This is a genomic window from Compostibacter hankyongensis, from assembly GCF_039541075.1.
GTDB classification, from domain to species: domain Bacteria; phylum Bacteroidota; class Bacteroidia; order Chitinophagales; family Chitinophagaceae; genus Compostibacter; species Compostibacter hankyongensis.
This window is the reverse complement of the sequence record NZ_BAABFN010000002.1, coordinates 748,998-806,259: the sequence shown is the minus strand read 5'-3', so window position 1 is coordinate 806,259 and position 57,262 is coordinate 748,998. Positions and strand designations below refer to the sequence as shown.

Genomic DNA, 57,262 nt, shown 5'->3' with positions numbered 1-57,262 from the left:
TTTTTATCCGCAGTACCCATTCGTCTATACGCCGGTAATCGGTAGGATGCAGGTTGTTGCCCACAAAACGCACAAAGGCCCCGGGTATGGGCAGCTCCATATGGGCGCAGTCCCTTCTTCCGGAAGTGTCCGTGATGACCGCTCCCAGCTGTAATTTCCGTAGCAGTTCGAACAGCTCCCTGCGGATAGCCGCATCGCCAAACCACTGCGGATGGCGCAGCTCGAGATAGCAGGGCAGGTCCCGCGGCAGTGAGGAAAGATAGGTATACAGCTCGTCGCGGCGGCCCGGGGAAAAGTGTTCGCTGAACTGGAGAAAGCAGGGGCCCAGATGGGTCTCAAAGGCCCGTATGCTTTCCAAAAAAGCAGCCGTCAGCTCCTTTGCAGCATACAGGTTGCCCTCGTGGCTGATGACTTGCGGGAACTTGGGGCAGAACAGGAAACGACGTTTCCCGGCCGTCAGCGACCAGCGGCGGATGGTCTCCGGCTCATATATCTTATAATGGGTGGCATTCAGCTCGATGGAGTTGAACTGGGTTACATACTGCGACAGGAAGTCCCGTTCCTTTGTGCCCGGCGGGTACAGCTTATCCACCCATTCTTTTCGTCCCCATTTGGCGCAGCCGGTATAGATGACCGGCGCTTCCTGTGATTTCGCGGCTTCTGCCAGCACCTGCCGGGTCAGCGGCGGGTCGTCAGGAAGACGGAAATCAATTTTATCAATGGCGGCGGCACTTACTTTTCCAAAATCCATACCTGCAAAATAACGCAATGACAGAGAATGAAGGATTATCTTTGCCCGATGAAGGGAAAACTGTTTCATTACCTGGGCATGGCCGCGGCGGTGCTGATGATCGTCAGCGCTTACCTGCCCTGGATATACATTGCGCCGATACAGGCCACTTACAGCGGTATGGATACCGGCACTTCCAATTTTGGCGCTCCGGGGATACTGAACATTGGTCTGGGGATACTTTTCCTGATCTTCAGCCTGATCCCGCGCATCTGGGCCAAACGCACTAATCTCTTTATCGGCGCTGCCATGGTCGCCTGGAACATCCGGAACTATTTTATTTTTGCCCATTGTGAAATGGGATATTGTCCCGAAAAAAAGATAGGATTGTATCTTACCCTTATTCTTGGCCTGCTGATGCTGGTGGCGGCCATGCTGCCCTATGTGCCCCCTTCCCGGATAAAGCGTTAGCTCAGGCCTGCGTAAAAAGCCGCGCCACAAAAAAAGCGGCCGCCGCTGCCAGTCCCCCGATCAGCAATACCCTTAATGCGCCCTTCCAGGGCGACTGGCCCGTGACGCTGGCCTTGAAATAGCCGAATACAAGCAGACAGATGGCGGTGACGATACAGGAATATTTCAAACCCGAAAGGGGAGTGCCGGTAAAAAAGTAAGGGCTCAGCGGAACGATCCCTCCCACTACATAGGAAAGCCCGATGTTGAGCGCGCTGTTGCGCGCCCTGCGGGGATCGGGTTTGTCCAGCCCCAGCTCGTACTTCATCATAAAATCCACCCAGAGCTTTTTGTTCTGCGCCATCTCTTCGGCCGCTTTCTGCCGTATCTCCTCGCTCAGGCCGAGGCGCGCAAAGATATCCCGGACCTCTTTTTTTTCGGTTTCGGGAACCGTCTCCACTTCCTGGTATTCCCGCCGGAGTTCCGCCTGATAATGGTCCAGCTCGGTTTTTCCGGCCAGGTAGCCTCCCAGGCCCATGGCGATAGCGCCTGCGGCGATCTCGGCTATGCCGGCCGTGATGATGATGCCCGTGCTGCTGACGGCGGCGCTCAGCCCGGCCGCCAGCGCAAAAGGCACCGTCAGCCCGTCGGACATGCCGATGACGATATCGGTGAGAAAGTCCGAGCTCTGCAGATGCCGTTCCTGGTGCTCAGTCATGAGAAGTTTCCGGTTTGAGGTTTGGGGTTTCTTGTTAATTGGTTTAAGGTCTAAGATTCAAGGTCTAAAGTTAATTTGTTTGGAATGAAACCTTAGACGTCAGACTTTGAACCTTAGACTTCCTTAAATGCCTTTCGCCTTTATCCTTTCACCTTTCGCCTTTTTCAAGGACCCGCAGGCTTTTGGCAATGATGTCCACGCATTCTTCCAGCTGCTCCCGGGTAATGGTAAGGGGAGGGGCGAACCGTATTTTGTCGCCATGCGTGGGCTTGGCCAGCAACCCGTTTGCTTTCAGGGCCAGGCAAAGCTCCCAGGCCGCGTCTGCGCGGGAGTGGCGGATCGTTATGGCGTTAAGCAGGCCTTTGCCCCTTATTCCGCTGATCAGCGGCGACTGCAGCGATTGCAACGCCTCCCGGAAAAAAGCGCCGGATACGGCGGCATTTTCCGCCATGTTTTCGTCCTGCAGCACTTCGAGCGCCGCCATAGCGGTCCGGCAGGCCAAAGGATTGCCGCCGTAGGTGGACCCGTGCTCTCCCGGCCGGATGGTCAGCATCACCGCGTCATCGGCCAGCACAGCCGATACCGGCAACATCCCCCCGGAAAGGGCCTTGCCCAGGATCAGTATATCGGGATGCACCGCTTCATAATCGCAGCAAAGCATCCTCCCCGTGCGGCAGAGCCCGGTCTGTATTTCATCGGCGATAAACAGCGCTCCCGCCTCCCGGCAATACCGGAAAGCCTGCTGCAGATAACCGGCGTCGGGGACGATCACGCCGGCCTCGCCCTGGATGGGCTCAACCAGGAACCCCGCCACCTCCTTGTCCTGCAACGCCGCGGCCAGCGCGGGCAGATCATTGTATGGGACTACTTCAAAGCCGGGGGTATAGGGGCCGAAGCCGTTTCTGGCCGACGGGTCGGTGCTGAACGAAACAATGCTGACCGTACGTCCGTGAAAGTTATTCCGGCACACGATGATCTTTGCCTTTCCGGCGGGAATGCCTTTTGTTTCATACCCCCATTTGCGGCACAGCTTCAGCGCTGTTTCCACCGCCTCCGCACCCGAATTCATGGGCAGTACCTTGTCATAGCCAAAGAGCGTGGTGATATAGCGGCAGAACTCCCCCAGCTGGTCGTTGTGAAAGGCCCTGGAGGTAAGGGTGAGCCGCTGCGCCTGGGCGGTGAAGGCAGACAGGATGCGGGGATGGCTGTGGCCCTGGTTGACGGCGGAATAAGCGGAAAGAAAATCGTAATACCGCCGGTCTTCCACATCCCAAACAAAGACGCCCGATCCCCGGGTCAGCACCACGGGGAGCGGATGATAGTTGTGTGCGCCAAACTGTTCTTCCAGATCGAGAAAACGGCGGGTCTGGTCATTGCGGATATGGGCTTCGGTCATGGTCCAAAAATACGAAAAAACATATCGGCCCGATAACGTACTTTTGCGGGCCAACCGGCGCGTCTGTATCTTCAGCTGCGGCCGGTTTTGCTTATCTTTGCATGGAGTTTTTTTATATGAAGCACATCCGCAATTTCTGTATTATCGCCCATATCGATCACGGTAAGAGCACCCTGGCCGACCGGCTGCTTGAGCATACCCATACCATTACCAGCCGGGAAATGCAGGCCCAGGTGCTGGACGATATGGACCTGGAGCGCGAGAAGGGGATCACCATCAAGAGTCACGCCATACAGATGAACTACGTGTATGACGGCACCACTTATATTTTTAACCTTATCGATACCCCCGGTCATGTGGACTTCTCCTACGAGGTGTCCCGCGCCCTGGCGGCCTGCGAGGGGGCCCTGCTGCTGGTAGACGCCACCCAGGGTATCCAGGCCCAGACCATCTCCAACCTGTACCTCGCGATCGACAATGATCTCGAGATCATTCCGGTGATCAACAAGGTGGACATGGATGGCGCTATGATCGCCGAAGTAAAGGACCAGATCATGGACCTGATCGGATGCCCGGAGGAAGATATCCTGCTGGCCAGCGGGAAAACGGGCCTGGGCGTAGAGGAGGTGCTGCAGGCCATTATCCGCCGCATTCCCCCGCCTAAAGGCGATCCGGAGGCGCCGCTGCAGGCGTTGATCTTCGACAGTGTATTCAATTCCTTCCGCGGTATCATTGCGTATTACCGTGTATACAACGGCGTTATCCGGAAGGGCGATCAGGTAAAGTTTGTCAATACCGGTATGGAGTATGAGGCCGACGAGGTGGGCACGCTCAAGTTGGGACTGAATCCGAAGGAGCAGGTGGGTACCGGTAATGTAGGATATATCATCACCGGTATCAAAAATGCAAAGGAGGTGAAGGTAGGGGATACCATTACCCTGGCCAAACGACCCTGCGAAAAAGCCATCAAAGGCTTTGAGGAAGTAAAGCCGATGGTCTTTGCCGGCATCTTCCCCGTGAATACGGAGGATTTTGAAGAGCTGCGCGAATGCATGGGCAAGCTGCAGCTCAACGACGCCTCGCTGGTATTTGAGCCGGAGACCTCCCAGGCGCTGGGCTTTGGCTTCCGCTGCGGTTTCCTGGGGATGCTGCACATGGAGATCATCCAGGAACGGCTGGAACGCGAATTTAACCAGTCGGTGATCACCACCGTTCCCAACGTAAGCTATTTTGCCTATGCTACCAACGGCCAAAAGCTGACGGTAAACAATCCTTCGGAGATGCCCGATCCCAGCCGGCTGGCGCGCATCGAAGAACCGTTTATCCGCGCTCAGATCATTACGCTTCCCGAATATATCGGCAGCATTATGACGCTTTGCCTGAACAAGCGGGGCATGCTGAAAAACCAGAGCTATCTTACGCCTACCCGTGTGGAACTCACCTTTGAGATGCCCCTGGCAGAGATCGTGTTTGATTTTTATGACCGGCTGAAATCCCTTACCCGCGGCTATGCTTCGTTTGACTATACACCGCTGGACTACCGGGAATCCGATATTGCCAAGATGGATATCCTGCTCAACGGGGATACCGTCGACGCCCTGAGCGCCCTTATCCACCGCAGCCGCGCCCAGGATTTTGGCCGTAAGCTCTGTCTGAAGCTCAAAGAGCTGCTGCCCCGGCAGCAATTCCAGATCGCCATCCAGGCTGCCATCGGCGCCAAGATCATCGCCCGCGAAAACATCTCCGCCATGCGCAAGGATGTGACCGCCAAATGCTACGGCGGCGATATATCCCGTAAACGCAAGCTCCTCGAAAAACAAAAAGAAGGTAAAAAACGCATGCGCCAGATCGGCAATGTGGAAGTGCCGCAGGAAGCCTTCCTGGCCGTGCTGAAGCTGGAGGATTAACCCGTTCCTCATCATCCTCTGAAGGCGAGGGCTTTTGAAGGGCGGGGGCTTTCCGCTTCAAAGCCCGCCCGCTTCCGGGCTTGTTCTGATGAGAAGTAAACGATTTTTTCGTTTTATTCCGAAATATTCGTAATTTGCCGGATCGTAATTCAGATCCATGCGCAGAATATCAATCCGTTTTTTTCTTTGCTGTCTGATGGCCGGGTGTGCCGGAGTCGTATACGGACAGGTTGGTACCTATACGGTCCGGGGCGTGCTCCGGGATTCCGTCAGCCGGGAGCCGTTGCCGCTGGCCACGGTATATGCAAAAAAAGTCAGGGACAGCTCTCTGGTCAGCTACACCCTCACCAATGACCAAGGTGCATTTCTGCTGGAAGGCATTCCCCGGGATACGCCGGTGCAGCTGACGCTGTTTTACACCGGCTACCGTTCCCACCGGCAAAGACTGGAAGACGGTGCGCAGCAGCTGAACCTCGGCACGATCTACTTGTCGATGTCCTCCACCGCCCTGGACGAGGTTACTGTTACCGGCGAACGGCCTCCCATTGCCATACGGGGCGATACGCTCGAGTTCAACGCCGCCGCTTTCAAGACCCGTCCCAATTCGGTGATCGAGGACCTGCTGAAGAAGCTGCCCGGTGTGGATGTGGATGCGGATGGCAACATTACCGCAGAGGGGAAGCCTGTATCGCGTATCCTGGTGGACGGGAAGGCATTTTTTGGCAACGACCCCAGGGTGGCCAGCAAGAACCTGCCGGTAGAGATCGTCGACAAGGTGCAGGTGACGGATACCAAGACCCGCGAAGAAGAGCTCAGCGGGGCTCCCGCATCGGGAGATACCAAAACCCTCAACATCACGCTGAAGAAGGGAAAAGACCAGGGCTTCTTCGGCCGGGCTTATGCAGATTACGGCACCGACCGGTATTACGATGCCAGCGCCATGCTGAACTATTTCAAAGGTAAGCAGCGCATCAGCATATTGGGTGCGGTAAACAATATCAACGACATCGGCTTCAGCATCGATGAGGTGGTGGACATGCTGGGCGGCGGCGGTGGCGTCCGCACCGTCATGGTAAGCCGCAACGGCGCATTCGGGATCAACGGGCTGAACTTCGGCAACAATGAAGAAGGGATTAAGAAGACCACCACCGCCGGCATCAATTATAACAATGACTTCGGAAAGCACTTTTCGCTGAACGGCAGCTATTTCTACGGCGGCCTTTCCCTGGAAAACGATACCAAAACCGCGCGGCAGAATCTTCTGCCGGATTCATTGTCTTATTACAATACCGAGAAGCAAGAACGGAGCAACAACATCAACCACCGCATGGCGGCCACGTTGACCTATAAAGATTCCCTCTGGAACGTCTATTACGCTCCCAACATCAGCTTCAGCAACAAGCAGGGTGTCAGCAACAGCCATTCCGTGTCGCTGGGAGAAAAGCAGCAGCCTGTGAATGAAAGCGACAGCCGGTATGTCACCGACCAGCAGGACAATACCTTCAGCCAGAACCTGAACATTTTCCGCACCTTCAAAAGAAAAGGGCAGATGCTTTCCCTCTCCGCGTACAGCAACATCAAAACATCCCGGGCCGGGGATTACAACAGCTACCGGAATAGCTTTTATGACGACGCCACTCCGGACGATTCCGTAAACCAGTATATCGATAATAATGTCAGCAGCAATGACTATAACGCCGGTCTGCGCTATACGCAGCCACTGACGGATAAGCTGAGGGCGACCTTTGCCTATAACCTGGAGGGGCGTTACGGGCTGACGGACAAAAAAACGTTTGACCTCGAAGCCGCCACCGGCAAGCATACGCAGCTGGATTCCGCCTATACCAACAAGTTCCGCAGCAATGTAAACGTACAGACACCCAGGTTGGGTACGGCCTATCAGGACGAAAAATGGCAGCTGGATGCTGCGGCCGATTTTAACTTTATCGGGCTGCACCATTATTCCTATACGCATGACCTGTCCATTGATCAGCGACAGTTCTTTATATCCCCTTATGTGAATCTTGCCCGCAAGATCAAGAACGGCCGGCTCAGCCTCCGCTACCTCGCACAGGTGCAGCAGCCGGATATCGCGCAGCTGCTTCCGGTGGCGGACAATACCAACCCGCTTTATATCATAAAAGGCAATCCGGATCTGAAGCCCTCCATATACCGGAACCTTTCGCTGGACTTTAACAATTTTGATTTTAAATCCGGGAATAACGTCTATGGCAATGTGACCTACAGCGATATCAAAAATGCGATCACGGACGTCACCACTTTTGATGAACAGCTACGGCAGGTGACCACCTATACCAACGTTGCCGGTAATTACCAGATCCGGGGCTATGGGGGGATCGGCAGGGACAAAAAGAAGGAGAATTCTCATTGGAGGGTAAACCTTAACCTGATGATGAACTATAATCACACCCATGCTTTTGTAAACGAAGCCCCCTATGTGAGCAACCGGCTCATGCTGGCGCCTCGCCTTTCCTATACCTACGGGTACAAGGAGCTTTACGAGATCACGCCTTCTTACCGCTTCCGGTACGAAAGCAGCCAATACAGCCTGGGATCCATGGACAGCCGGCACAACATTATGCATGAGGCCGGATTTTCGGGCAGCCTCTACTGGCCCACCCGTCTCAGCTGGGAAAGCGACCTGAACTATACCTATAACAGCGATGTGGCGCCGGGCTTCCGAAAAGGCTACTGGCTCTGGAATGTAGGAGTGGGAGTGGACCTCTTCAAAAAGCGTCAGGCCACGCTCAAGTTTACCGTGTATGACCTGCTGAACCAGAATACCAGCGTGCGCCGCGAGATCACCGATACCTATATCGAGGACCGGGAGACCATCGTGCTACACCGCTATTTTATGCTGAAGCTGATCTATAACCTGCGCAAGTTCGGGGAATCGGACAAGAATGGCCCGGGGCGGCATGGGGGCCGCATCATGATCGGGGGGTAAAGGCAATTTCTTTTCTGAATGACCGACTTCTTATATTCCGGCAAGCGGGAAGGGCTATTGCCCGGCTTCGGTGGTATCGGTCACCTGCCTGCGGAATTTCAGCGGTGCGGGAACCGGCGGCTTTTTGGAGACCTCGTTAAAGACCTTGTCCACATGCACCCACATGCCGTTCTGCCATTTAAAGCCTTCATAGGTGCCGTCCGGCACGAGGGTGTACTTTCTTTCCGGTGTTTTGTTCAGCGACTGTAAATGATCATAGAGGATCATGTGCATGTCGGGGTCGTAATTCAGACCGGCGTTGCCGTCTTCTTTGTATTCGAGAATAAAGCGGTTGTAGGTGGCGGCGGGCAGGCTATCCCGCTGGTAATGGAAAACCGGCGCTCCGAACACCGGCTGTCCGTTCCGGAAGCTGAGCGCTTCCAGGATCTTTTTATTGCTGCGCATATTATTGCCCTGCCAGCCGAATAGGGTATAATAGGTTTTTCCTTTGTATTCCGTTTTGATCATCTTGTAGTACAAAGCCCCGACCCAGGCGTTGGGGCCGGTAATGGTATCGGCTGCCTGTGCAGTATTGACGGAATGGTCGAAAAAGGGAAACATGCGCAGCGTATTGTTTGCTGTGCGTTGCTGAAGCGTACCGTAGTAACGGTAAGTGCCCATATCGCCGGCGAGAGCCCAGGTAAATATCCGGAAGCTGCTGTCCGGGGGATAGACGACGGATATCTCGCGCAGGGAATCGAATTGAAAATAAAAAGAGCCCTTTACTTTCAATGCCTCGACAAGCTGGGGGACGAAAGTCCTGCAGGCCTCCAGTCGCTGTTCTGCCAGCGGCGCATTGACGAGCGTATGGGTCAGCTTTTTCAAAGAATCCTGTTTTTGCATCAGCAGGTCCCTGTTTACGGCGGACAATTGCGCTTGTGCCCGGAGGCAACAACTGCACAGCATCATGAAAAAAAGCAGTTTCCCTGGCATCAGACCTTGTTTACAGGTAATATAACAATAAAAGGAGGTAAAAATTGCATGGTCACAGGAAATTGATGACTATCCGCCCGGGAGCCGCGCCCAGCGCAGGGCATTGATCAGGTCGGAAAGATGGGGAAAAGCCATGTCTACCAGGGGGTGGGTATCGTCCAGCTCAGGGTGTGTGGTCTGCAGCAAGCAGGTATACATGCCCAACCTTTTCCCGAATTCCATATCCGACAGGTTATTGCCGATGATGAGCGCACGGCTGAAGTCGAGCTGCGGAAAGTCTTTCTGCGCCGCCAGCCCCATGCCGGTATTGGGTTTGCGGCAGGGACTCTCCGCTTCCATGTCGGTACAGCAGTAGATCCTGTCCAGCCGTCCGCCTGCCGCGGTAATGGCCTCGGTCATGTGGAGATGGATGTCTTCCAGATCGCGGAGGCTCATCACCCCTTTGGCCACTCCCCGCTGGTTGGTGACCATCAGGATGGTCCCGAATTGTTTGGCAAAATCGCGGAGCGCGGGTAAAACGTCCTCATAAAAGACAAACTGTTCCCAGCAGCGGACATAGTCGTCCGGCCGCTCCACATTGATGACGCCGTCCCGGTCCAGGAAGAGCGTCCAGCGCCGGTCGATATGGGGAAGGGCAATGGTCATGGGTCGGTATTTTCCGGTTTATCTCGCGCACTATGATCTTTAAAGGTCTCGATGAACGCTGCGCGTTTTTGGTTCGTGGGTCTAAAGTTCAAAGTCTAATATCTAAAGTTCCTTTTCCAGGCAGATAAACCTTAGACTTCTTTCATTTCCCGTTGCGCTCTTTCATAATCCTCCGGTACTCCGATGTCGATAAAATAAGCATCTTCGGTATAGCCGAAGAACGGGTATTGACCGGTGCCCGGAACCAGGAACTCATTTTCAAAGGAAAACTTTTCCGGAAGGGAAAGACCCAGCAGCTTCTCCCGCTGCAGCAGGTATATCCCGCCGTTGATCAGTCCGTTTTCCACAAATTGCTTTTCCGCAAAACCGGTGATCCGTTGTTCGGCATCAGCCTGCACCGATCCGTACCGGCTGAATGCCCGCATGGGCTTCAGGGCCAGCGTTACCAGCGCCTGCTTCTCGTGGTGCAGGGCGTACATTTTACCGAGGTCTACCGGGAAATATGTGTCTCCGTTCAGTACGAACACGTCGTTTTCCCCGGCATATTCCAGGGCATACCGGATAGCTCCTCCGGTACCCAGGGGTTCGGGCTCGATCACATATTGCAGGGACAGCCCCTGTCCGTGTTGCCTGCACCATTCGGTGACCTGCTCATGCCGGTGACCGAGCGAAAGGATCACCTTGCGGATACCCTGCGCGCGGAGCTGCCGGAGCACATAATAGAGGAAAGGACGGCCCGCTACCGGCGCCAGGCACTTGGGCAGATCGTTTACCACGCCGCGGAGGCGCGTGCCCAGCCCCCCGGCAAGCACGATGGCTGTGGAGGTCATTCGCTGAAAAGCTTTTCCTCCACCAGCTGGCAGATGATATGGCCTACGGTGATGTGCGCTTCCTGTATTCTTGGGGTATCCGTTTCCGGTATATTGATGAGGAGATCGCTCAATGACTTCATGCTGCCGCCGGTAGCCCCGGTAAAGCCGATGGTGATCATCTGGTTGAAGCGCGCCTGCTCGAAGGCTTTTACGATATTGACGGAATTTCCCGAAGTGGAGAGCCCGATGAGTACATCACCCGGATGGCCGATGCCTTTGATCAGCCGGGCATAGATCATATCGTAGCTATAGTCATTGGCCACGGCGGTCAGATAAGAGGTATTGCAGTGCAGCGCCTCCGAAGGCAGCGGTGTGCGGTCTTTATAAAAACGACCCGAGAACTCAGCGGCCAGATGCTGGGCATCTGCCGCGCTTCCCCCATTACCGCAGAAAAATACATGATGTCCCCCGCGGAAGGCATCCAGCACGGTCTCTGTTGCCCGCAGAATGGTTTCGAGCAAAGCTTCGTCTTCCAGGATGGCCTGTTTGGTATTGATCGAGGCCTGCAGGATATGTTGTATCTGCGCTTGCATAATAAGGGGTTTACTGTTTATTGCTCCAGGTGCACAGCCCGTTTTTTACAAACTGGTACTGCTTGAAATAGCCGTCGAAGTGCTGCAATGCTTCCATGACGGCATAACGGGTGTTGCCGGGGCAGTAAAAGATCATGAATCCGCCGCCCCCGGCCCCGGAGATCTTGCCTCCCGTAGCGCCGGCTTTTTGCGCGGTGGTATAGATATCGTCGATCAGCGTGTTGGAGATGCCGCTGGCCATCTGCTTTTTGTACCGGAAGCCATAGTCGAGGATATGGCCGATCTGGTCGGTTTCGCCGCGGAGCAGGGCTTCCTTCATCATCCGGGACTGCTCCTTCAGCCGGTGCATGGCGTCGATGGATTTTTCCTGACGAGTTTCCACATTCCGGCTCTGCGTTTCAATGATAGCGGAGGAGAGCCGGCTGGTGGCGGTAAAGTACAGCAGCAGGTTATGCTCCAGCTCATAGAGATATTCCTGCCGTATTCGCAAAGGATTTACGATCACCTTGTCCCCGGCATAAAATTCCATGAAGTTGACGCCTCCGAAGGTGGCGGCGTACTGGTCCTGCCGTCCGCCGGCCATCCGGAGGTCGTTCCGTTCTATATCGTAGGCATAGTGGGCCAGGTCGTACTCACCCAGCGGCAGCTTCAGCCATTCCCCGAAGGCGCCGAGGATGGCCACCACCAGGGTGGAGGAGGTGCCCAGACCCGAGCCGGCAGGCACGTCCACATAAGTGCTCAGCCGCAGGCCGCGGGGTTGCAGGGCGTATTGCCGGCAGATGCTGTTATAGACGCCTTTGGCAAGGTCCAGCTTTCCGTCTACCGGGAGGGTGTCTGTGAGCGGGAAAACCTGCTGCTCCTGCCGGTCCAGCGCTTCAATGATGATCTTTGGCTCTTCCAGCAGGGTAATGGAAGCATGGGCGTACAGGGATACGGTGGCGTTCAGTATGGCGCCACCATGGAGGTCTGCATACGGACTTACATCCGTGCCGCCACCGGCCAGCCCGATCCTTAAAGGTGCTTTACTTCTGTACAACATCGCTCAGCTCAAGAATGGTCCGGGCCATACGGGCCCAGGAATATTTTTGTTTTTCTTTTTGGATAAAAGGCACAAAATGCGCCTCCCCAAAGGTATAGTATTTCAGGATGGCGCCGGCCAGGGATGCCGGGTCGGGGTCCGTTACGAGGCCGACCTGCTCATCGGGGACCATCTCGGGCAGCCCGCCCACCCTGGTGACTACCATGGGCTTTTCAAAATGATAGGCCATGGGGGTAATGCCGCTTTGCGTAGCCGAGCGGTAAGGCTGCACCACCAGGTCTGCGGCACAGAAATAATATTTTACAGCGTTGTCCGGGATAAAGTCTGTGCGCAGGATAAGCTGGTCCGCCAGCCCGTATTGTTCGATCAGGCGGTCGTATCTGTCCCGGTCTTCATAAAATTCCCCCGCGATCAGCAGACGTATGCCGGCCTGCCGGATCCGCTCGTCATGCATGGCTTCGAGCAGGAGATCAAGCCCTTTATAAGGACGGATAAACCCGAAAAAGAGGATGATCTTTCCGGTATCGGGCAGGTCCAGCTCGCGGCGGGCAGCGGCTTTCGGAACGGGGGTGCCGAAATTGTCGTACAGCGGATGGGGGATCAGCCGGGCCGGTTTGTCGGGGGTGAAGCGGCGCAGGTCGTCGAGCACGCTTCGGCTCATGGCGATAAATGCGTGGCAGGCGCGTATGAAATAGCGGGTGAAGGCGCGGTCGCCCGGCCGCTTCTCATGCGGGATGACATTGTCCAGGATGGATACGGCTTTTGTGGAGCGGCCGCGGCAGGCGATCCGCAGCAGGGTGCCGAAGCAGGGACCCATGAACGGCAGCCAGAACTTGCAGACCACGATATCCGGCTGCTCTTTCCGGATACGCCGCCCGGTAAACCACCAGTTGAGCGGGTTGACGGAATTGACGGCAACGCGGATGTCCAGCTCCGCGGGAGGCGGTTCCTCCGAATACTGGCTTTTTCCGGGAAAGAGAAAAGAAGGATACTGCAGGGAAAAGGTATAGATCAGCACCTCATGGCCCATCTGCTGAAACTCGAGCGCCAGGCGTTCGTTATAGGCTGCCAGCCCGCCGCGCAGCGGATGGGCCGACCCGATGATAATGATCTTTTTTCGTATGCTGCGCTCCGTTATCTCTTTTTCCATGATCGTATCTTCGGATATTTTGCCGCTCCCGGAAATGGTGTGCTCAGAGCCGGATGCGTTCTTCTACCAGATAATGGTTCCGTTCCGCGGCGTTGCGGGTGACCAGCTCTGCCAGGAAGCCCGTGAGGAACAGCTGCGCTCCCACGATGATGGAGACGAGGGCAATATAGAATATCGGCCGGTCCGTCATGTTGTATTGCTGAAAGGCAAATTTGGCGATGCCCAGGTACACGCAGATGCAGAAGCCGATAAAAAAAACCAGCGTTCCCAGCGAACCGAAGAAGTGCATCGGCTTTTTGCCGAACCGTCCCACGAACATGATGGACATCAGATCCAGGAAGCCGTTGATAAACCGTTCCAGTCCGAACTTGGAGATACCATACTTGCGGGCGCGGTGCTCCACCACCTTTTCCCCTATCTTCCGGAATCCGCTCCACTTGGCGATGACCGGGATATAGCGGTGCATCTCGCCGTATACTTCTATGGATTTTATTACCCTGCGGCGGTAGGCCTTTAATCCGCAGTTGAAGTCGTGCAGCCGGATGCCGGACATTTTCTGGGTGACGCCGTTGAAAAAACGGGAAGGGATGGTCTTTGAAAGCGGATCATGCCGCTGTTTTTTCCAGCCGCTGACCAGGTCGTACTGTTCTTCGGTGATCATCCGGTACAGTTCGGGAATTTCGTCGGGACTGTCCTGCAGGTCGGCGTCCATGGTAATGACCACCTCGCCTTTTGCCGCCCGGAATCCTTCGTTCAGCGCAGCGGATTTTCCGTAGTTGCGCTGGAACCGGATGCCTTTCAGACAGGGGTTGCTTTCAGCCAGCTGTTGGATGACCTGCCAGGAAGTGTCCGTGCTGCCGTCGTCCACCAGGATGATCTCATAGTCAAAGCGGTTAGCCTCCATTACCCGGCTGATCCAGGCACAAAGCTCCGGTAACGACTCCTCTTCGTTGAACAGGGGAATGATCACGGAAATATCCATATCGGTCAATTCGGGTTTGCGGTTAGTGACTCATCCGGGCTGTCCGGCGTCATCCTGCGATCGTCCGGCGCTTTCCTTTTTACGGCAAAGGCGATGATCAGCGAGATGAAGAAATAAATGATCAGGGTGGTGCCCAATCCTACGAGTGAACCCCCGATGCTGACCTTGCTTTTTTCTTTCAGGGTGGCTGTCTGCTCCTGTATCTTTTCAGCCGAGGCGCCGGACCGCTTCATCATCTGTATATACTGGCTGGCCCTTTCCTGTTGCACCTGCTGATCGAAAGCAGGATCGATGACCTTAAAAAGCAGGTACTGGAAAAGCACATTCACGACCGCCACGATGACCAGCACCACAAAAGCGGAACGGAGCGCGTCCCTGAATTCGAGGTATCCGCCCTGCCGGCGCCGTTTCAGCAGGGTGGCCGCTACAGCCAGCAATACGATGACGGCGAAGCCGATCCATTGGTAGGTGCTCATGAAATAATACACACCCGCCCGGTAGAGCAGGTAGTTGGACAGCACGGATACCAGCGCGGCTATTGCTCCAAAAATCATTCCGGTATTAGAAGAAGGTCGGTTGGCCATAATGATGAAAAGAATTTGGCTATAAGAGCCGGACCGGCTTAAATGCCGGACGGCGGGTTTTCTCCCGGTGTTTCCCCGGTCATTTCGGGATGGGCGTCCTTTTTGGTGACGGCTGCACCGATCAGCGAACCGATAATACCGGTGACAAGGTTAAAGAAGATGCTGCCTATTATTGCAAAAACCATGAAAAAGCGGGAAGTAAAGGCAAGCCCCTGATCTATCTGCTCTTCAGACAGCTGCTTATGTTCCATCTTCTCCCTGGCTATTTCCAGGGCGCGGGACTTGACATCGGGGAAGAGCAGGATAAAGACAACCAAAAAAACAAGCATGATCAGCGTAATAATCAGCGTTGTTTTGAAACCGCTGCCGAACAGCTTTCCGAAGGAGGCAGTATAGGCTTCGGATTTACCATAGCTCCGGACTTCCATGAGGACGCCGATTAACAGAAGAACCTGGTTGATATAACCGAACCAGTTTTCCTGGGAGATCCCAAATACATAGCCGATGACCTGTACCAGGATAAGGATGATGGAGATGGTTATTGCATAGCTGATATGCATTTTTGTTGCGGTCGTGTTTTCCATGAGGATTATGGTTTAGGGGTTGAGCAGATGAAGCTGTTGTTTGTTATAGATGCCCAGCGGCTTCCCCTTTAAAGTCCTGCCGAGAAAAGGGGTATTCGCGGATTTGGAACGCAGGGCCTCCCGGTCGAAAACCCATTCCTTTTCCGGATCAAAAAAAGTAAGGCAGGCCGGGGCGTCTTCCTGCAGGGTGGCGGAAGGCAGACCGAACAGCTCCCTTGCCCTGCCGCCGAGCAGTTGTGCCAGCCGGTCGGCAGAAAGTCCGGGCAGGGCTTCCCGCAGCAATCCGAAGCAGCTTTCCAGCCCGATCATCCCTTCGCCGGCATATTCAAATTCCTTTTGCTTGCTGTCCCGGTCGCGGGGCAGGTGATGGGTAGCGATGCAATCCACGGTGCCGTTTTCCACGGCTTCCCGCAGCGCCTGTACATCGTCGTTATTCCGCAGGGGCGGGTTTACCTTCAGGTTGCTGTCGTATTGCTCCAGCGCCGCGTCGGTCAGCAGCAGGTGATAAGGGGTGACGGAGCAGCTGACGGCCAGGCCTTCTTTTTTGGCGGCGGCGATCAGGGCTATGGATTTCCGGGTCGATATCCCGGTAAAATGAATCTTTGAACCCGCATAACGGGTCAGCTCAATATCCCGTTGTACGAGAATGTCCTCGGCCAGGGCCGGTTTGCCGGGCATGCCCAGGCGGGTGGAGTGGATACCTTCGTGCATAAGCCCGTGCCGGGAGATGCTGGTATCGTCGGGCAGCTGGATGATGGTGCCTTCAAAAGCCTTTACATACTGCAGCGCTTTGAGCAGCAGGCCGGAGGATTGTATGGGATGAAGGCCGTCGGAGAAGGCGACGGCGCCGCTTTGATGCATCTCGTACATCTCGGCGAGGGAGCTGCCCTCCAGCGACCGGCTGACGGCTCCGATGGGATGAATGCTTACCGGAAACGGGCGGGCCCGGTCCAGCACATAGGTGATCTGGGCTTTGGACTGCAGGCAGGGCGACGTGTCCGGTATCAGCATCACGTCGGTATAGCCGCCGGCGGCTGCGGCCAGACTGCCGCTGCGGATGTCTTCCCGGTATTCCATGCCGGGATCGCAGAAATGGGCAAAAAGGTCTACCCATCCCGGGGAAACATGCAGGCCGGGCTGCTCCAGTACCTGCACCTGCCCGGACGGCGCATCAGGGCGCAGCGATGCGCCGATTTTTTTTATCCTGCCGTCTTCGATAAGTATATCCTGCAATTTCCCGTTAAAGGAGGAAGCGGGATCAATGATGCGGGCCTTTTTGATAAGGAGTTGCATGAAATTAGCCGGGCTTTTCGATGATGACAGGTCAACAGCTTGTCAACTATGCCGGTCCCTGTAGGGCTACGCACCCAGGCGGCCGCTCCTGTCATAAAGGTCAGCAGCAAAAGTAATATAAAAGTTTGAAAGCCGTTCTCCTCAGCCCAGGAAGGTCTCCGCCAGCAGCAGGGCTCCTATGCCGGCAAGACCGAGGTAGACGTACCGGTAAAATCTTTCACCCTGCAGGCGGTGGTTGATCCATCTTCCCAGGAAGATGGCCGGCAGCATGGCGGGCAGGCTCCACAGAAAGTAATCGGTGACCGCAGCTACCCAAAGCCCTTCCAGCCAGTAGCCGGCCATGCCGATCAGGCTGGCGGGAAGAAAATAGGCCTGCAGGGTAGCCCTGAAATGCTGGGCCGTCCAGCGGCGCATAGAACCGTACAGGGCGAGGGGAGGACCATTCAGCCCGTAGGCGCCTCCCAGCACGCCGGCCACAAACCCGCATCCGAAAAGCCAGGCCCGGCTGCCGCTTACGGCGGGCCTCCTGCCCGACAGGAAGTAAAGGGAAAAACCTATGATGATGACGCCCAGTACTGCCTTTACGATCTGCTCATTCCCCGAGGTGAGCAGCATAAGACCCAGCGGTATGCCCAGCAGGGTAAAGAATACCAGGCCTCCTGCGCTGCGGATATGGATCTTTTTCCAGTCCTGTGCCACTACTATACCGGCTACGGAAACAGAAACGAGCACCGAAACAGGAACGGCTATATCCAGCGGAAGACGAAGCGCAAGCAGGGGCACCGCCACCAGCGATTCTCCGAATCCGAACGTGGAGCGGATCAGGGTAGCCAGGAAAATAACGATCATCACGTAGGCGGTAACGGCGTCTATGTTCATTTTTGATATGGGAGCTTTCCTACCCGGAATTGGGTATAAACAGGGACAATCTTTCTAATTGCGGTGTGGTTTGGCGCGTTCGTACTGCACCGGCCAGGAAATTTCCTGCCCCAGCTCCTGCGCGGCATGCAGCGGAAAATAAGGATCCCGCAGCATCTGCCGGGCCAGCAGCACCAGGTCTGCTTTATCTGCAGCAATAATATCCTGTGCCTGCCGGGCATCGGTGATCAGGCCTACCGCGCCGGTAGCCATACCGGCTTCCCGTTTCAGCTTTTCCGCAAAAGGCACCTGATAGCCGGGGCCGAGCGGTATCCTCACCGGTGCATTTCCGCCGGACGAGCAGTCGATTAGGTCAACGCCCTCGGCCTGTAATTTCTTTGCAAGGAACACGGAATCTTCCGGCGTCCAGCCTTCGTCAGTCCAATCCGTTGCAGATATCCGCACAAACAGGGGGAGCTCTTCCGGCCATACTGCTCTGACTGCCCTCGCAATCTCCACCGGCAGCCTGCACCGGTTTTCCAGGTTGCCGCCGTATTGATCCGTACGCCGGTTGCTCAGGGGAGAATAAAACTGATGGATAAGATAGCCATGTGCCGCATGCAGCTCAATCACTTTAAAACCCGCCTCCCGGGCCCGCAGGGCCGCAGCAGCGAAATCGCTTATCACTGCGGCGATCTGCCCTTCGGAGAGGGCCGCAGGAAGACGGTCTTCCCCGCGGAACGCCAGCGGCGAAGGCGCCAGCGGTTGCCATCCGCCTTCCGCTTCGGAAAGCTGATTTCCGCCCTGCCAGGGCGTGGCGCAGCTGGCTTTGCGACCGGCATGCGCGAGCTGTATGCCGGGCACGCTGCCCTGGGAGGCGATAAAACCGGTGATCCTTTTCAAAACAGGAACATGTTCGTCCCTGTATATGCCGAGATCGCCGGGAGTAATGCGCCCGGCCGGCGACACCGCCGAGGCTTCCGTCATCACAAGCCCTGCCCCACCTACCGCCCTGCTGCCGAGATGTACTACATGCCAGTCGTTGGCAAAGCCGTCTTCCGAGGAATACTGACACATGGGAGAAACCGCTATTCTGTTCCGGAAAGTAATGCTTCGCAGTGTTAAGGGATCAAATAAGGAGGCCATGCTGTTGCTGTTGGATGAAAAACGGGGCAAATTTAACCAATCTGCGGCTTTCCTGCCGCATTATCCACACTGGAGATCTGCCCCGTTCTGCTGTATTTCGTAAAGTGCCGCCTGCCGGCCTGGTTTTTGAGCTCCTGCTAAAGATATTCCGGTTATAAGCCCGTAAAATAAAACCACCATGAAAAAGATCATTTTTGTGGATGACGACGATGGTATACTCGATATTGCAAAGCTGGTTTTTGAACGGGATGGCTATCAGATCACACTGATGTCCAACGGAGAAACCCTGCTGCAAAATGCCTTTGAGCTGCCCGATGTTTTTATCCTGGACAAACAGCTGCCGGGGATGGACGGGCTGGATATCTGCCGCACGCTTAAAAACAGGGAGAGTACAAAAGATATCCCCGTCATTATGCTTTCCGCCAATCCGGATATCCGGGAGCTGGCGCGGAATGCGGGAGCGGATGAGGTGATGGAAAAGCCGTTTACGCTGCAGGCCCTGCGGGACGCCGTAGCCCGGCATACCGCCTGAATATTATATCTATTGCCACAGCGCGTCCAAAAACCATTTTCTGGAGTCAAATAAATGAAGAAGGGGCTTGAAGCCTGCTTCCGCAGCGAGCTCATCTGTCTGCCCGGCCGTATACTTCTGTGAGATCTCCATAAAAATGCGCTCGTCTTTTTCGAAGTGTATCCAGCCTTCCTCGCCGATGCGGACCTTTTGTCTGGCTGTACTTTTTAAAAAGCTTTTACAGGCCCCGGTCTGCTCGTCATAAACAGGACAATGCTCAAACCGGTCCGGGTCAAAATCAGCATCGAGCTCATCGTTTATCCTCTTCAGCAGATTGAGGTTAAATGCTTTGGTGAGACCGGCGTCGTCGTTATAAGCCTTTAATATAATGGCGGGATCTTTTTTCAGGTCAAAGCCGGTAAGCAGCAGATCGCCGGGCAGCAGGCGGGCTTTCAGCTCGCGCAGGAAAGACGCGGTTTCCTCAAAAGGAATGTTCCCGATGCTGGATCCCAGGAAAAGCACCACCTTGTTTTTGCCGGATTGCTGTTTTATTTTTTCCAGCATGGCGAAATACTCGCCGTTCAGGCCGCATACTTCCAGCCCGGGCATTTCTTTTTGCAGCTTTTTACTGAGCTGCATGATGATGTTTTTTGAGATGTCTATGGGATAATAGGTGAAGTCCGCTTTTTGTTCCCGTAGCTTTCGTAACAGATGAACAGATTTAAAACCGTCGCCTGCTCCCAGCTCAACGATGTTGAAGGCTTTCAGGTTTGAGCAGATCAAAGCTGAGATCCGCTCGGCCTGTGTCGTAAAGATCTCCAGCTCACAACGGGTCAGGTAGTATTCCGGGCTCTTCATGATCTGCTGGAACAGCTTATCTCCTTTTTCGTCATAAAAATATTTTGATTGCAGGTATTTGGGCGTCGCATGCAGCCCCTGCCATACATCCCGGAAGAATTGGTTCATATTTTTGAAGGTTTTACTGTGCCAGCCGGATGCCGGTAAATTGCCATCTCGAATACGCCTGGAAAAAATTTCTGTAGGTGATACGGCTGTGGCCGGGCGATGTTGCGCAGGATGCGCCCCGCAATACCATCTGGTTGACCATAAATTTTCCATTGTATTCTCCTATGGCGCCTGCAGCCTTTTTGAATCCGGGGTAGGGGAGATAAGCGCTTTCGGTCCATTCCCAGCGTCGGCCCCAGCTGAACCTGTCGGCGGCGGCTTCCCATTCCGCTTCCGTCGGCAGCCGCATGCCTTTCCAGGACGCATAAGCAGCTGCTTCATAGTAGCTGATATGGCACAACGGCTTTTCAGGATCTGCAGGCGTAAGTCCGCCCAGGGTATAATGATGCCACCGGTCCCCGATCCGGTGCCAGTAAAGCGGCGCCTGTATCTGATTTTTCTTTACCCAGTCCCATCCGTCGGAGTGCCAGAACCTGAAATCTTTGTATCCTCCGTCCTCCATAAATTCCATATAGCTGCCGTTGGTCACCAGGGCGGTATTTATCTTACAAGGCTGCAGGTAGACCTTATGCCGGTTCATTTCGTTATCAAAGCAAAAGCCATCCCCGTCGTATCCGATTTCGTATATCCCTTCCGGTATGTTCAGCCAGCCGTTTTCCTCCGGGACCTCCTGCCCGGCCAAGGCTGTTTCGGCATAGCGGGGAAACAGGGGGTTGTGACCCAGGATATACTTTATATCGGTATACAGCAGCTCCTGGTGCTGCTCTTCGTGATTCAGCCCCAGCACGGTCAGGCCGGCGACCGTTTCGTTCAGGGGAGCACTGAGTAAACGGAGCATGGCTTCATCCACATGCCGCCGGTAACGGTATATCTCCTTTACCCCAGGGCGGCTGAGGTTACCCCGGTCCGTACGGATGACACGGGCGCCCACGGTTTCATAATAGCTGTTAAAAAGAAAATTATAATCCGCATTGAATTCCCGGTAACCGGGGAGGTGGGGTTTTAGCAAGAAGGTTTCAAAAAACCAGGCAGTATGTCCCAGGTGCCACTTGGGCGGGCTGACGTCGGCAACCGGCTGCACCACATAATCTTCCGTCTCCAGCGGTCTGCATATTTCTTCGGTACGTTCCCGGGTGGCTTTGTATCGGATGGTCAGCGCGGTCATTAGTCAAAGGTCAAGGGTTAAAGGCAAAAGGTCAACGGTCGGTAGTCAACAATCAATGGTCAATGGTCAGTGCCTGCCGCTATTCCAGCTGGCTGAATAAATTGTTTAGCGATTCGGCGAAGGTGGGGTGGGCCAGGATCATCTTGCTGATTACATCGCCGGTGACGCCCCCCAGCATGGCCATCTGCAGCACCGACATGATCTCGCCGCCTTCGGAGCCCAGTATGGCCGCCCCCAGGATCTTGCGGCTGTCTGCATCTACGACGGCTTTCATAAGCCCTTTTGTTTCCCCGGTCTCTATGCCGCGTGCCACGTGCTCCATGGGCAGCCTGGCCACCTTCACGGACAACCCCTGCTTACGGGCCTCTGCTTCCGTGAGGCCGATGCGGCCCAGCTCGGGATCGGTAAATATGCAATACGGTACCATTCTGTTCCCGGCGGAGGAGTACCCGTTGTTCAGGATATCATCGCTCAGCACCACATAGTCGTTATAGGAGATATGGGTAAATGCCGGTCCCCCCTTGACATCGCCCATGGCAAAAATGCCGGGTATATTGGTTTCCAGCCGTTTGTTTACGGATATATATCCCTTGTCGTCCGTCTCTACCCCGGTGGCTTCCAGGTTCAGCTCCTCTGTATTGGGTGTCCGTCCTGCCGCCAGCAGCAAATGCGAACCTGTGATCCGTTGCTCTTTCCCGTCTATCGTTGCCGTCAGCGCTATCTTCCGCTCCTCCTGTCCTACCCGGTCTGCGCGGGCTTTTATCCGGATGTCGATACCTTCTTCCGACAATATCCCGAACATAGCGCCGGCAATGTCTTCATCTTCCCGGGACAGGAAGCGGTCTCCCTGTTCCAGTATCGTTACCCGGCTGCCAAACCGCTTGTACATCTGCCCGAATTCCAAACCGATGGGGCCGCCGCCGATGATGATCAGGTGTTCCGGAATTTCTTTGTATTCCAGCAGGGAAGTCGCGGTGAAATAAGGGATTTTATCCAGGTCCTTTATCGGGGGGATGGAAGTGCGCGTACCGGTGTTGATAAAAATATATCCGGCGCCAAGCTCTTCCGTACGTCCGTCTTTCAACGTGACCAGGAGCCGTTTTTCACCGGTAAAGGCAGCGCTGCCTTCATACAGGTCCAGGTTGGGGGTTTCTTTTATTCCTTTTTCAATACCGGTACGGGAGTGTAATACGATCTTTTCCTTTCTGGCGATGACGGCGGGCATGTTTACGGTATAGCCGGCCGTCTCAATGCCGTAATCGCTGCTTCTGCCGGCCTGGTAGGCCATCTTGGCCGAGCTGATCATGGCCTTCGTGGGCGTGCAGCCGTCATTTACGCAGGTGCCGCCCAGCCACCGTCTTTCTATCAGCGCGGTCTTCCAGCCGGCAGCGGCCAGTTTTCTGGACAGCGGGGTTCCGGACTGACCCGAACCGATGATGATGGCTTTATACGCTTTCAATTTTTTAAATCCTATTTATCCGGTTCAAAATCCAGGGAAACGGAGTTCATACAAAATCTTTTATGGGTAGGGGGAGGACCATCGTCAAAGATATGACCAAGATGCGAATTGCATCTGCCGCATTCCACTTCGATGCGGTGCATCCCATGGGAGTTGTCTTCCTTATAGATCACGCTGTTGGGCCTGATCGCCTCAAAAAAGCTGGGCCAGCCGCAGGTGCTGGCAAACTTGGCATCGGAGCGGAACAGCACATTGCCGCAAACCGCGCAGTAATAAGTGCCTTTGTCGTCACTGTTCCAGTACTGCCCGGTAAAGGCCCGCTCGGTGCCCTGTTCGCGGGCCACATGGTACAGCTCAGGCGAAAGGATCTTTTTCCATTCTGCATCGCTCACCTCGAGGTGCGTCGTATCCGTATGGGAATAATAGGGATTGTCTTTCTGATGTGCTTTCATGGCTTTGGTTTCCTGGGCGTTGCTTTTGCAGGCGGCCTGCATCATAAAGGCAAGCAGCAAAAACAGGACCGGTTTTAAGGTTAGTGGCTTCATTGTGCTTTGTTTATACGCCGGATACTGTGCCGGTATGTAGGTGCCGATGGGCGGTTACCCTCCGGTTTTCTGGTGTTTCAGCTTGTCTTTGAATACTTTTTTAAACTTGTCCAGCTTGGGAGCGATCACAAACAGGCAATAGGGCTGGTTGCCGTTACGGCTGTAATAATCCTGGTGGTAATCCTCGGCCCGGTAAAATTGGGTCAAAGGGCTGACGGTGGTCACGATCTTCGACGGATAAGCTTTTTCCTCATCCAGGCGTTTGATATAATATTCCGCCAACCGTTTTTGCTCGGCGTTATGATAAAAGATGGCAGAACGGTACTGGGTGCCCACGTCGTTGCCCTGTCTGTTGAGCTGGGTAGGGTCATGGGCTACGAAGAAGGCGGCCAGCAGCTCGTCGTACGATATTTTTGAGGGATCATAGATGATATTGCAGGCTTCGGCGTGACCCGTCGTACCGGTGCATACTTCCTCATAGCTGGGGTTGGGCACATGGCCGCCGGTAAACCCGGACACTACTTTAGTGACGCCCTCCAGCTGTTTGAACTGGGTTTCCACGCACCAGAAGCATCCGGCGGCAAAGGTAGCCGTGTCGGAGGTGCCGCTGCCGGCTGGGTTGTTTTTGGCTTCTTCCATGGCTTTAAAGGTAGGGGTATGGCTGATATCGGTACGGTGTTGGGCACAGGCTGCCAACGGCAATAAAAGCAACGTTATGCAGCAGTTTTTTATGCCTGCAGGAATCTGGAACTTGCTCATTTCAGCTTTTATTTTACGGGTAAGGCCTGAAGACGCCCTCACTGTTCAAGAACAGCCGAAGGGGCGCAAAGGTTGACCTTATTTACGGATATAGTCCCGCTTGCGGATGTCTGCCGGGCCATATTTGGGTTATTTTTAACATAAGCGGTGTAAGCGGCAGCGCTGTACCGTCCGTCCATCGGTGTTATAACATGCCGGCCGTGGCGCCTCCGTCGACGGATAAATTCTGCCCCGTAATAAATGAGGCCTCGTCCAGGGCAAGAAAGGCCACGGCAGCCGCCACTTCCTTATCCTTTGCTACACGTCCCGCGGGTGTGCGTTTTTCTATGACCGACCGCTTTTCGGGCTGCGATAAAAGATCCCGGGTCAGCGGTGTTTCGGTAAACCAGGGAGAAACACTGTTTACCCGGATGCCGGCATCGGCCCACTCCCGGGCCAGGCTGCGCGTCATCTGGAGCATCCCCGCTTTCGACATGCCGTAGGGCGCACCGGTCTGTGCATCAAAAGAACCGGCCACCGAGGCAATATTAATGACGGCGCCCCGGCCGCTTTTTTGAAGCGGGACAAACAGCAACCGGGACAGCTCAAACGGTGCAAAAAGGTTGGTATCCATCACCTGTGCATACTCGCTGGCGGAATAGGTTGCCGAAGGCTTCCGGATGTTTATGCCGGCATTGTTTACCAGTACATCCAATCTTTCCCAATGCTGTTCCACCCATGTCGCGATGCTCGTCCGGTGCCCCTCATCGCTGACATTGCCGGGAAGCGCATGCACCCTAAAACCCTGACTTGCAAACTCCGTCTGCGTGCTTTTCAGTTCATTTTCGTTCCTCGCCGTAAGCAGCACTTCTGCACCCAAAGACAGCAATTCTGCAGCGATAGCTTTGCCGATGCCCTTGGAGCTGCCGGTGACGACGGCCTTTTTATCTTTGAGATTCCAGCTCATTTCCGATGTTTTAACAGAAAATTAATTGTCCAGCGCCGGAGCCGCAGGGAAATCCACCGGCACCTTCGTCACCGCATGCAGGATATTGCTGATGGTACGGTCGCCCACCAGCATGATCACGTCCACCAGATTTTCCCGGGTGTAGCCTGCGGCCAGGAATTCGTTTACCAATTCGGGATCAACATGCCCCCTACGCTCTGTCAGGCTTTTCGACAGCCGCGCCAGCACATCCAGCGACGGGTCGAAGGAGGCCGTTCCCTGGCGCAGCTCCCGGATCTGAGCTTCCGTGAAGCCGTTCATCGTTGCAACGACGCTATGCGCGCTCAGGCAATATACACATCCGTTGACCTGACTTACGGCAAGGTTAACTACTTCGAGCTGCTTTTTGCTGAGGGAAGCGATGCTGTTTTCCAGATTCAGATAGGCGTCCAGCGCATTTTCGGAATACGCCAGGGTAGCATAAAGATTGGGCACCTTACCCATTGTACTCTTCATCTCATCAAACAGCTGTTGGTTCTTTGGTGAGAGGTCTTCTTTTTTCGGAACAGGGAATCCTTTCATTTTTTCTTTTTTTATGATAAATAACAGATGAACAGAAAGCAGGCAGGACCCTTTGATCCTGCCCGCAGATCATTACCGGATCGTCACCTTTATCATGTCTTTTACGGCCGGCAGGGTAGTAAAGGCATTGGGGTTGGGCACTTCGCCGATGGATTTGCTTTCCGTGGTGACGGAGCCGCCCAGGTTGAACTGCTCGTTTCCGGCGCCGGGATACTGGTCCACCGCCGTTCCGTCATCGAACAGCTTTATGGAATCAGAGATATCGCCGGTCTGAGCAGGGTCTACGCCGTCGCCGGCAGTAGCAAAGAACCAGTCATTGGAGAAACCGTACATGGTGGCCAGCGCCAGGCGATCGCCTTTGTCCAGCTTGAGTTGCTGGGAAACGCTGCTGCCGGGCTGGTCGCCGACTGCCGGCAGCAATACCGTACTGCCGGTCGCGGCAAGTACATATACCTGTTTTACGCCGTCCGTTTCCTGCAGCGCCTTCGACAGCACGCTGGCATCGCCCTGCTGGGCCAGGTTCTTGAGGCCCTTGCCGGCATCTTTTTCACCCAGCTGATAGAGCGGGTTGCTGATGCCGTTGTATACTACTACCAGCACGGGAGACAGGGGAGTAAAGGTGCCGGTATTGTCTTTGATATAGCTGTAAAGCTCCGAGTTGTCGCCCGTTTCCGCCAGCGCTGTCAGCCCGTTGGCCGTCGGTTTTCCGCTGGCATAAAGCGGAGCGGCATTCAGCGGACTGCCGCCTGCGATATATGATACGGCCCAGAGGCCGGGGCTCAGCGGGGTTTCATTAGCGGTACCGCCGGAGATGTTTTTCAGCGTCAGCGTAAAATAGGAACCTCCTTCGTATTTTAAGGTGGCCTGAACCAGGGAGGAGGCGGCCAGATAGGTGTGGCCCTGGGCATCCTTATCTTTTACCTCGGTGACCGGTTTCTGTTCCGCGTCGCCGGGATGGTTGACTGCAGATCCGGGCGACTGATTGATCCGGGTGCCGTTATCCCATAATTTTACCTGATCGGATACATCGCCTTCGATGGGCTTTTTGTCCTTATCATACAACGCTATGCCGGGGTTGGCGGGGGCGAAGAAAAGATCGTTGGACCAGCCATACATGGAGGCAAAGGTCACGGTCTGGCCGATGGCGGCGGAAAACCGGAAGGATACGGATTGACCCGGCATGATCAGCGGGGAAGCGCCATCTTCCGCATAGGTGCCGGATTCTACCAGGCTCCTGGCCTGCAGGACATTTTCGATGGTAATGGTTTTTTCCTGCGTGGAGGGCTGGTTGTCGTCGTCATCTTTATTGCAGGCTGAAAAGACCAGCGGGAGCGCAGCGAGGGTCAGCCATTTCAGGGAGTTCTTGTTCATCTTTTTGTTTTTTGATTAAACAAGACAAAAGTAACCGCGTTATTACCCATACGGAATAACGGCATTTCCCGAATGATTGATAATATTTCCCGAGTCAGGCTGGAACAGTATACAGGTGTATCTGAGCGACGGCAGATCCCATCGACCCTTCTTACAAGAGATAAACAGAAAAGAGCGGCAGATACATCCTGGAGCTCCAAAGCGATAAAGCTATTGATAAAGGGAAAATCCGTATAGGTCCTTTTACTAATTCGGCAGATACTGTAAATTTAGCCCTGTAATGACACGAACATGTTCGCTGCGTTGTTTGCCGGCGGTAATGGTAAATGGGCATGGGTTGCAATGGGCGACGGTAAAACGAAGCATTTAAAATAGCTGTGGAAACACGTTAAGCGGCATTAAACAGAGGCCGTTAAAACCATCATATTAAACAGGACTAACCCGATACAATGACACAGGCTGATTTCAATAAACCTTTGTTGCGCATGAGGGGGATTTCGAAGTCATTCTCGGGAGTGACCGCGTTGGATGCAGTGGACTTCGCCCTGGAAAGAGGAGAAGTGCATGCTTTAATGGGGGAGAACGGGGCCGGGAAATCAACCCTGATGAAGGTACTGGCAGGCATATGTAAAAAAGATGCGGGACAGATTTTTCTAAATGGGATGCTGGCGGACATCGAAACGCCGAAAACCGCGCTTGACCTCGGCATCTCCATGATCCATCAGGAGCTGAGCCCCGTGCGGGAGATGACGGTCGCTGAGAATATTTTTTTGGGTAAGGAGCCATGCCACCGATTCATGGGCATTGTCAATACGGGGAAACAGCGGCAGATCACCCGGGAGCTGCTTGGCGCATTGAACCTGTCCCTTGATCCCGATCTAAAAATGCGTGCCTTGTCCATTGCCGAAACACAGATGGTGGAGATCGTAAAGGCGGTATCCTACAACGCCCGGATTATCATCATGGACGAACCTACCTCGGCCATTACCGGAACGGAGGCTGCAAAGCTGTTTGAGATCATTTATAATCTTAGATCAAAAGGTATCGGGATCATTTATATTTCGCACAAGATGGACGAGATATTCCGGGTTTGCGATACCGTTACGGTGCTCCGGGACGGCCGGTACATTGAAACGCGGCCCGCTGATCAGCTGGATCATGATACGCTGGTAAAGCTGATGGTAGGCCGTCAGATCAGCGACATGTTTCCCAAAAAGAATGTAAGGACAGGCGATGTATCCCTGGCAGTGGAGGGCCTGACGAAAAAAGGGTTGTTCCGGGATATCAGCTTTAAAGCCAGGAAGGGGGAAATATTGGGCTTTGCCGGATTGCTGGGCGCCGGAAGGTCCGAGATCATGGAGGCGGTTTTTGGTTTGCGGCGTGCGGAAGCAGGAGGTATCAGGATCAACGGAAAGCCGGTCCGCATGCAATCACCACGAGATGCGATAAGGCATCATGTTGCCTTGATTACGGAGGACCGGCAGCAAAAGGGACTTAACCTAAAAGGATCAGTAAAGGATAACATTACCCTGGTAAATTTGAAAAAGCTCAGCCGGCTCAATCAATTCATAAGATTTAAAACAGAACGGTCGATTACGGATACGGAAATCGGGAAGCTGCGTATAAAGACAAGGGATCACCGCCAGCTTGTGCATACCCTGAGCGGGGGGAATCAGCAGAAGGTGGTCGTAGCCAAGTGGCTGCTGACAGATCCCGAAATCATCATCTTTGATGAGCCTACCCGGGGAATCGACATCGGCGCTAAGGCCGAGATTTATAAAATGATCTGTGAGCTGGCGGAGCAGGGGAAGACTGTCCTTATGGTTTCATCCGAACTGGAGGAGATATTGGGGCTTTGCGACAGGGTCATTGTTTTATATCAAGGCAGGATAAGCGGGGAATTTGAAAGGAGCGCATTTGATCAGGAACGGATCATGAAAGCGGCTATGGGTAATGAACCGTTACTGATACATAACTAACCATGAGTAAATTGGCAATATGTCCGAAATAAGCAACTGGAAGAAGGCGGATACTTTTTTTTCAAAATATGGGATCTACTGCGCCTTTCTGATACTGGTGGGGGCGCTTACTATCGCTTTTCCTCCCTTTATAAAACCCTCAAATATCGTCAATGTATTGCGTCAGACCGCCGTCAATGGCATACTTGCGGTAGGAATGACGTTTGTGATCATCACTGCGGGGATCGATCTGTCTGTAGGCTCGGTGTTAGCGCTGTCGGCCGTGGCGGCTACTTCCCTGGCGCATCCGGGCGAGTATCCCCTGATCCTTTCCCTGCTGATCGGCTTGCTGGTCGGCTGCGCTTGCGGTGCGCTCAACGGCGTGCTGATCGCAAAAAAGAGGCTTGCACCTTTTATTGTGACGTTGGCGATGATGTCAGTAGCCAGAGGGGTGGCATTGGTTTATTCAAGCGGCCGCCCGATCATTAATTTAAGTGATTCCTATAATCAGATCGGAGGCGGATACCTGGCCGGGATACCGGTACCGGTCATCATTTTTCTGGTGATTGTTTTGTCAGGCGTCTTTGTGCTGCGATATACCCGTTTCGGCCGGTATGTGTATGCCATAGGGGGGAATGAACTGGCTGCGCGGGTATCGGGAATTAATACCACTCGTATTCTTATCTGGACTTATGTGATCATGGGGGCTTTGGCCGGAGTGGCAGGTATTGTACTGTCATCGCGGGTAATGTCCGGGTCGCCGGCCATGGGAGAAGGGTATGAACTCGATGCCATTGCGGCGGTGGTTATTGGCGGTACCAGCTTATTTGGCGGCGTAGGCTCAATTTCGGGAACCGTTGTAGGCGCGCTGATCATGGGGGTAATGGATAACGGGCTCGATATGCTCAATGTATCCTCCTACTGGCAGCAGGTTGTCAAAGGCGCGATCATCGTGCTGGCGGTGCTGCTGGACAAGCGGTCCAGAAATTAAATATTGCTGCAATAAATAATGATATTGACATGAAAAGCGGCTTCAGATATAGTGTAGTTACCGGTATTGTTTCGTTGTTGATTTCCTTTTCCGGATGTAATCTGCGGGATAAAGGACCCCATCAGCTTGTTATCGGCGTTTCCTACCAGGACCTGCAGAATGAGTTTATCATTAGGTTGCAGGATGCCATCCGTGCGGAAGCAAAAAGATCGCATGTCAAGCTCGTTGAGCTGGATGCGCAAGGCCGGGCTGAAAAGCAGATATCCCATATTGAGAATTTTGTTTCCCGCGATGTGGATGCTATTATCCTGAACCCTGCCGACGAGCAGGGCTCTGCTCCGGCCGTAGATATTGCTGTGCGGGAGCATAAGCCGGTAGTAGTGGTCAACTCCCTGGTCGCAAACCTGGAAAAAGCATCCGCTTTTGTAGGGTCCCCCGATGAGGAAGCCGGCCGCATCGAGGCTTCGGAAATAATGAAGGTACTCAACGGAAAGGGGAATATTGTCCTGATTCACGGTGTATATGGCCATTCCGCGGAAGTACAGCGAACCAAAGGCATACGGGAGATCGTTTCCAGGTTCCCGGACATCAAGATTACAGCCGATCAGACCGCTAACTGGAGCAGATCCGCTGCGCTGTCGGTAATGGAGAACATACTTTCTTCCAATCGTGAGGTCAATGCCGTCATTGCGGAAAATGACGAGATGGCGCTGGGGGTTGCCAAAGCGATAGCAGGAGCGGGGAAGCAACATACGATCCATGTAATCGGCATAGACGCCATCCAAGATGCATTGCGGGCAGTGGCTGACGGCAGGATGATCGCCACCGTTTATCAGGATGCCGGGGGACAGGGCGCTTCCGCGGTTGACCTTGCCTGCCGGCTTATCCGGGGGGATACTGTAAAACACATTAACTACATCCCTTTTCAGCTCGTGACAAAAGCGAATGTAAAGGATTTTCAAAGCCGGTAACAGTCAGCCGATAAGCGTGCGGCGGTGCGCTGGCTACGCCGTCTTTGGTTTTTTTCAGCAGCTTTTAACATCATTTCGTTTGTTTATCAAGCGCGGCTTTTATCGCGTCGCCCATCCGGCTTACATTGTCCTGGTTGATGTTGTCGTTTACGATGATAATGATTCCCGTTTTTTGCTTCGGATAAAAGATGCAATGTGTATTAAATCCGGTTCCTGTATGCCCCTCATGGAAGACATATTCTTCACCGTCGCTGGTATTCATCATCCATCCCAATCCTATGGCAAAGCCATCTTTATTTCCCCATGTAATCCGGTGGGTAAGTTTAACCGCACGGTCTTTCTCCTCAATATTTGCCTGCAGGTAAATAAGCATGTCGCTGACCGTAGCGTTCATGGATGGTCCGCCTGTAAATCCTGTATAATTTATATAACGCTGGGGCGTGTTATGGGCATCATATCCCTGGGCAAGCTGTTTTATTTCATCGTCGGTCAGCCATGTCTTTGTATGATGCATTCCCAAATTAGTCTTCAAATAATGCGTGACAACCTGTTCGTAGGGTTGATGATAAATCCTTTCTATCAAAAGTTGTAAAAGCAGCATTGCATTTCCGTTGTACTGGTACTTAAAACCGGGGATGGTGTCTGGCTTTATATGATGCAGATCGGCAAGCAGGCTGTCCTCATTGTAGCCGTTAAAATAATGGGTTTGCGCTGCCCGGTCTAATTTTCCGATACTGTCTAAAATAGCTTCTGGAAAGACATGAAACTGCAGCGGCAGGGCGGAGGTATGGTTGGCGAGGTCCACCAACCTGACCGGATGACCTTGATATTGTAAATTAGGATATGGGTACGGTAAATATTTCCGGATATCATCTTTGAGATTGGCTTTGTGCTCTATTACGGCTTCCGAAAGCATGGTGGCTATAAAGGTTTTGGCCACTGATCCCAAGTTATAAAAGGTTTGCGCGGTAGGCAACTTTCCGCTGCCTTTTTCTACTTCTCCATAGTTGTATGCGTATTTGTTTCCCCGGTAATAAATGCCAATTGAAATTCCGTTTGCATTCCCGTCCTGCATGTATGCAACGGCAGCTTTTTGTACCGCAGTATCCATAAATGTTTTTAACCGGTTGTCTGTTTGGATCCTTCCGTTTTGTCCGTAGCTGCTGTCGGGTATAAGATAGATACCGATAAAAAGCAGAAAAATCGTTTGCTTCATTATTTGGCGATGTTATAAAAATAAGCTTTGTATAAACAGGGATCGGCCCGGCTTCAATACCTGTCGTATTCAGCCGCTGAGATCATCGAATTTGCATTGCAATAGTACGATATTTATCGGCGGAATTTATATCTCACAAAGCCGATTTTGAGGGAGGGGGCAACTTGTAATTACCAGTCTTTGGGTAGCTTCAGCGACCAGATGTCATTGACGAGCGGTGGGGTATTGCCGCCGGCTATCCATATCTTATCATCAAAAACAAATGCGGAAGCTTCATGTCTTGCCTGCCAGGTTACCGCCGGTTTAAGTTCTTTCCAATCCTTACCATCTTTGGAATACCAGATGTCGGACCAGTTTTTCGACGGATCATTTGACCATCCGCCCATGACCCATATACAGTTCCGGTATACTACTGAAGAGAACCATATCCTTTCATGCCATGGAGCCTGATGACAGACTTCGGTCCAGTGGACGCCGTCTTCCGTACTCCAGACATCGTTTCGGGCATGATATTCCGGGACATAATTTCCGCCGCCGAAAATATACAATTTCCCGTTGAGTACCGCTGCCTGCAGATAGGCGCGGGGCGACCAGGGGGCGTGGCCGGTTGCGAGCTTCCAGTTTTTACCATCGGATGAATACCATACGTCGTTTTTAAGACTCTTTGCATCCCCGAAATAATAATCTTCCGTACCGCCCAGCAACCAGAGCTTTCCTTTAAATACGATCAGGGCCGCCGCTAATCTCGGCGTCCAGGTTGCCTGTTTTGTCTTCAATTTCCAATGAACGCCATCTTTGGACGACCATACTTCATTAGAAGCCGAATGCCCTTTCAGTCTTCCGTTATACCATCCTCCCATCATCCACATCTTATTCCTAAACGCCACAGACATCGCGAGATCACTGTGTATCCAGGGCGCCGATTTATTGACGAGCTTCCAGGACCGTCCATCTCCGGAACTCCATACATCCCGGGGCGGTTTTGCATAAGAATCGAACCATCCGCCCAGGATCCATAACCGGCTCTTGAAGACAAGCTCACCCTGGGAATCCCGGGCTTGCCATTGGGCGTGCGGATTTTCGACGACCCAGGTTGACTTATACTGCGCCGATGCCCCCACCGGTGATAAGATCATACTTAATACTATCACTGATAACCGCTTCGTCATCTTAAAAGGAAATTTTTCTACTTGATCTGTGAGGGATGGACTGCTGTATGATTTAATATTTTGTCAATGAACCGGTATGCCTGTAAACGGGCTTCCGTTGGGAAATCATGCTCGCTCTCCGGATAACAGACCTGAAGATTGCCCCGCGCATGCAGAAAGTCATATACTTTTGACACACGGACTATTCCTTGCCTTATGCCGTCGACGTTGAAGTTGGCATCATGCAGGGGAGAATTGGAGAAAAAAGCCCTGGGGGCGATCGCAGCGATCACCTCGTCGAAGTCAAAAGGTACTTTGTCGGGATCAAGATCATATTTATCCCGGAATAAAGGCATGTATCGTTCCTGGGCCCAGGGCCACAGCTTACCGCCGTATTTCTTTTCCGCTTCCCGGTCTCCGTTGAAATAATCATGCAGGAGAGTCCAGCCGCAACTGGATACAATTACTTTCAGCCGGGTATCAAATGCGCCGACGAACATCGCGCTGTGCCCGCCCAGCGAATGTCCGATCACACCTATGCGTCCGGGGTCGACATCAGCCCTTTCCTGGAGCAGGTCGATACAGCGCATGTCATCGAAGACGTTTTTCATTGTTCCCGACAAGTACCGGTCTGTTTTGAAATCATAATCTTTCAGGTCGCCGAAATCGGGATAATCCGGCGCGATCACCACGTAACCCCTTTCTGCCAGTTCCCTGGCATAGGCCCGGTTTTGCAGATCGCCCTGCCCGTCGACGATCTTCTTCCCGAGCGGGCCGGTCGGGTGCAGGGCGAGCATAGCGGGAAATTTATCGCCGGCGCCGGGTCGGACAGGGACATATAAATAAGCGGAGATATTTTCATGCTCCGCTACGGTAAACGTTATCGTGTACCGGAAATAATTCCCCCCGTTTAAACTATCGATATATTGAATGTTCATGGGCGGCAGATGGCTCCTGTCGGGTAGCGGCCCCATGACGGCCTGCATGCTGTCGCGTATCTGGCGCTGTTTTATTTTCCATTCTGCTTTGGTTTTTATCCTCCTGGACCGCCCTGAAGCATCGATATAGGAAAGCAGGGTATGGTTTTGGGGAATGATGGCGCCGGACAGGAATACGAGCAACGCGATTAAAGCCATGGAAGTCCTGTAAGTCATATAATCCCGCCGATTAAGTTCAATACCCCGGATTTTGCGGAAAATCAGCGCCGCTGTTCAGATCAATTTCCTGCTGGGGAATGGGCCAGAGCATATTGAAAGGCTGAACTTCAGCGCCGGGAAACAGAGGGTTGTCATTATATTTTTTCACCCTTTCATAAAACTTTCCCGTACGGCGTAAGGTAACCAGTCTCCACTCCTCGCCGTATAACTCCCTGGCCCGCTCATCCAATATATAGTCAATAGTAACATCTCCCGGATTTACCGGCGCCGCATGCGCCCTTGCCCTGACCTTATTGATGTCTGCTGCGGCAAGGTCCGGCCGGTTCATATCGACATAGGCTTCAGCCCGCAGCAGTAATGTGGAGGCAAAGCGCAAGGCATACCAGTCTTTAAAAGTTCTTCCTGCCCCGCCTAAAGAAGGCAATGTGGGATAATTGAACGGGTCCAGGAATTTGGTATGTATCGCCGGCCAGATGATCTTGGTGGTGTCCAGCATATTGGGACGGGAAGGTCCGTAATCATGGATCCATTCGTCCATTGGCTTTTTATAATATTTAGAAGCGGGATTGTCACAATACACATGCTTCAGCATATTATAATTCTCATGCCGGGTATCTCCCTTTGCATTGCCCCATATATCATAATAGATGTAGTTTGTTCCGCGACATTCCGCCGTACCGCGACTTAACGTATCCGAATAGCCTGTATACGCCCCGTTATACATTCCTCCTAAAATGGCTTTTTGATTATCGGGAGTCGGTCCTATATCGAAGTAACGCGGCCCGAAGATATAGGCCGTAGATAACATGCCGCCGCCCTCAATAAAGGGTTCTACCTGTATTACCCACATTGCTTCGGTATTCTCCTGCAAATTTTGATTGCCATTGGTAAAAAGATCATAATAAGCATCTCCGTCTCCAAAAATATCATGCCCGAGCTTTGTTCCAAAACGGTTGGTCATCAGATGATAGTTGTAATCATCAACCACATGGGAAAGGGCCTGAACGGCCAAGTCCGGTTTATGCATTTCCAGATACGTTTCACCGAGATAATGCCAGGCAGGGCCCTGGGTCAGCCGGCCCGGTGCGGCCTCCTGTCCGGGCTTGGGTAAATGAGTGGCTGCAAATTGGTAATCCTCCACCATCTGTCCGTAGATCTTATCTACAGAATCACGTCTGAAATCCACTTTTGCCTCCTGTACCGGTTGGGTCAGCAGCGGAACCGCTCCATAGGTCGATACGAGATACCGGTACGACCAGGCCCTGAAAAACCTGGCTTCGGCAATGTATTCGTTTTTGCCTTCGGCGCCATTCTTGAATAAGGAAGAGTCGGCTTTTTCAATTCTATCAATCAGCACATTGGCCATATTGATAATTTCGAACCCGGCATTCCAGGTATCCACGACCCATCTGGAGGTGGGCGTCATGAGCTTATATGAATTAAGATAAACGGTAAAAGAGGGGTCTTCACCTGTATATCCTTCGTCTGATCCCATAGTCGCCCACATCATCACACCAAAATCAGAATAGGAAAAATAGTGGAAAGCCACTCTTCCATAAATAGCATTTATGCCTTCTTCCGCACCCGCCTCGTCCACATAGGCATTCTCCGGTGTGAGGAAATCAAGCGGCTCCTCATCGAGGATATTTTGATTACATGAAGTGAATGAAACGGATAGGGCCAATACAGCCATAATAAGCCATATTCCATATCTCAGGTCGGTTATCTTTATACTTCTATACATGACTTGGCAATTTAAATTTGATAGAACGCAGGGTTAATGGATCTGGAAGCGCTAAAAGCTCAGTCTTAGTCCGAAAATGATATTTCTCATAAGTGGGGTATCGCTCGTGCCGGTTTCGGGATCCCATCCCTGCCATTTCGTCCAGACGTAGGGATTTTTACTGGATACATATACCTGGGCGCTCTGTATGTTAATTTTATGGATCAGCTCGCTCGGCAGGGAATAGCTCAGGGAGATATCCTGCAGCCTTACAAAGCTCCTGCTTTGATAGATGCCGCTTTCAACCGGCGGCGTGTTATAGATCCCGGTCGTATTCGTGGTCGGCCTATCCGGTCTCCAATACGGATTAATGGCCGGCGTATTCATCCGGAATGAAAAATCATAAGCGGGGTTGACCATCGCGAAATTGTTGGCTAAATAGTATTTTTTCCCGCCCTGAATAGAATTAATAAAAATGGAAAGCGTGAAGTTTTTATAGGATAGCATATTGGCAAGGCTGAACCGGTAACTTGGCGACGCATATCCGATTATTTCCCTGTCGTTGACCGGTTCGATCTTTCCATCATTATTTATATCTGCATATTTAAACTGTCCCGGATACCATCCTTCATAAATGTTTTTATTGAAAAGATCCTGCTCCTGCCATACCCCCAATATCTTATAATCGTATATGGATTTAATAGGTTCTCCCACAAACCAGGAATTACCGATATCCTTATCCCCTCCGTCTCCGTACAATCTTTGGATCTTATTCCTGTTCAGGGAGAAGGTAAATTTGGTCGTCCAGTTAAAAGCGCCTTTGACATTTACGCTATTGATCTCCAGATCGATCCCCTTATTACTGATCTGTCCCAGATTCGACCATACGGAAGTATATCCGGAGGCCCTGGGTATCTGCCTTTCAACCAATACATCCTTTGTCTTGCCGGTGTAAAGATCAACGGAGCCTGCAATTCTGTTGTGCAAAAAGTTAAAGTCGATTCCGAGGTCCGTAGAACTGGTTTTCTCCCAGGTCAATTCTTTATTGCCCAATGTGGTGGGATAAATGCCGATGGCGGTCTGTGAGCCATACACATAATCATAGGTATTCATTTGAGAAAAGCTGGCGTATCTTCCTATTCCCTGATTCCCGTTGATACCGTAAGAAAGCCTGAGCTTCAGATAAAACCCTTTATCTTTCAGAAAGGGTTCTTCTGTAAGCACCCATCCTGCGCCTACGGAAGGAAACGTCGCCCATTTGTGATTGGGTGAAAAACCGGAATAGCCGTCTTTACGAACCGTCCCGGTAAGCAGGTATTTTGACCGGTAGCTATAGTTCCCCCGGGCCATGTAGGAGAGGCTGTTTTCTTCATAAGCCGTCGAAGCAACCACGGGAAACTGACCCAGCTCCATGTCGTTATATCCGAGGTTTTCGATGCCAAAGTCGGTGGCAGAAAGCGTGGAAGAGCTGCCCGTTCCTTTTTCCCGGCTGAAAAGGAGCGTGGCATTTATCTCGTGGTCTCCGAATGAATTGGAATAGTTAACGATATTATCCAGGATCCAGTTATTGGATTCAATCGGATTTTTTACCGCCTCGCCATTATTATCCACCCCATTGATGGTTTTGTCACTGTAAAAGGTATTGTTGTTCTCTGTTTGATGCAGACGGGAATATCGCAGGGTATATTTCAGTCCCTTTACCCAGGGAATGTTGATATTGATCGTTCCCACTGAGAACAGGTTGGTCCTTATATCCGAATTATCTGCATAAGTATATACAAGCGGGTAAACCTGATACAATTCCCCGCCCAAATAAATCTGATAATCGGGACTTCCCAAAGGATTATTCAGCTGCAGCGGACTGGCCACCCTTGCCGCGCTCAGGCTGGCCGGAATACCTGAGTTATCCCGGTGGCTGTAGGTAGCGTCCAATCCGATCTCCAGCCAGTCGTTTATCTTGTCGCTTAAGCTGCTGTGTACGGTAGACCGTTTAAACTGATCATTTTTCTGGATACCTTTTATGTTTGAGAACGAACCGGACAAATAATAGGTTATGCCATCTTTAGAGCCCCCGGTCAGACTGATGTCGTAGTTCTGCATCGGGGCCTGGCGCAGCACCTCATCCACCCAATCGGTCCCCTTTCCTGCCAGATAGTTTTTCTTTTCTTCAGGGGTTCTCAGAAAGGAGGCTACCGTCTCCCTGTCGGTTGCATCAGGCCTCGCGGGTCTTCCCGCCTCACTGGTAGGATGGGTTGCATACCAATTATATACATCCCTTTCCCAGGTCCAGTCAAGCAGTCTGAGCGCAAACTCATCTCCGTTCATTTCCCGGACCGGGTTGTTCGTCATCCCCTGGAAACCGGCATATGCGCTGAGGGAAAAGACAGATTTTCCTGCTCTCCCTTTTTTGGTATTAATGATCAGGACACCGTTTGCGGACCGGCGGCCATACACGGCTGCTGCGCTGGCGCCTTTAAGCACATCTACCGATTCTACATCATTGGGATTGATGTCGTCTATATTTCCGTAGAAAATGGCGCCGTCCAGTACAATCAGCGGCTGAACAGAACCGGACAGGGATGTTTGTCCCCTGATAGAAAAGCCCGGGTTGCCGGCAGCTCCTCCTCCCTGGTCTACATTCAGACCGGCAGCGGCTCCGGCCAGGCTCTGAAGAAGATTGACATTCGCGTTATTCATCTTATCGCTCATGTCGATTCTGGTAATTGCGCCGGTTAGGTCCTTTTTCTTTGCCGTTCCGTATCCGATTACTACGATCTGGTCCAGCTGTGAAGCGCTGGGAGAAAGGGACATCTCTAAAGTAGTCTGGTTTCCCACGGGGATTTTTTTCACCTCATAGCCTACATAGGTAGCAATCAGGGTGTCGGCTGCCGAGGCGTTTTCAAGTTGAAATTGTCCCGCGGCATTGGTAACCGCTCCGTTGTTTGAATGTTGTATCTGTACAGTCACACCGGGAATCGGATTCCGGTCTGTTGAGGAATAAACCGTTCCCGTAATAGTTTTCTTTTGCGCACTTGCGGACGAAAATGCACCGAAGAAGAGGATGAAGAAAGTTTTCCATGTCTTCCTTCGAAGGAAAAATGATGTTGTCATAAAAAGTAGAACTTAACGCATTAAAGGTTTATAATGGCATGATATCAAATACGAAATCCTACTTACTGCTTGCACTATAGCCGGAGAAGCCACTCGGATCGTAAAATCGTGTACGTACACGTACCTATAGACGGAAATTATTATTTCCGGTAAAAATTTATGTTTCCATCACGAAAGACAAAAAAGGACTATTTCCACGCTGCCGTCAGTGCTCTTTACGACCGGGACTTCTTGCTATATTCTATAGGTATGTTTTCTACTTATCCCTTATCCATATTACGTTTCATGACATTAATAGGAGAGAAGACCACTTGTGCAAAAGGCGGTCCATTCCCTTTCGTATGCTGCCTGGTCTATCAGAACGCTGCATTCTCTATGGGCACGCCAAAGCAATTTCCGGGTGGTTGCTGATCAGACGGAGCGTGTACGTACACGAATTTATGGACGAAAATTATTATTTCCAAACAATTTTTATAATTTTCGTCCTAAAGGCAGAAAAAAGAGATTCCCGCTCCGCCCGTGATGCTTTGTAGCATCAACCGCCGGCGGAGGTATTCAAGTATTACAGTGATCTTAAAACTTATACCTGAAAGCAACTTTAAAGCTTCTGCCAAGCAATGGACGTGCTATGAATGAAGTGGCACCTGCATCACTGCTTTGGAACTCTCCCTGGCGCGGATTCCCTTCGGTAAGACCTAAGGAATTACCAAGATTATCTATAACCCCGAAAATCGAGATTTTGTCCGTGAGATTTGCCTGAGCATTTATATCAATTTTTGTATAGCCTGGAAGAACCACTGAGTTTGCAACATCTACATAGCGTTTTGCTTCGTATTCTATTACAGTTTGCAGGCGAAGATGGTCGGCAAAAAGATTAAACCCCGGAACCACTCTTAACGAGGCTGCCGGTATCCTGATGAGCTGGTTGTTGTTATAATTGATTAAGTTCCCGGAATTATCGGTATAGACATATCCCTTATATTGGGCATGCTGTAATGTAGATGTTGCTGAAATATCAAACCATTTTACAGGATAATAGCCAGCTTCAAGTTCAAGGCCGAAAGTCTGTGTATTTGCATAGAGGTTTTCTTGCGTGTTAGATCCGTCCAGATTAAAAACATAGTTTGTAAAGCCTACATTATTATATTTTGTCCAGAATCCTGTACCGTAAAAGGAAAGTTTAGAAGCGCTGTATTTGTATCCTATTTCGCCGAGTTTCATTGTTTGGGTAACAGGCGCTGCAGTAGCATTGGTTACATAAGCGCCCAGCCCGGGAATACGTGCGGCAGAAGTATATCTGGCGAATGCGCCCATGTTATCCGAAAACTGATAATTTGCTCCCAGTGTCCACGTGGTGTAGTTAAAATGCCGGTTATAGCTTTGGAATATTCCGCTTCCGGTTAATATTTTAGAGGTAGCAAAAGTTCCTAAGTTTGCAACCTTTGTCTTTTCTACAATGCCTTCCGTCTGTGCATTCTCCCAACGCAATCCGCCGTCAATACGCAGCGCATTCGTTATCTGCCATTCATCACTTATATAAACGGCATGGGTTGTCTGTTCGCCGTGAGCATCCGCAAACTCATATCCGTATTGGTATATTCCGTTATCGGTAAATGATTTTAGGGTGTCTCCATTGGCGCCGACGGCTACAAGATCCAGCAATCTTGCATTATCCTGAACATCCAGTAATGCGCTTGAGGAATACCGGTTGAAGTCTTCATCGAAATGAGCGTAATAGTATCCGAAGTTAAAATCATGCTTTGAGGAACCTGTAACAAAAACATGCGAGACATGAAAATCATTTGTAACTTCCCTGACCGGTAATGTAAGGCCTCTCATCCCTCCTATGATAACAAGACCGTTGCCGTTTTGGTCAGCAGCATTAAACGGCGTGCCTGTAGTTACATAGCGCAAAGCCAATTTCTGCGCGCCCGGAACGGTCGCTATCAGCCCTGCTTGACTTGAAAGAAGCGAATCGGCGCTTTCTAAAGAATTCGGATATACGCCGTTACGCTGTGTTTGTGTGTTATCGTAACGAAGCGTATTTTTTAAAATCCAGTCATTAAAAAGCTCAGTCTTAAACTTAGCGGTCAGCTGGTTTCTTTTTACAGCCGTGCCAACCGTATTGTCAAAATTGTAAGTGCTGCCGTCTCCCTGAATCATATTTACTTTTTCTGTTTCCGGTCCTGCCACTGTTCCATAGTTGCCGTTAAATCCGGGTACAGCTGTTATTTTGCCGTTTTTATGCGTCATAGGAATACCTAAATAAAAAACCACATCATCGTCCAAATGCTTAAAATCAACATCGAACGATGATTTTTCCCATTTCTTACCGATAGAGACTCTGATCTGTCCGCCATGGTTGCCGCTGTAGCCTGGATCGCGTACTCCTGTCCCGACGCGGTAAAACCCTCCTGTAGCAAACTTCCATCCGTCACCGATAGGGGCTCCTACCCAAAAGTCTCCTCGATAAAGATTATCGCTTCCCAGACTTAGTTTAAAAATACCTTCCGTTCTATTGCCGACGGTGCGGGGAATGTAGTTTACTGCTCCTGCCGGTGCATTTGAATAAAAGACAGAAGAAGGGCCGCCCCGAACAACTTCAATAGATTGAATGGTTTCGTCGAAGCGGAATGCCTGGTCCGCATTCAGATAGCCTAATGCCGGATCGTGCTGTACGGGAATGCCGTCTTCCAGTAACTGGATCGATCCGTAACCGTCCACAGGCACGCCTCTTGCCCTTACATTTCCGCTCGCCTCACCTCCGGACGATTCAACCCAGAAACCCGGTACTGATTTTAAGGTCTCGGTAACGCTTGTGGGAGCCTGCAGGCTAAGCGCATTGTACCCTATATCCGTCACCGAATAGCTTGTTTCGAGTTTGGTCCGATTTCTTGCGCCGGCACGTCCGGTAACAATAACTTCGTTTAAATCGTTCGCTGTCGATTTTAGCCTGATCACTAAAGAGATGACGGTGTCGGAGGGTATGCTATAACCAGATAGGGTCTGCGGTTGAAAACCTATCCGTGAAATCATAAATGAATAAGAACCTCCTTCGGGTAAATTGCGATAAGTGAAGATCCCCGAAGAATCTGTTTGTGTAACGGAAGTTCCGCCGGTGGTTTGGTTCTTTGCAAGAACAGTGGCGTCGGCAACCGGTTGTCCGTCTTCATCATTTACCTGCCCCTTTATGGTATTGCCGTTTTGTGCATATACGGTAATCTGAATATGGCAGCAGATTGCCAACAATAAAACAGGCAGAAATGGCCTGATTTTGATAGTTGATTCGACCATACCGTTGATTTAAGGCTTTTGAGAAGGAACCGACCCTGTATCAGGATTTATGTATCATAAAGATGTATATATTTTCGGCTTCTTTGGCCAATCCGCCTCATCATAATGATAATTTAATATGCTGTATACGACACCTGCTCAGTACCACTGATCCGTTTCCCGGCCGCTTAAGTAAATATAAACTTTATATGGAGAAGTACCTGCTATAATTATTAGCCTGCGCATAGTGCAGGACTAAGCCGTCATTTTCAAAATAAAAGCGGCTAAATGCGACACTACAATTATTGATATTGACACAGGGGAGTTGGCGTTTTAGCGGAGATAAAGGCTCATCCCGGCCTTACTTGTCTAAATCCTTATTCATCTTGGCCACCTGCTCTTTCAGCTCTTCCTTATAGTTGTAAAGTGCTTTCATTAGGGATACGTCGGCTGTGGCTAAAACTTGTATCGCAAGCAGGCCTGCATTTTTTGAAGCATTCAGTGCCACGGTAGCTACGGGTACTCCGTTCGGCATTTGCAAAATAGATAAAACGGAATCCCAACCATCTATAGAATTACTGGATTTTATCGGTACTCCGATTACCGGTAAAGTAGAAGTTGCCGCCACCATTCCAGGCAGGTGAGCTGCGCCTCCCGCCCCTGCGATAATTACTTTCAAACCCTTCTTTTCTGCTTCTTTTCCATAGGCAAGCATTTTTTCAGGAGTACGATGCGCAGAAACGATCTCAACTTCATAAGGGATATTAAATTTTTCGAGCATTTCTGTTGCTCCCCGCATCACCGGGAGATCGGATTGGCTGCCCATAATAACGCCTACTTTTGCTTCCATTTTTGGGTTGTATTTTATGCGATTACTTTTAATGCGCTTTTTACTTTTTTAGCCTTCATTTTTGCTTCTTCCAATGAAGGAGCTACAATGCTGACATGTCCCATCTTACGAAATGGCCTTGTTTCATATTTTCCATATAAATGGATATGAGCGCCGTCTATTTTTAAAACCTCTTCCACGCCTTCATAAATAGCTTTGCCGCGATAGCCTTTTTCCCCTAACAGATTTACCATTACGGAAGGTTGTATAATCGCAGTATTGCCGATCGGCAGGTTGAGAATAGCCCGCAAATGCTGCTCATATTGTGATGTGCTGTTTCCCTCAATGCTTTGGTGGCCGCTATTGTGTGGCCTTGGCGCCACTTCGTTTACCAGCAATTCTCCTTTTTTTGAAAGGAACATTTCCACGGCCAGTAACCCTACCATTTTCATTTTCTCGACGATAGTTCTTGCTATTGAAACCGCTTTCTTTTCCGTTTCGGGAGAAATGCCGGCCGGGGAGAAAAGATATGCAACCATATTGGCTTCAGGATTGAACTCCATCTCTACCGGAGGAAAATGCGCGACTTCACCCTTGGCATTTCTGGCTACTATTACGGAAAGCTCTTTTTCCAGATCAACGCTTTGTTCCAAAACGCTGGGTGCATCGAAGGCTTTTTGAAGGGTGTTTTTATTTTCTAAAAATTGTACACCATAGCCATCATAGCCGGAAGTAAGCAACTTTTGAAATACGGGAAAATCAATATCGGCTTGAGCGATATCATCGCGGTTCTTTATCAGCACAAAGGGCGAAGTGGGAATTTTGTGCTGTTGATAAAATGACTTCTGTGACCCCTTGTTCTGAATGATCCTTAACACAGCAGGCTGGGGATAGACCTGCTTCCCTTCTCTTTCAAGCGCTTCGAGCGCTTCCACATTCACATCTTCAAATTCTATAGTGATAAGGTCGAGGTCTTTCCCAAAATTATAAACCGTATTAAAATCTTTAAAATCACCTTGTACAAAACGATTGCAGAGATTTCTGCACGGCGCATTAGCAGAAGGATCCAGTACTGCAATATGCAAGTTAAAATCGTGTGCTTTTTGCAGCAACATCTTCCCAAGCTGTCCGCCCCCCAGGATACCGATTTTAAACTCCCCGGAAAAAATATTCTTCATTGAATTAGATTAGCAGTTATATTCCGCAAAGGTAATACAGAATCTAATGCTGTGGTTCCCGGAGAAAATTCCAACTTGTCCGGCCGGGTCGGGGAGATCGGATTGCCTGCGGCGATTTTCACTTTTCTTTCTGTCGGAGAGACTGGATTAGCTGCACTGATCCAAAGAGGAAGGGGAAACAGCAGGAAAGGCCTGCTTTGCAGCTTTTATTTGTCGCTGCTGTCCGAAAGCAAGCTTTCTACCATCCGCTCCAAATAAAAAGGCCCATGCTTCGCATGAGCCTTTCTTGCTGTCGGGGAGACTGGATTCGAACCAGCGACCACACGCCCCCCAGACGTGTACTCTAACCGGGCTGAGCTACTCCCCGAAATTTTTGTCCCGCTGGCCCTGACTTCAAGGGGGTATCTGGTGGGTCATCGGGGTGGCAAAGTTAACGGATTCATTTCATTTTGCAAATACTCATTTTCTTCCTTCCGGGAGCTCCCGGAAAAAAATTGCTGTTCTTTCCGGAACCAGGCCGATTCTTCCTTCCGGAGCGGAACGAACAGCCGCTTTTCATTGGGGGAGGGAACGGTATTGCGTAAGGGCTGCTCCTCCGGCCGGCCACCGAATTTGCGGCTTGCTGGTTGTACTTTGGCGGCAGCAGACCGGCGGGAGCCATATCCGTTACAGTGAGGCGGTATTTTCCGGACCGGGGATATTTTTCTACGTCCTTTTCCGAAAAGGGGGCCGCGGGGGCCTAAAGGGTGTCTCCCGGTTTTGTGCAGGCGGGACCGGTCTGCATGCCGGAAGCGACAGGAAAAAGCCGGCCTTGGTATAAGTTTTGGATCATTTCAGTAAGAGAAGGGGATATGCCAATAATAACCGACAAAATCATTCCCGATGAGCTATATCCGAGAAAACAAGACCGTTTATCTTTCCTTTGGCAGGAAGGCAGATTTGTCCAGGCTCTTCTTTAACCTGCTCGAAAAGACCTACTGGGCGGAGCAGGAGCTGCTGGGGGTGATTGCCGAAATGCGCTCCGTATCTTCTTCATCCGAACTCTGGGATTTCTTTGACCTGCACCACCGGCAGACCTTGGATCATATCCGCCGCCTGGAAGATATCTTTGCCCTGTGGGGCAGGCCCCCGGGCGGGAAAACCTGTTATGCCATGGAAGGGCTTCTCCGCGAGATCCGCCAGCTGATCCATGCGCCATACGACGACAATATCCGTGATATCGGGTTGTTGCTTGCTTCCCGTAAAATAGACTATTATGAAATCATCGCTTATAACACCCTCAACCGTCTTACGGCAGGGATCGACTTCGCCCGTTATAATTCCCAGGAGGATGACGCGGTCCGGAACCTCCTGAGCATGTACCGCTTTGTAAACTGAACAAAAATATATCCGCCCCTGATATCCCATTGCTGAAAAAGGGTACAGGGGCGGAATGCATCAGGCTGAAGGATAGGCTTATTTCTTGCTGCTTTTCTTTTTGACGCTGCTTTTCTTCGAAGACGATTTCTTCGACGATGCTTTCTTTGAAGATGACTTTTTTGAGGACGACTTCTTTGAAGCCGATTTTTTGGAAGATGCTTTCTTCGGGACTTTGGCGCCTTCTTCCCGCGCTTCGGACAGACCGATCGCGATAGCCTGCTTACGGCTGGTCACCTTTTTACCGCTTCCGCCGCTCTTCAGCTTGCCCTCCTTCATTTCGTGCAGGGCCTTTTCAACCTTGTCCCCGCTTTTTTTTGAATACTTTGCCATGATCAGATGGTTTAAATGGTTGTGAAACAATAGGATAAAAACAGATCAAAATGCAGGCCAATTATCCGCCGTTTTTGATTACCTTTGCAGCACTTATATGCTCACCTGTTGTGTTTTGTCCTCAAAGCTTCGTGCAGGCATGATGTGTAAGGCGGGTAAAGTGCAGGTCCCGACCAGCAGCCTTACCACCATTTCAATCACCAAAAATTAAAAATTTGTCATTCGAATCATTACAGCTTATCCCGCCGGTGCTGAAAGCGCTGGGCGATAAAGGATATTCTACACCCACACCTATCCAGCAACAAGCCATTCCGCTGATCCTTCAGCAGCGGGACGTTCTGGGCTGCGCCCAGACGGGCACCGGCAAAACGGCCGCCTTTGCGATACCGCTGCTGCAGCTGCTCCACCAGGAAAGGGCATCCGCTGCCAAAGGTCCCCGGCGCATAAAGGCGCTTATCCTGACGCCTACCCGGGAACTCGCCATCCAGATCGATGAAAGCTTTGCGGCCTACGGGCGATATCTCGATCTGAAGCACCTCGTTATTTTCGGAGGCGTATCCCAGCATGCCCAGACCCAGGCGCTGAAAAGAGGCGTGGATATCCTGGTGGCCACACCGGGACGGTTGCTGGACCTGATCAACCAGCAATATATCAGCCTGCGCGACGTTGGATTCTTTGTACTGGATGAAGCCGACCGTATGCTGGACATGGGCTTTGTGCATGATGTCAAGCGCGTGATCGCCCAGCTGCCGGACCAGCGGCAGACCCTGCTTTTTTCGGCCACCATGCCTCCGGAGATCCAGAAGCTGGCCGGCGCCATACTGGACCATCCCGTTAAGGTGGAGGTTACCCCCGTATCCTCGACCGCAGAAAGCATCAGCCAGGCTGTTTATTTTGTGCAGAAACAGGATAAAAAGCATCTGCTGCTTCACCTGCTTAAAGACCAGCAGGAGATCGAAACGGTATTGGTGTTTACCCGTACCAAACACGGGGCGGACAAGGTGGTAAAAGATCTGAACCGGTCAGGTATCACGGCGGAAGCTATTCATGGAAACAAGTCCCAGCAAGCCCGTCAGCGTGCGCTGAATAACTTTAAAGCGCGGAAGACGCGGGTGCTGGTGGCCACCGATATCGCCGCCCGGGGCATCGACATCGACGAGCTGACCCACGTCATCAATTTTGAGCTTCCCAACGTGCCCGAAACATATGTGCACCGTATCGGCCGGACAGGCCGGGCAGGGGCCAGCGGCACAGCCTTTTCTTTCTGCGATGGAGAGGAAAGGGCTTATCTGCGGGATATCCACAAGCTCATTTCCCGTAACATCCCCGTGGTGGAAACCCATCCCTATCATGACGACGGCGTGATAAATGCTTCCCAGCAGCCGGTACCGCAGCAGCCCTCCCGCGGGCATCATGGAAGACCGGCAGGAGGTCACGGAAATTCAGCCGGAGGTAACGGAAGATCTGCCGGAAGCAACGGCAGCGCAACAGGAAGCAACAGACCGGGAGGCGGGAACCGCCAGGGCTGGAAAAGACGCCGCAGCGACCGGCAGGCCGCCCGGTAGGCAGACGCCCTGTTTGGGCCGTACCCTTCCATGAGATAATGATGGCCTCTTGTCCCGCCCGTTAAAAATGTCATCCGGGCCGCTTGGGTTGTTTGTGGAAACTTCCCCTTCCCTGTAAAGACGGAGAATGCAGCGTTGGCTTGAGCCGGGCAGCGATAACAAATCTTATTTATTCAGGAGGATGCGTTGTCGCCATTCCTTGCGCTTATAAACCCGCCGGCCAGGGAGCTAACGGCAGTCAGCAGGAAGAAAAGCAGGCTCACGGCAATGGCCTGCGCCGGCACTGCGCCCAGCAGCGGAGCCCCGGCCATAAAAACCAGCTCCCGGGCGCCCATGCCGCCGATGGTAAAAGGAATCACCGCAGCAATCGAACTGCTGAGGAACAGCAGCAGGTAAGGCAACAGCGGCCCATGAATATGCAGCGCTTTCATCAGGCAGATCATAGCAGTCAGCTGCAGTCCCTGCACCAGCCCGGAGATTAGGGTGGTCCTGGGCAGCACCTCGAAATACCGGGCCAAAAAACGGCGCAGCAGCGCGGCAAACAACACCATCCCCAGCAGGTAGGCTACGGGCAGCAGCCAGGCCGGAAAAGGCAACAGTCCCTGAGGCAGGAGCCCGCTGCCGGCGATCAGCACGATCAGCAGCCCCAGCACAATCAGTCCGTTGACCCGGTCCAGCAGCGTAGCGGTGAGCAGCTCCCTTACCGGCTTGTGATAACGGCGGAACAGATAATGGATCTTGTACCCGTCGCCCCCGATGCCGCCGGGCAGGAACAGGTTATAAAACATGCCCCTGTAATACAGCCGCAGGTTGAGATAAAAGCCGGGAAACAACTCCAGCGCGCCATAGAAATATTGCAGCCGCCAGGCGCTCGCCCACTGGGATGCATTGTAAAAGAGCAGGGCAGGCAGCAGCCATATCCCGTCTGCAGACAATAGTAACGTCGCCGTCTGCCGCCATTGCACCTTCCGGAAGGTGAGGTAGAGGGCCGCCGCCGTAACTACTATCTTCAGCGTCCATTTCAGCCATTTATTCATTGAGTGCGGCATTACCGGTGAGGACCGCCTTGATCCTGTAGTTTTCCTTAGACTGCGATTCGTAATAAATGCGCATCAGGATCTCTGCCAGGAAGCCGAAAAGGATGATCTGCAGGCCTCCGAGCAGCAGGATGACGCCCAGGATCAGCAGGGGCCGGTCTCCGATACGGTTGCCCATCAGTTTCAGGATCAGCAGGTAGGCGTTGATCACCAGGCCCACGAGGAACATGAGCATGCCTGCCGGTCCGAAGAAATGCATGGGGCGGGGAAAATACCGCTGGAAGAAAACAACGAACAGCAGGTCGCTCACCACCCGGATGGTTCGGCCCAGCCCGTATTTCGACTCGCCGTAGAGCCGCGGATGATGCCGGACCGCTACTTCGGTCATGCGTGCGCCCTGCATGGCCGCCAGCACGGGGATGAACCGGTGCAGCTCTCCGTACAGCCCGAGGTTTTTTGCGATATCCTTCCGGAATATTTTTAACGTACAGCCGTAATCGTGAAGGCGAACGCCGGTCATGCGCCGGATCAGGAAGTTGGCGATGCGGCTGGGTATCTTACGGAGCAGCAGCCCGTCTTTCCGGTTCAGCCGCTGCCCGGCTACCACGTCCCAGTTTTCAGCGAGGGCCTTTTCATAGAGCATGGGGATATCCCCCGGATCGTTTTGCAGGTCGCCGTCCAGCGTGACGATATATTCGCCCTGCGCTTCCCGGATGCCGGCCGCCATAGCGGTGGTCTGCCCGTAGTTTTTTTGCAGCACAACCAGCTTTACCTTGTCATAGAGATGTTCCCGGGCCAGGGCTACTGTCTGGTCCCGCGAGCCGTCGTCTACCAGCACCAGTTCATAATCCTGGCCGGCCATCGCCGTTTTTACCCGCTCCAGCAGCAGCACCACATTTTCGGCTTCGTTAAACAAGGTGATCACAACGGAAAGCTTCATGGCTTTGTTTTTTAAGATCAATATTTTTCCTTTCCTCCATAGATCACCGCAGTATGCGAGTTGAATATCTCGTGGTCCTTTCTGATCAGCTGCAGTTCAGGCAGGCTGTCCAGCGGAGCCCCGTGACCGGTATCGCTGATGATCAGCCCGTCCGGATGCTGCCGGATAAAGCTTCTTATACTATCCGTTTCATCGGTAACGGTCACGGGATAACGGGTATAGAAAAGGAAGGCATTGTTAAAGGACTTGTAGACCATTACCGGCCGGGCGCCATCCTGCAGCAGCGCTTCGGCTTTTCGCATGGGCGTCTGCGCATCCAGCAAGGGATAGGGCCAGGCAAACAGCAGCAGCGTGTTCAGCATATATCCGCCCGCCACAGCGGTCAGGCTTTTGCCCGTATCGCCGCGGCGGTAGCGGTACAGGGCCAGCAGCACACCGGCAGGAAAGCATAAAAAGCAGAGAGCGATCCAGCCAAAAGCGGATAGCTCCGGCAGCGAGCGGGTCCAGAAATAGATGCCCACGGGTATGGCCAGACTGAAGACAAGCAGAATAATCAGCTCCGGCAGCAGTTTTCTCCGAAGCTCGCCCGGAGCCGTGATCTTTGAAAGATAGTGTCCGCTGAGCAGGGCCAGAAAAGGATAACAGGGGGTAGTATAATTGATCAGCTTGGTGCGGGAAAGCATGTAGAAACCGACCACACAACAAAGGGCGATCAGGGCAAACAGCAGCAGGTCGTTTTCTTTCCGCAGCTTCCAGCTGTGCCGCAGGATGCGGAAGATAAAAACGGAAAAAGGGAGCATGCCCAGGAGCACAAAGAGTAACGTAAGCAGGAAGATGCCGCCGTGACCGCCCGTAGGATCGCTGAAGCGACCGATATTGTGCTCAAAGAAAAATCCTTTTGTCCAGGCTCCCCCGGTTTTCCGGTGCACCAGGAGATACCAGGGAGCGGCCACAACCAGGATGAGCAGCAGTCCCCACCAGGGCTGCAGCCGTTTGATCACCTTCCAGCTGAATTGCTTTTTGAACAGCAGGAACAGGAAGATAGTCAGCCCCGGCAGGGCGATGCCTACGGGACCTTTGGCCAGCATGGCCAGCCCCAGGAAGAAATACAGGCCGATCCACCAGCTTCGCCGGCGGGAAAGCCATCCTTCGATAAAGCAATAGAGCGAGAGGGTATGGCAAAGGATAAGATAAGGGTCGGGCGTAGCCAGGCGAAACTGGACAATGGTATGGACGGAGGCCAGCAACGTGAGCGCAGACCACCAGGCTGCCCGCTCTCCGGCATATTTCCGTGCCAGCAGGAAGGTAAATATCACCACCAGCAGACCACAGAGCGCGGAAAAGAACCTGGCGCTTCCTTCGCTGATGCCGCCGGCCGCAAAAGCGGTCATCATGGCGAAATATTCCAGCGCAGGCTTGTCGGTGCGCAGCTCTCCGTTGAAAACCGGCACAACGGGATTCCCGTTTTCATACATCTCCCGGGCGCATTCGGCGTTTCGCGCTTCGGCCACCTGGTAGACGCTGGTGCCCCCCAGCCGGAGAAAGAAAAGCAGTATTCCCGCCGCTATCAACAGCGGAAGCCTGGTCTGCGCCTTCATGGATGAAGGTTTGTGGGGTTAGCGGAAGTCTTCTTCCATTCGAGAAATGCGGCTATGCCTTCCCGAAAGGAGATGCCGGGATTATAATGCAGCTCCTGCCGGGCCAGCGACAGATCGGCCCAGGTCTTTCTGACATCCCCGGGCTGTTCTCCGGTATGACGGATGTTTGCCCTGCACTGCATGCTTTCGCTCAGTACTGTCACCATTTCCTGCAGGGACAAGGGCCGCCCGCTGCCGATGTTAAAGACGGCGTAGGGGTTTTTGTCATACTGCATTGCCGCTTCAATGCCCGTCACGATATCGTCGATATAGGTATAGTCCCGCGCCGTTGATCCGTCACCGTATAGTGTTATCTCCTGTCCCTGGCTGAGGCGGTTGTAGAATTTGTGGATGGCCAGATCGGGGCGCTGCCGCGGTCCGTATACGGTAAAAAACCGCAGGGCGATAAACCGTATCGCATACAGATGCGCGTATACGGCGCCGATCTCTTCCCCCGCCAGCTTGCTGGCCCCGTAGGGACTGATGGGACGCAGTCCCGTATCGCTTTCCTTCCAGGGTTGTTTTGGATTGTCGCCGTACACGCTGCTCGAAGAGCCAAAGATAAAACGGGATATGGCTTTCCGCCGGGCCAGCTCCAGGAGATGGAGGGTGCCGGAGACGTTGGTGCGATAATACGCTTCCGGCATCTCCAGGCTGGGCCGTACGCCGGCCTTGGCCGCCAGGTGTACGATGATATCGACCTTGCCGTCGCCCGTAGCGGCATCGAGCATGTCCGGCGTAAGCGCCAGTATATCTTCCCGGAGCAGCCTGAAGTTGGGATGGTTGGATACCCCGCTGAGATTATGTTCCTTGTCTGAGGCGGGATAGAAATCGTCGAAGTTGTCCACGCAGATCACGCGGTATCCGCCGGCCAGCAGCCGCTCGGTAAGGTGACCGCCGATAAAGCCGGCTCCTCCGGTTAGTAGTACGGTATTCATATGTGCTGTATGTTCCGGATGATCACCGGAGCAAAGCATAATCCCGGCGCCGGAAGCGGTAATATCCTTTTTCCGCGGGAGGCGGGGTTTATGGAGAGGCAAAGATACAACAAAGAAAAAGGGGAAAAAAGCAGTTACTTTGCAATATGCAGGATAAGGATACCATCAACCCCTGGCAGGTTCTCGGCAGTCGTCAGCAATACGACAACCCCTGGATCACGGTCGCCGAACACCAGGTCATTAATCCCGGAGGCGGACGCGGTATTTATGGAACGGTACATTTTAAGAACCGGGCCATCGGTATCGTAGCGATGGATGATCAGGGCCACATCTTCCTTGTAGGGCAATACCGTTTTCCCCTGGAGCGCTACAGCTGGGAGATCCCCGAGGGCGGAGGCCCGCTCGAAGAGGCCGATCCCCTGGAATCGGCCAAACGTGAGCTGCTGGAGGAGACCGGGCTGAAGGCCGCCCGCTGGGACCGGTTACTGGAGCTGCATCTTTCCAATTCAGTAAGCGACGAATACGGGCTCATCTACCTGGCCAGGGAGCTGACGCGGCACCAGGCGCAGCCGGAAGAAACGGAGCAGCTGACCCTGAAAAGACTTCCCTTTTCAGCCGCCTACCGGATGCTGGAAGAAGGAGAGATCACGGATTCGCTGACGGTGTCGGCTTTGCTCAAAGTGAAGATTATGATACTCGAGGGACAATTATTATGACATACGGCATGCAAAAACGGAAGCCGGCACTGATCATCGGCCGTCAGCCGGTTATGGAAGCCCTCAGAAGCGGGCAGCTTATCGAACGGATCTTCCTGCAGCGGAATGCCGGCGGGCCCGCCGTGCAGGAGCTGCTGCAGCTGGCGGATGAGCAGCAGGTACCGGTAAACCGGGTGCCGGCAGAGAAACTCAACAGCATGAGCGGCGCTTACCGTCGCCCCGGCACGGTAAATCATCAGGGCTGTATCGCCATCGGCGGGCTGGTCCGTTATCTCGACCTGCAGGACGTGATCTCGCATGTGGTGGAGCAGGGCAAGGTTCCGTTGTTTCTCCTGCTGGACGCCATTACGGATGTGCGCAACATCGGCGCCATAGCGCGCAGCGCGGTATGTTGCGGCGCCCAGGCGCTCATCCTGCCCGATAAGGGGGTAGCGCCGCTTAATGAAGAGGCGGTGAAGTCTTCTGCCGGGGCTTTTGCAAAGATAGCCGTATGCCGGGTGGACAGTCTTCTGAAAGCGGTGGACCTCCTGCATCTCAACGGCATAAGCGTGGCCGCGAGCGAAATGAAGGCGGACGCTCCGTTGCATAAATGCGATCTTCGGATGCCGGTGGCCGTGATCATGGGATCGGAGGACAAAGGCGTACATCCGTCCCTGTTAAAGGCTACCGATATCGTCTTTAAGATACCCATGGCCGGGGACTTTGAATCGTTCAATGTGTCCGTAGCGGCGGGAATTATCCTGTACGAAGCCATGAAGCAAAGAATGGAATAACATGCCGGATAACACCATAAAGCTGATCGAATGCCCGCGGGACGCTATGCAGGGATGGCCCCATCCCATATCCACGGCGCAAAAAACAGCGTATATCCGTTCTTTGCTGACCGTAGGGTTTGATACCCTTGACTTTGGCAGCTTTGTGTCTCCGAAAGCCATTCCCCAGATGGCGGATACCGGTGAGGTCATTGCCGGGCTGGATACCGGCGTCTCCCGTTCACGGCTGCTCGCCATCGTCGCCAACGTCCGGGGGGCGGAGGAAGCCCTGAAATACGAGGCGGTTCACTTTCTGGGATTCCCCTTCTCTATCTCCGAAACCTTTCAGCGCCGCAATGCCAACAGCACCATTGCCGAGGCCATGGAGCGGGTTATTCGCATCCGGGAGCTTTGCCGGGAGCACGGCAGGCAGCTGGTGATCTATATCTCCATGGGCTTTGGAAATCCTTACGGCGATCCTTATGACCGGGGAAAGGTCATTGATCGGGTGCAGCAGCTTGTTGCTGCCGGCATAAGCATCATTTCTCTGGCCGACACGGTAGGCGTCGCCGATCCCGGAACGATCGCCTGGCTTTTTGGCCAGCTGATCCCCGCTTTCCCCGGCGTGGAATTCGGCGCCCATCTGCATGCGCGTCCGGATGGCTGGGAGGAAAAGATATCGGCGGCCTGGGAACAGGGCTGCCGCCGTTTTGATACGGCGCTGGGCGGCATCGGCGGCTGTCCCATGGCCGGCGACGAGCTGGTCGGCAACATGGCGACCGAGCGGCTGGTCCGCTATTGCGAAAAGCATCATATCGTCCATAACCTGGACACGGCTGCCCTGGAAAAAGCCAGCGACCTGGCGTCGCAGCTTTTCCGCATTCCATAAAACTTCCCCAGGGTGTTCCGGAAGAACTTCCCTTCCGGGTATCCCGCGCGAACTTCAATAACCACCCGCCCCGGGAGGGCTTTTGGGTTTCCGAAAAAGCGTTACGAAAACGATCCATCCCGCCACGGTGCATACCGCAGCGGAGAGAATGGGAAGGTTGATGTTGATGCCGGTGATAAAACCGGCGATGATGGGCGGTCCTGCCATGGCCAGCGCCTGCATGGACTGGCGCATGCCCAGGATGCTGCCCTGCTCTTCAGACGGCACCTGCATGGAAATGATGGCGGTAAGATTGGGCGTGGTAATACCGCTGAACAGGGCGATAAAAGGCACGATCACATAGATCCACCAGGACCGGGCAGGCCACAGCAGAAAGGGAAAGACTATGGCCAGCAGCAGGATGGTCCAGGCGACGATGCTTTCGGAAGAAAAGCGTTTGTTCAGCGGCCGCATGAACAGGCCCTGCGTCAGCACCAGCCACAGGCCGATATAGCCGAAGAGGTTGGCGATATCGGTGGGAGAGAAGCTGAACTTTCCGATCAGGAATACCTGGAAGAACTGCGTAAAAAAATCGAAGCCGAAAGTGACCAGAAAGACGGTGAGAAAAATGGCCCGGAGCCGTTTTTGCGCGAAAGCGTTGCGGATATTCCGCATCCCCGTCAGCAGGCTGACCTTCCGGGTTTTCCGCTGCTGCAGGGTTTCCGGAAAGAACAGGATGAGCACGAACATGTTCACCACACCCAGCCCCGCGGCAAACCAGTACGGGGTAGCCAGGTTGAACCAGGATATTATAGCAGGATTGGCCAGCACGCCGCCGATAAAAGGACCCAGGATAAAGCCGAGGCCAAAGCTCATACCGATCAGCCCGAAATTTTTTGCCCGGTTTTCTTCATCCGTGATGTCGGCGATGGCGGCATAGGCGATGGAAATGTTACCGCCGGTAAAACCATCGAGCAGGCGGCTGAAAAAGCACAACAGGATATCCTGCCGCGCGATGCCTTCTGCAAAAAGGAGATAGCCCGCCGCCGTGCCGGCCAGCGAGAGCAGCAGTATCTTCCGGCGTCCGTGCCGGTCGGCCAGCGCACCCAGCACCGGGGCGCCGAAAAACTGGGCGAGGGAATAAATGCCCAACAGAAAGCCCAGCACAATAGCGCGGGCTCCCGTTCCATAGTCCGGCGGAAGCATACCCTCCCCGGGCGTCAGCAGCAGGGGGGCCGCGATGGGGATAACGATACCCAGACCCAGCAGGTCCAGGAATACGGTGAGCATGATCGGAAATAAGGGACGTGCTTTCTGTGGCTTCATATATCCGGGTGGAAGGCAAAGAAACAAAAAAAGCCGCAGTACTCCGCTACCGGTTCCGCGAATAAATGCGGTAAAAGTTTTAATTTTAGGATTCTTTTTATCATGGATTTCCGCCTTACCTTTCCCGTTGCACCGCTGCTGCCCCCGCTGAGCTACCGCCATAAGCTGTTGCTGAGCGGTTCCTGCTTTACGGAGGAGATCGGTCATCTGCTGACCCGTTATAAATTCGATGTAATCCTGAACCCGCACGGTATCCTGTACAATCCGATCAGCATCCTCACCGGTCTGCAGGCCTGTTTGTCCGGCCGGAGGTATACGCAGCAGGATCTCTTCCGGCACGAAGGCTTATGGCACAGCTGGGACCATCACGGGGTCTTTTCCGGTCCCGATCCGGCGCAATGCCTGGAGCAGATCAACCGCGCCTGCCATGAGGGGGAGCGTCGGCTGAAAGAGGCCGACTGGCTGATGCTGACCTTCGGGAGCGCACAGGTGTATGCCCGCCGGGAAGACGGCCGTATTGCGGGCAACTGTCATAAGGTGCCCGCCACTCATTTTACGCGGCGCATGCTGTCGGTACAGGAAATTGTCTCTGCCCTCGATAATTTCATCCATCCGTTGTTTTCGGTGAATCCGCGGGTGAAAATACTTTTTACCGTCAGCCCGGTACGCTATGCCCGCGAGGGCGTCGTGGAAAACCAGGTCAGCAAGTCTACCCTTTTGCTGGCGGTTCATCATCTTGTCGGCAAATTCGACCGGCTGTATTATTTCCCGGCTTATGAGCTGGTGATCGATGATCTCCGGGATTACCGTTTTTATAAGGATGACCTGGTACACCCCAATGAGACGGCTATCCGGTATGTATGGGAAAAATTCTCAGAACAGGGTATGGATGCGGAAAGCCGGCTCCTCATCGCTGAAGTGGAAAAGCTGCGGCTGGCCATGCAGCATCGTCCCCTGCATGCCGGTACGGAGGCGCATGTCCGCTTCCTCGAAACGCATTCCCGGAAAGCGGCGCAGCTGGCCGGTCAGTATCCCGGGCTGGATTTCAGTAAGGAAATGGATTATTTCA

At 52.8% G+C, this 57,262-nt stretch carries 50 protein-coding genes and 1 tRNA gene (2 of these 51 only partly in view); 13 read left to right on the top strand and 38 right to left on the bottom strand.

Annotated elements, in window-relative coordinates:
• On the bottom strand, positions 1 to 751 hold the 5' portion of the coding sequence (locus tag ABD851_RS08080) for a DUF72 domain-containing protein (protein WP_344978038.1). It extends 155 nt beyond the left edge of the window; only the first 751 of its 906 coding nucleotides appear in the window; its start codon is at positions 749 to 751; its stop codon lies off the left edge, out of view.
• A 48-nt stretch (positions 752 to 799) separates the two neighbouring features.
• On the opposite strand from ABD851_RS08080, the gene ABD851_RS08075 reads away from it, so the two are divergent.
• The gene (locus ABD851_RS08075) at positions 800 to 1,201 is read left to right on the top strand and encodes a hypothetical protein (RefSeq protein ID WP_344978036.1); all 402 of its coding nucleotides are present in this window, start codon (positions 800 to 802) and stop codon (positions 1,199 to 1,201) included.
• 1 nt (position 1,202) lies between these two features.
• Here the strand turns inward: ABD851_RS08075 and ABD851_RS08070 are convergent, their stop codons facing one another.
• Both ABD851_RS08070 and rocD read right to left on the bottom strand, forming a co-directional pair.
• Positions 1,203 to 1,898: a VIT1/CCC1 transporter family protein gene (locus ABD851_RS08070; RefSeq protein WP_344978034.1), complete on the bottom strand. Its 696-nt coding sequence runs from the start codon at positions 1,896 to 1,898 to the stop codon at positions 1,203 to 1,205.
• Positions 1,899 to 2,046: 148 nt separating this feature from the next.
• Positions 2,047 to 3,294 (bottom strand): ornithine--oxo-acid transaminase, encoded by a 1,248-nt coding sequence (gene rocD / locus ABD851_RS08065; protein WP_344978032.1) that lies wholly within the window; start codon positions 3,292 to 3,294, stop codon positions 2,047 to 2,049.
• 116 nt (positions 3,295 to 3,410) lie between these two features.
• Here rocD and lepA point away from each other — a divergent pair, with 116 nt between their 5' ends.
• Positions 3,411 to 5,201, top strand: coding sequence for a translation elongation factor 4 (lepA, locus tag ABD851_RS08060; protein ID WP_344978029.1), 1,791 nt, complete (start codon positions 3,411 to 3,413; stop codon positions 5,199 to 5,201).
• A gap of 157 nt (positions 5,202 to 5,358) precedes the next feature.
• Positions 5,359 to 8,169: an outer membrane beta-barrel protein gene (locus tag ABD851_RS08055; protein WP_344978027.1), complete on the top strand. Its 2,811-nt coding sequence runs from the start codon at positions 5,359 to 5,361 to the stop codon at positions 8,167 to 8,169.
• Between the two features lie 54 nt (positions 8,170 to 8,223).
• Here the strand turns inward: ABD851_RS08055 and ABD851_RS08050 are convergent, their stop codons facing one another.
• From ABD851_RS08050 to ABD851_RS07995, 12 genes are all read right to left on the bottom strand, one after another.
• Positions 8,224 to 9,051 (bottom strand): hypothetical protein, encoded by an 828-nt coding sequence (locus ABD851_RS08050; RefSeq protein WP_344978025.1) that lies wholly within the window; start codon positions 9,049 to 9,051, stop codon positions 8,224 to 8,226.
• Between the two features lie 159 nt (positions 9,052 to 9,210).
• Positions 9,211 to 9,786: a D-glycero-alpha-D-manno-heptose-1,7-bisphosphate 7-phosphatase gene (locus ABD851_RS08045; protein ID WP_344978023.1), complete on the bottom strand. Its 576-nt coding sequence runs from the start codon at positions 9,784 to 9,786 to the stop codon at positions 9,211 to 9,213.
• A gap of 131 nt (positions 9,787 to 9,917) precedes the next feature.
• The gene (locus ABD851_RS08040) at positions 9,918 to 10,616 is read right to left on the bottom strand and encodes a nucleotidyltransferase family protein (RefSeq protein ID WP_344978021.1); all 699 of its coding nucleotides are present in this window, start codon (positions 10,614 to 10,616) and stop codon (positions 9,918 to 9,920) included.
• Entirely contained in the window at positions 10,613 to 11,191 is a 579-nt protein-coding gene (locus tag ABD851_RS08035; RefSeq protein ID WP_344978019.1) for a D-sedoheptulose-7-phosphate isomerase, read from the bottom strand. The genes ABD851_RS08040 and ABD851_RS08035 overlap by 4 nt, the downstream gene beginning before the upstream one ends.
• 10 nt (positions 11,192 to 11,201) lie before the next feature.
• A complete protein-coding gene (locus tag ABD851_RS08030) occupies positions 11,202 to 12,230 on the bottom strand; it encodes a GHMP family kinase ATP-binding protein (protein ID WP_344978017.1) in 1,029 nt (342 codons plus the stop codon).
• Positions 12,214 to 13,380, bottom strand: coding sequence for a glycosyltransferase (locus tag ABD851_RS08025; RefSeq protein WP_344978015.1), 1,167 nt, complete (start codon positions 13,378 to 13,380; stop codon positions 12,214 to 12,216). The genes ABD851_RS08030 and ABD851_RS08025 overlap by 17 nt, the downstream gene beginning before the upstream one ends.
• Positions 13,381 to 13,423: 43 nt before the next feature.
• Positions 13,424 to 14,362 (bottom strand): glycosyltransferase family 2 protein, encoded by a 939-nt coding sequence (locus ABD851_RS08020; protein WP_344978013.1) that lies wholly within the window; start codon positions 14,360 to 14,362, stop codon positions 13,424 to 13,426.
• A 5-nt stretch (positions 14,363 to 14,367) separates the two neighbouring features.
• A complete protein-coding gene (locus ABD851_RS08015; protein WP_344978011.1) occupies positions 14,368 to 14,946 on the bottom strand; it encodes a DUF4199 domain-containing protein in 579 nt (192 codons plus the stop codon).
• 38 nt (positions 14,947 to 14,984) lie between these two features.
• Entirely contained in the window at positions 14,985 to 15,530 is a 546-nt protein-coding gene (locus ABD851_RS08010) for a DUF4199 domain-containing protein (protein ID WP_344978009.1), read from the bottom strand.
• Positions 15,531 to 15,542: 12 nt separating this feature from the next.
• Positions 15,543 to 16,823 (bottom strand): dihydroorotase, encoded by a 1,281-nt coding sequence (locus tag ABD851_RS08005; protein WP_344978007.1) that lies wholly within the window; start codon positions 16,821 to 16,823, stop codon positions 15,543 to 15,545.
• A gap of 141 nt (positions 16,824 to 16,964) precedes the next feature.
• A complete protein-coding gene (locus ABD851_RS08000) occupies positions 16,965 to 17,702 on the bottom strand; it encodes a sulfite exporter TauE/SafE family protein (RefSeq protein WP_344978005.1) in 738 nt (245 codons plus the stop codon).
• 54 nt (positions 17,703 to 17,756) lie between these two features.
• Positions 17,757 to 18,827: an NADH:flavin oxidoreductase/NADH oxidase gene (locus tag ABD851_RS07995; RefSeq protein WP_344978003.1), complete on the bottom strand. Its 1,071-nt coding sequence runs from the start codon at positions 18,825 to 18,827 to the stop codon at positions 17,757 to 17,759.
• A gap of 178 nt (positions 18,828 to 19,005) precedes the next feature.
• Between ABD851_RS07995 and ABD851_RS07990 the strand changes: the two genes are divergently transcribed.
• Positions 19,006 to 19,359, top strand: coding sequence for a response regulator (locus tag ABD851_RS07990; protein WP_344978001.1), 354 nt, complete (start codon positions 19,006 to 19,008; stop codon positions 19,357 to 19,359).
• 9 nt (positions 19,360 to 19,368) lie between these two features.
• Here the strand turns inward: ABD851_RS07990 and egtD are convergent, their stop codons facing one another.
• From egtD to ABD851_RS07950, 8 genes are all read right to left on the bottom strand, one after another.
• Positions 19,369 to 20,304 carry an L-histidine N(alpha)-methyltransferase gene (gene egtD / locus ABD851_RS07985; protein ID WP_344977999.1) on the bottom strand — a complete coding sequence of 312 codons (936 nt, stop codon included), beginning with the start codon at positions 20,302 to 20,304 and terminating at the stop codon, positions 19,369 to 19,371.
• 13 nt (positions 20,305 to 20,317) lie between these two features.
• Positions 20,318 to 21,469 carry an ergothioneine biosynthesis protein EgtB gene (gene egtB, locus ABD851_RS07980; RefSeq protein WP_344977997.1) on the bottom strand — a complete coding sequence of 384 codons (1,152 nt, stop codon included), beginning with the start codon at positions 21,467 to 21,469 and terminating at the stop codon, positions 20,318 to 20,320.
• A gap of 79 nt (positions 21,470 to 21,548) precedes the next feature.
• Positions 21,549 to 22,928, bottom strand: coding sequence for a mercuric reductase (locus tag ABD851_RS07975; RefSeq protein WP_344977995.1), 1,380 nt, complete (start codon positions 22,926 to 22,928; stop codon positions 21,549 to 21,551).
• Positions 22,929 to 22,939: 11 nt separating this feature from the next.
• Complete coding sequence (gene msrB, locus ABD851_RS07970) at positions 22,940 to 23,473, bottom strand: peptide-methionine (R)-S-oxide reductase MsrB (protein ID WP_344977993.1); 534 nt, start codon at positions 23,471 to 23,473, stop codon at positions 22,940 to 22,942.
• Between the two features lie 54 nt (positions 23,474 to 23,527).
• Entirely contained in the window at positions 23,528 to 24,232 is a 705-nt protein-coding gene (gene msrA / locus ABD851_RS07965; RefSeq protein ID WP_425549947.1) for a peptide-methionine (S)-S-oxide reductase MsrA, read from the bottom strand.
• A 184-nt stretch (positions 24,233 to 24,416) separates the two neighbouring features.
• Positions 24,417 to 25,178: a glucose 1-dehydrogenase gene (locus ABD851_RS07960; protein WP_344977991.1), complete on the bottom strand. Its 762-nt coding sequence runs from the start codon at positions 25,176 to 25,178 to the stop codon at positions 24,417 to 24,419.
• Between the two features lie 21 nt (positions 25,179 to 25,199).
• The gene (locus ABD851_RS07955; protein ID WP_344977989.1) at positions 25,200 to 25,739 is read right to left on the bottom strand and encodes a carboxymuconolactone decarboxylase family protein; all 540 of its coding nucleotides are present in this window, start codon (positions 25,737 to 25,739) and stop codon (positions 25,200 to 25,202) included.
• 72 nt (positions 25,740 to 25,811) lie between these two features.
• A complete protein-coding gene (locus ABD851_RS07950; protein ID WP_344977987.1) occupies positions 25,812 to 27,110 on the bottom strand; it encodes a spondin domain-containing protein in 1,299 nt (432 codons plus the stop codon).
• Positions 27,111 to 27,595: 485 nt separating this feature from the next.
• Here ABD851_RS07950 and ABD851_RS07945 point away from each other — a divergent pair, with 485 nt between their 5' ends.
• From ABD851_RS07945 to ABD851_RS07935, 3 genes are read left to right on the top strand one after another with little or no spacing between them, the layout of a single operon-like run.
• Complete coding sequence (locus tag ABD851_RS07945; RefSeq protein WP_344977985.1) at positions 27,596 to 29,089, top strand: sugar ABC transporter ATP-binding protein; 1,494 nt, start codon at positions 27,596 to 27,598, stop codon at positions 29,087 to 29,089.
• 19 nt (positions 29,090 to 29,108) lie between these two features.
• A complete protein-coding gene (locus ABD851_RS07940; protein ID WP_344977983.1) occupies positions 29,109 to 30,059 on the top strand; it encodes an ABC transporter permease in 951 nt (316 codons plus the stop codon).
• 29 nt (positions 30,060 to 30,088) lie between these two features.
• Positions 30,089 to 31,030 carry a substrate-binding domain-containing protein gene (locus ABD851_RS07935; RefSeq protein WP_344977981.1) on the top strand — a complete coding sequence of 314 codons (942 nt, stop codon included), beginning with the start codon at positions 30,089 to 30,091 and terminating at the stop codon, positions 31,028 to 31,030.
• A gap of 70 nt (positions 31,031 to 31,100) precedes the next feature.
• Here the strand turns inward: ABD851_RS07935 and ABD851_RS07930 are convergent, their stop codons facing one another.
• The 9 genes from ABD851_RS07930 to ABD851_RS07890 all read right to left on the bottom strand — a co-directional run bounded on the left by ABD851_RS07930 (position 31,101) and on the right by ABD851_RS07890 (position 45,032).
• Positions 31,101 to 32,246, bottom strand: a complete 1,146-nt coding sequence (locus ABD851_RS07930; RefSeq protein WP_344977979.1) for a serine hydrolase domain-containing protein — start codon at positions 32,244 to 32,246, stop codon at positions 31,101 to 31,103.
• Between the two features lie 170 nt (positions 32,247 to 32,416).
• Entirely contained in the window at positions 32,417 to 33,382 is a 966-nt protein-coding gene (locus ABD851_RS07925) for a Kelch repeat-containing protein (protein WP_344977977.1), read from the bottom strand.
• Positions 33,383 to 33,432: 50 nt separating this feature from the next.
• Positions 33,433 to 34,548, bottom strand: coding sequence for an alpha/beta hydrolase (locus tag ABD851_RS07920; RefSeq protein WP_344977975.1), 1,116 nt, complete (start codon positions 34,546 to 34,548; stop codon positions 33,433 to 33,435).
• Between the two features lie 19 nt (positions 34,549 to 34,567).
• A complete protein-coding gene (locus tag ABD851_RS07915) occupies positions 34,568 to 36,244 on the bottom strand; it encodes a RagB/SusD family nutrient uptake outer membrane protein (protein WP_344977973.1) in 1,677 nt (558 codons plus the stop codon).
• A gap of 102 nt (positions 36,245 to 36,346) precedes the next feature.
• Positions 36,347 to 39,385 carry a SusC/RagA family TonB-linked outer membrane protein gene (locus ABD851_RS07910; protein WP_344977971.1) on the bottom strand — a complete coding sequence of 1,013 codons (3,039 nt, stop codon included), beginning with the start codon at positions 39,383 to 39,385 and terminating at the stop codon, positions 36,347 to 36,349.
• Positions 39,386 to 39,958: 573 nt separating this feature from the next.
• Positions 39,959 to 42,679, bottom strand: coding sequence for a TonB-dependent receptor (locus ABD851_RS07905; RefSeq protein ID WP_344977969.1), 2,721 nt, complete (start codon positions 42,677 to 42,679; stop codon positions 39,959 to 39,961).
• A 340-nt stretch (positions 42,680 to 43,019) separates the two neighbouring features.
• Positions 43,020 to 43,508: a 5-(carboxyamino)imidazole ribonucleotide mutase gene (gene purE / locus ABD851_RS07900; protein ID WP_344977967.1), complete on the bottom strand. Its 489-nt coding sequence runs from the start codon at positions 43,506 to 43,508 to the stop codon at positions 43,020 to 43,022.
• A 14-nt stretch (positions 43,509 to 43,522) separates the two neighbouring features.
• The gene (locus ABD851_RS07895; RefSeq protein WP_344977965.1) at positions 43,523 to 44,665 is read right to left on the bottom strand and encodes a 5-(carboxyamino)imidazole ribonucleotide synthase; all 1,143 of its coding nucleotides are present in this window, start codon (positions 44,663 to 44,665) and stop codon (positions 43,523 to 43,525) included.
• 292 nt (positions 44,666 to 44,957) lie between these two features.
• A tRNA-Pro gene (locus tag ABD851_RS07890) sits at positions 44,958 to 45,032 on the bottom strand.
• A gap of 515 nt (positions 45,033 to 45,547) precedes the next feature.
• Between ABD851_RS07890 and ABD851_RS07885 the strand changes: the two genes are divergently transcribed.
• Positions 45,548 to 46,042: a DUF892 family protein gene (locus tag ABD851_RS07885; RefSeq protein WP_344977963.1), complete on the top strand. Its 495-nt coding sequence runs from the start codon at positions 45,548 to 45,550 to the stop codon at positions 46,040 to 46,042.
• A 78-nt stretch (positions 46,043 to 46,120) separates the two neighbouring features.
• Here ABD851_RS07885 and ABD851_RS07880 read toward each other — a convergent pair whose 3' ends face one another.
• On the bottom strand, positions 46,121 to 46,414 hold the full coding sequence (locus tag ABD851_RS07880; RefSeq protein ID WP_344977961.1) for a DUF6496 domain-containing protein: 294 nt from the start codon (positions 46,412 to 46,414) through the stop codon (positions 46,121 to 46,123).
• A 215-nt stretch (positions 46,415 to 46,629) separates the two neighbouring features.
• Here ABD851_RS07880 and ABD851_RS07875 point away from each other — a divergent pair, with 215 nt between their 5' ends.
• Positions 46,630 to 47,979, top strand: a complete 1,350-nt coding sequence (locus ABD851_RS07875; protein WP_344977959.1) for a DEAD/DEAH box helicase — start codon at positions 46,630 to 46,632, stop codon at positions 47,977 to 47,979.
• Between the two features lie 173 nt (positions 47,980 to 48,152).
• On the opposite strand, the gene ABD851_RS07870 is transcribed toward ABD851_RS07875, so the two are convergent.
• The 4 genes from ABD851_RS07870 to ABD851_RS07855 are packed head-to-tail and all read right to left on the bottom strand — an operon-like array spanning position 48,153 to position 52,531.
• Entirely contained in the window at positions 48,153 to 49,016 is an 864-nt protein-coding gene (locus tag ABD851_RS07870) for a lysylphosphatidylglycerol synthase transmembrane domain-containing protein (RefSeq protein WP_344977956.1), read from the bottom strand.
• The gene (locus ABD851_RS07865) at positions 49,009 to 49,956 is read right to left on the bottom strand and encodes a glycosyltransferase family 2 protein (protein WP_344977954.1); all 948 of its coding nucleotides are present in this window, start codon (positions 49,954 to 49,956) and stop codon (positions 49,009 to 49,011) included. The genes ABD851_RS07870 and ABD851_RS07865 overlap by 8 nt, the downstream gene beginning before the upstream one ends.
• A 17-nt stretch (positions 49,957 to 49,973) precedes the next feature.
• Positions 49,974 to 51,554, bottom strand: a complete 1,581-nt coding sequence (locus ABD851_RS07860) for an ArnT family glycosyltransferase (protein ID WP_344977952.1) — start codon at positions 51,552 to 51,554, stop codon at positions 49,974 to 49,976.
• Entirely contained in the window at positions 51,551 to 52,531 is a 981-nt protein-coding gene (locus tag ABD851_RS07855) for an NAD-dependent epimerase/dehydratase family protein (RefSeq protein ID WP_344977950.1), read from the bottom strand. The genes ABD851_RS07860 and ABD851_RS07855 overlap by 4 nt, the downstream gene beginning before the upstream one ends.
• A 146-nt stretch (positions 52,532 to 52,677) precedes the next feature.
• Between ABD851_RS07855 and ABD851_RS07850 the strand changes: the two genes are divergently transcribed.
• The 3 genes from ABD851_RS07850 to ABD851_RS07840 are packed head-to-tail and all read left to right on the top strand — an operon-like array spanning position 52,678 to position 54,888.
• Entirely contained in the window at positions 52,678 to 53,247 is a 570-nt protein-coding gene (locus tag ABD851_RS07850; RefSeq protein ID WP_344977948.1) for an NUDIX domain-containing protein, read from the top strand.
• An 8-nt stretch (positions 53,248 to 53,255) separates the two neighbouring features.
• Positions 53,256 to 54,020: a 23S rRNA (guanosine(2251)-2'-O)-methyltransferase RlmB gene (rlmB, locus tag ABD851_RS07845; protein WP_344977946.1), complete on the top strand. Its 765-nt coding sequence runs from the start codon at positions 53,256 to 53,258 to the stop codon at positions 54,018 to 54,020.
• A 1-nt stretch (position 54,021) separates the two neighbouring features.
• A complete protein-coding gene (locus ABD851_RS07840; protein WP_344977944.1) occupies positions 54,022 to 54,888 on the top strand; it encodes a hydroxymethylglutaryl-CoA lyase in 867 nt (288 codons plus the stop codon).
• A 54-nt stretch (positions 54,889 to 54,942) separates the two neighbouring features.
• Here ABD851_RS07840 and ABD851_RS07835 read toward each other — a convergent pair whose 3' ends face one another.
• Complete coding sequence (locus ABD851_RS07835) at positions 54,943 to 56,193, bottom strand: MFS transporter (protein WP_344977941.1); 1,251 nt, start codon at positions 56,191 to 56,193, stop codon at positions 54,943 to 54,945.
• Between the two features lie 102 nt (positions 56,194 to 56,295).
• Between ABD851_RS07835 and ABD851_RS07830 the strand changes: the two genes are divergently transcribed.
• Positions 56,296 to 57,262, top strand: partial view of a GSCFA domain-containing protein gene (locus tag ABD851_RS07830; RefSeq protein ID WP_344977939.1) — the 5' portion only. The gene runs 14 nt beyond the window's last position; 967 of the gene's 981 nt are visible here — the first part of the coding sequence; its start codon is at positions 56,296 to 56,298; its stop codon lies beyond the right edge, outside the window.

What these genes read in the sequence shown, in the direction of transcription:
- ABD851_RS08075 (WP_344978036.1), top strand. Translation starts at nt 800, where the DNA reads ATGAAGGGAAAACTGTTTCATTACCTGGGCATGGCCGCGGCGGTGCTG.
- ABD851_RS08070 (WP_344978034.1), bottom strand. Translation starts at nt 1,898, where the DNA reads ATGACTGAGCACCAGGAACGGCATCTGCAGAGCTCGGACTTTCTCACC.
- rocD (WP_344978032.1), bottom strand. Translation starts at nt 3,294, where the DNA reads ATGACCGAAGCCCATATCCGCAATGACCAGACCCGCCGTTTTCTCGAT.
- lepA (WP_344978029.1), top strand. Translation starts at nt 3,411, where the DNA reads ATGAAGCACATCCGCAATTTCTGTATTATCGCCCATATCGATCACGGT.
- ABD851_RS08055 (WP_344978027.1), top strand. Translation starts at nt 5,359, where the DNA reads ATGCGCAGAATATCAATCCGTTTTTTTCTTTGCTGTCTGATGGCCGGG.
- ABD851_RS08050 (WP_344978025.1), bottom strand. Translation starts at nt 9,051, where the DNA reads ATGCAAAAACAGGATTCTTTGAAAAAGCTGACCCATACGCTCGTCAAT.
- ABD851_RS08045 (WP_344978023.1), bottom strand. Translation starts at nt 9,786, where the DNA reads ATGACCATTGCCCTTCCCCATATCGACCGGCGCTGGACGCTCTTCCTG.
- ABD851_RS08040 (WP_344978021.1), bottom strand. Translation starts at nt 10,616, where the DNA reads ATGACCTCCACAGCCATCGTGCTTGCCGGGGGGCTGGGCACGCGCCTC.
- ABD851_RS08035 (WP_344978019.1), bottom strand. Translation starts at nt 11,191, where the DNA reads ATGCAAGCGCAGATACAACATATCCTGCAGGCCTCGATCAATACCAAA.
- ABD851_RS08030 (WP_344978017.1), bottom strand. Translation starts at nt 12,230, where the DNA reads ATGTTGTACAGAAGTAAAGCACCTTTAAGGATCGGGCTGGCCGGTGGC.
- ABD851_RS08025 (WP_344978015.1), bottom strand. Translation starts at nt 13,380, where the DNA reads ATGGAAAAAGAGATAACGGAGCGCAGCATACGAAAAAAGATCATTATC.
- ABD851_RS08020 (WP_344978013.1), bottom strand. Translation starts at nt 14,362, where the DNA reads ATGGATATTTCCGTGATCATTCCCCTGTTCAACGAAGAGGAGTCGTTA.
- ABD851_RS08015 (WP_344978011.1), bottom strand. Translation starts at nt 14,946, where the DNA reads ATGGCCAACCGACCTTCTTCTAATACCGGAATGATTTTTGGAGCAATA.
- ABD851_RS08010 (WP_344978009.1), bottom strand. Translation starts at nt 15,530, where the DNA reads ATGGAAAACACGACCGCAACAAAAATGCATATCAGCTATGCAATAACC.
- ABD851_RS08005 (WP_344978007.1), bottom strand. Translation starts at nt 16,823, where the DNA reads ATGCAACTCCTTATCAAAAAGGCCCGCATCATTGATCCCGCTTCCTCC.
- ABD851_RS08000 (WP_344978005.1), bottom strand. Translation starts at nt 17,702, where the DNA reads ATGAACATAGACGCCGTTACCGCCTACGTGATGATCGTTATTTTCCTG.
- ABD851_RS07995 (WP_344978003.1), bottom strand. Translation starts at nt 18,827, where the DNA reads ATGGCCTCCTTATTTGATCCCTTAACACTGCGAAGCATTACTTTCCGG.
- ABD851_RS07990 (WP_344978001.1), top strand. Translation starts at nt 19,006, where the DNA reads ATGAAAAAGATCATTTTTGTGGATGACGACGATGGTATACTCGATATT.
- egtD (WP_344977999.1), bottom strand. Translation starts at nt 20,304, where the DNA reads ATGAACCAATTCTTCCGGGATGTATGGCAGGGGCTGCATGCGACGCCC.
- egtB (WP_344977997.1), bottom strand. Translation starts at nt 21,469, where the DNA reads ATGACCGCGCTGACCATCCGATACAAAGCCACCCGGGAACGTACCGAA.
- msrB (WP_344977993.1), bottom strand. Translation starts at nt 23,473, where the DNA reads ATGAAGCCACTAACCTTAAAACCGGTCCTGTTTTTGCTGCTTGCCTTT.
- msrA (WP_425549947.1), bottom strand. Translation starts at nt 24,232, where the DNA reads ATGAGCAAGTTCCAGATTCCTGCAGGCATAAAAAACTGCTGCATAACG.
- ABD851_RS07960 (WP_344977991.1), bottom strand. Translation starts at nt 25,178, where the DNA reads ATGAGCTGGAATCTCAAAGATAAAAAGGCCGTCGTCACCGGCAGCTCC.
- ABD851_RS07955 (WP_344977989.1), bottom strand. Translation starts at nt 25,739, where the DNA reads ATGAAAGGATTCCCTGTTCCGAAAAAAGAAGACCTCTCACCAAAGAAC.
- ABD851_RS07950 (WP_344977987.1), bottom strand. Translation starts at nt 27,110, where the DNA reads ATGAACAAGAACTCCCTGAAATGGCTGACCCTCGCTGCGCTCCCGCTG.
- ABD851_RS07945 (WP_344977985.1), top strand. Translation starts at nt 27,596, where the DNA reads ATGAGGGGGATTTCGAAGTCATTCTCGGGAGTGACCGCGTTGGATGCA.
- ABD851_RS07940 (WP_344977983.1), top strand. Translation starts at nt 29,109, where the DNA reads ATGTCCGAAATAAGCAACTGGAAGAAGGCGGATACTTTTTTTTCAAAA.
- ABD851_RS07935 (WP_344977981.1), top strand. Translation starts at nt 30,089, where the DNA reads ATGAAAAGCGGCTTCAGATATAGTGTAGTTACCGGTATTGTTTCGTTG.
- ABD851_RS07930 (WP_344977979.1), bottom strand. Translation starts at nt 32,246, where the DNA reads ATGAAGCAAACGATTTTTCTGCTTTTTATCGGTATCTATCTTATACCC.
- ABD851_RS07925 (WP_344977977.1), bottom strand. Translation starts at nt 33,382, where the DNA reads ATGATCTTATCACCGGTGGGGGCATCGGCGCAGTATAAGTCAACCTGG.
- ABD851_RS07920 (WP_344977975.1), bottom strand. Translation starts at nt 34,548, where the DNA reads ATGACTTACAGGACTTCCATGGCTTTAATCGCGTTGCTCGTATTCCTG.
- ABD851_RS07915 (WP_344977973.1), bottom strand. Translation starts at nt 36,244, where the DNA reads ATGGCTGTATTGGCCCTATCCGTTTCATTCACTTCATGTAATCAAAAT.
- ABD851_RS07910 (WP_344977971.1), bottom strand. Translation starts at nt 39,385, where the DNA reads ATGACAACATCATTTTTCCTTCGAAGGAAGACATGGAAAACTTTCTTC.
- ABD851_RS07905 (WP_344977969.1), bottom strand. Translation starts at nt 42,679, where the DNA reads ATGGTCGAATCAACTATCAAAATCAGGCCATTTCTGCCTGTTTTATTG.
- purE (WP_344977967.1), bottom strand. Translation starts at nt 43,508, where the DNA reads ATGGAAGCAAAAGTAGGCGTTATTATGGGCAGCCAATCCGATCTCCCG.
- ABD851_RS07895 (WP_344977965.1), bottom strand. Translation starts at nt 44,665, where the DNA reads ATGAAGAATATTTTTTCCGGGGAGTTTAAAATCGGTATCCTGGGGGGC.
- ABD851_RS07885 (WP_344977963.1), top strand. Translation starts at nt 45,548, where the DNA reads ATGAGCTATATCCGAGAAAACAAGACCGTTTATCTTTCCTTTGGCAGG.
- ABD851_RS07880 (WP_344977961.1), bottom strand. Translation starts at nt 46,414, where the DNA reads ATGGCAAAGTATTCAAAAAAAAGCGGGGACAAGGTTGAAAAGGCCCTG.
- ABD851_RS07870 (WP_344977956.1), bottom strand. Translation starts at nt 49,016, where the DNA reads ATGAATAAATGGCTGAAATGGACGCTGAAGATAGTAGTTACGGCGGCG.
- ABD851_RS07865 (WP_344977954.1), bottom strand. Translation starts at nt 49,956, where the DNA reads ATGAAGCTTTCCGTTGTGATCACCTTGTTTAACGAAGCCGAAAATGTG.
- ABD851_RS07860 (WP_344977952.1), bottom strand. Translation starts at nt 51,554, where the DNA reads ATGAAGGCGCAGACCAGGCTTCCGCTGTTGATAGCGGCGGGAATACTG.
- ABD851_RS07855 (WP_344977950.1), bottom strand. Translation starts at nt 52,531, where the DNA reads ATGAATACCGTACTACTAACCGGAGGAGCCGGCTTTATCGGCGGTCAC.
- ABD851_RS07850 (WP_344977948.1), top strand. Translation starts at nt 52,678, where the DNA reads ATGCAGGATAAGGATACCATCAACCCCTGGCAGGTTCTCGGCAGTCGT.
- rlmB (WP_344977946.1), top strand. Translation starts at nt 53,256, where the DNA reads ATGCAAAAACGGAAGCCGGCACTGATCATCGGCCGTCAGCCGGTTATG.
- ABD851_RS07840 (WP_344977944.1), top strand. Translation starts at nt 54,022, where the DNA reads ATGCCGGATAACACCATAAAGCTGATCGAATGCCCGCGGGACGCTATG.
- ABD851_RS07835 (WP_344977941.1), bottom strand. Translation starts at nt 56,193, where the DNA reads ATGAAGCCACAGAAAGCACGTCCCTTATTTCCGATCATGCTCACCGTA.